This is a genomic window from Paenibacillus cucumis (ex Kampfer et al. 2016) (assembly GCF_019748695.1).
Taxonomy (GTDB): Bacteria; Bacillota; Bacilli; order Paenibacillales; family Paenibacillaceae; genus Paenibacillus; species Paenibacillus polysaccharolyticus.
Window position 1 is genome coordinate 1 of record NZ_JACLIC010000011.1, and the last position, 52,247, is coordinate 52,247.

Annotated in this window: 50 protein-coding genes, 1 pseudogene and 1 riboswitch; of the genes and pseudogenes, 36 read left to right on the forward strand and 15 right to left on the reverse strand. The window is 43.8% G+C overall.

From position 1 onward, the window contains the following. The 3 genes and pseudogenes from H7T88_RS07720 to H7T88_RS07730 form a co-directional block, all read left to right on the forward strand. Positions 1 to 385, forward strand: a pseudogene (locus tag H7T88_RS07720) (phosphoribosylglycinamide synthetase); the annotation flags it as partial. A gap of 299 nt (positions 386 to 684) precedes the next feature. Then, positions 685 to 1,656, forward strand: coding sequence for a M15 family metallopeptidase (locus H7T88_RS07725; protein ID WP_221787983.1), 972 nt, complete (start codon positions 685 to 687; stop codon positions 1,654 to 1,656). Between the two features lie 192 nt (positions 1,657 to 1,848). Further along, the gene (locus H7T88_RS07730) at positions 1,849 to 2,247 is read left to right on the forward strand and encodes a RidA family protein (protein WP_123067305.1); all 399 of its coding nucleotides are present in this window, start codon (positions 1,849 to 1,851) and stop codon (positions 2,245 to 2,247) included. Positions 2,248 to 2,486: 239 nt separating this feature from the next. On the opposite strand, the gene H7T88_RS07735 is transcribed toward H7T88_RS07730, so the two are convergent. Beyond that, positions 2,487 to 3,548: a copper amine oxidase N-terminal domain-containing protein gene (locus tag H7T88_RS07735; protein WP_221787942.1), complete on the reverse strand. Its 1,062-nt coding sequence runs from the start codon at positions 3,546 to 3,548 to the stop codon at positions 2,487 to 2,489. Positions 3,549 to 3,798: 250 nt separating this feature from the next. On the opposite strand from H7T88_RS07735, the gene H7T88_RS07740 reads away from it, so the two are divergent. Further along, positions 3,799 to 4,275, forward strand: a complete 477-nt coding sequence (locus H7T88_RS07740) for a GNAT family N-acetyltransferase (protein WP_154891364.1) — start codon at positions 3,799 to 3,801, stop codon at positions 4,273 to 4,275. A 38-nt stretch (positions 4,276 to 4,313) separates the two neighbouring features. Further along, entirely contained in the window at positions 4,314 to 5,384 is a 1,071-nt protein-coding gene (locus tag H7T88_RS07745) for a Gfo/Idh/MocA family protein (protein WP_154985307.1), read from the forward strand. Between the two features lie 172 nt (positions 5,385 to 5,556). On the opposite strand, the gene H7T88_RS07750 is transcribed toward H7T88_RS07745, so the two are convergent. Next, positions 5,557 to 5,925 (reverse strand): hypothetical protein, encoded by a 369-nt coding sequence (locus H7T88_RS07750; RefSeq protein ID WP_154891360.1) that lies wholly within the window; start codon positions 5,923 to 5,925, stop codon positions 5,557 to 5,559. Positions 5,926 to 6,043: 118 nt separating this feature from the next. Next, positions 6,044 to 8,764, reverse strand: a complete 2,721-nt coding sequence (locus H7T88_RS07755) for a UvrD-helicase domain-containing protein (RefSeq protein WP_221787944.1) — start codon at positions 8,762 to 8,764, stop codon at positions 6,044 to 6,046. Between the two features lie 355 nt (positions 8,765 to 9,119). On the opposite strand from H7T88_RS07755, the gene H7T88_RS07760 reads away from it, so the two are divergent. Next, entirely contained in the window at positions 9,120 to 9,938 is an 819-nt protein-coding gene (locus tag H7T88_RS07760; RefSeq protein WP_154985310.1) for a zinc ribbon domain-containing protein, read from the forward strand. 60 nt (positions 9,939 to 9,998) lie between these two features. Further along, entirely contained in the window at positions 9,999 to 10,802 is an 804-nt protein-coding gene (locus H7T88_RS07765) for a TrmB family transcriptional regulator (RefSeq protein ID WP_221787946.1), read from the forward strand. Positions 10,803 to 11,401: 599 nt separating this feature from the next. Here the strand turns inward: H7T88_RS07765 and H7T88_RS28685 are convergent. Then, a complete protein-coding gene (locus H7T88_RS28685; protein WP_260510782.1) occupies positions 11,402 to 12,199 on the reverse strand; it encodes an NUDIX hydrolase in 798 nt (265 codons plus the stop codon). Between the two features lie 79 nt (positions 12,200 to 12,278). Between H7T88_RS28685 and H7T88_RS07775 the strand changes: the two genes are divergently transcribed. After that, positions 12,279 to 12,581, forward strand: a complete 303-nt coding sequence (locus H7T88_RS07775) for a hypothetical protein (RefSeq protein ID WP_090918571.1) — start codon at positions 12,279 to 12,281, stop codon at positions 12,579 to 12,581. 280 nt (positions 12,582 to 12,861) lie between these two features. On the opposite strand, the gene mscL is transcribed toward H7T88_RS07775, so the two are convergent. Then, positions 12,862 to 13,356: a large conductance mechanosensitive channel protein MscL gene (gene mscL / locus H7T88_RS07780; RefSeq protein ID WP_221787948.1), complete on the reverse strand. Its 495-nt coding sequence runs from the start codon at positions 13,354 to 13,356 to the stop codon at positions 12,862 to 12,864. 263 nt (positions 13,357 to 13,619) lie between these two features. Further along, positions 13,620 to 13,719: riboswitch (purine riboswitch) on the forward strand. 234 nt (positions 13,720 to 13,953) lie between these two features. On the opposite strand from mscL, the gene H7T88_RS07785 reads away from it, so the two are divergent. After that, positions 13,954 to 14,541 (forward strand): xanthine phosphoribosyltransferase, encoded by a 588-nt coding sequence (locus H7T88_RS07785; RefSeq protein WP_221787949.1) that lies wholly within the window; start codon positions 13,954 to 13,956, stop codon positions 14,539 to 14,541. 1 nt (position 14,542) lies between these two features. Further along, a complete protein-coding gene (locus tag H7T88_RS07790) occupies positions 14,543 to 15,904 on the forward strand; it encodes a nucleobase:cation symporter-2 family protein (protein ID WP_090918565.1) in 1,362 nt (453 codons plus the stop codon). A 346-nt stretch (positions 15,905 to 16,250) separates the two neighbouring features. Here the strand turns inward: H7T88_RS07790 and H7T88_RS07795 are convergent, their stop codons facing one another. Both H7T88_RS07795 and H7T88_RS07800 read right to left on the reverse strand, forming a co-directional pair. Beyond that, complete coding sequence (locus H7T88_RS07795; RefSeq protein ID WP_090918563.1) at positions 16,251 to 16,589, reverse strand: DUF4870 domain-containing protein; 339 nt, start codon at positions 16,587 to 16,589, stop codon at positions 16,251 to 16,253. 71 nt (positions 16,590 to 16,660) lie between these two features. Further along, entirely contained in the window at positions 16,661 to 16,933 is a 273-nt protein-coding gene (locus H7T88_RS07800; RefSeq protein ID WP_221787950.1) for a transposase, read from the reverse strand. A 395-nt stretch (positions 16,934 to 17,328) separates the two neighbouring features. On the opposite strand from H7T88_RS07800, the gene H7T88_RS07805 reads away from it, so the two are divergent. From H7T88_RS07805 to H7T88_RS07845, 9 genes are all read left to right on the forward strand, one after another. Continuing rightward, complete coding sequence (locus tag H7T88_RS07805) at positions 17,329 to 17,517, forward strand: hypothetical protein (protein ID WP_017690840.1); 189 nt, start codon at positions 17,329 to 17,331, stop codon at positions 17,515 to 17,517. 217 nt (positions 17,518 to 17,734) lie between these two features. Beyond that, a complete protein-coding gene (gene map, locus H7T88_RS07810) occupies positions 17,735 to 18,478 on the forward strand; it encodes a type I methionyl aminopeptidase (RefSeq protein ID WP_260510783.1) in 744 nt (247 codons plus the stop codon). A gap of 558 nt (positions 18,479 to 19,036) precedes the next feature. After that, entirely contained in the window at positions 19,037 to 20,089 is a 1,053-nt protein-coding gene (gene coxB, locus H7T88_RS07815; protein WP_154892194.1) for a cytochrome c oxidase subunit II, read from the forward strand. A gap of 71 nt (positions 20,090 to 20,160) precedes the next feature. After that, positions 20,161 to 22,011 (forward strand): cytochrome c oxidase subunit I, encoded by a 1,851-nt coding sequence (ctaD, locus tag H7T88_RS07820; RefSeq protein WP_423246124.1) that lies wholly within the window; start codon positions 20,161 to 20,163, stop codon positions 22,009 to 22,011. Next, the gene (locus H7T88_RS07825; RefSeq protein WP_090918554.1) at positions 22,008 to 22,634 is read left to right on the forward strand and encodes a cytochrome (ubi)quinol oxidase subunit III; all 627 of its coding nucleotides are present in this window, start codon (positions 22,008 to 22,010) and stop codon (positions 22,632 to 22,634) included. Before ctaD ends, H7T88_RS07825 begins: the two co-directional genes overlap by 4 nt. Positions 22,635 to 22,637: 3 nt before the next feature. Next, positions 22,638 to 22,958 (forward strand): cytochrome C oxidase subunit IV family protein, encoded by a 321-nt coding sequence (locus tag H7T88_RS07830; protein WP_090918552.1) that lies wholly within the window; start codon positions 22,638 to 22,640, stop codon positions 22,956 to 22,958. 162 nt (positions 22,959 to 23,120) lie between these two features. Next, positions 23,121 to 24,053 (forward strand): cytochrome c oxidase assembly factor CtaG, encoded by a 933-nt coding sequence (gene ctaG / locus H7T88_RS07835; protein ID WP_221787953.1) that lies wholly within the window; start codon positions 23,121 to 23,123, stop codon positions 24,051 to 24,053. Positions 24,054 to 24,085: 32 nt separating this feature from the next. Then, the gene (locus H7T88_RS07840) at positions 24,086 to 24,550 is read left to right on the forward strand and encodes a DUF420 domain-containing protein (protein ID WP_090918548.1); all 465 of its coding nucleotides are present in this window, start codon (positions 24,086 to 24,088) and stop codon (positions 24,548 to 24,550) included. Positions 24,551 to 24,630: 80 nt separating this feature from the next. Then, positions 24,631 to 25,002, forward strand: a complete 372-nt coding sequence (locus H7T88_RS07845) for a hypothetical protein (RefSeq protein ID WP_154960588.1) — start codon at positions 24,631 to 24,633, stop codon at positions 25,000 to 25,002. Between the two features lie 127 nt (positions 25,003 to 25,129). Here H7T88_RS07845 and H7T88_RS07850 read toward each other — a convergent pair whose 3' ends face one another. Next, on the reverse strand, positions 25,130 to 25,489 hold the full coding sequence (locus H7T88_RS07850; RefSeq protein ID WP_139168873.1) for a hypothetical protein: 360 nt from the start codon (positions 25,487 to 25,489) through the stop codon (positions 25,130 to 25,132). A gap of 217 nt (positions 25,490 to 25,706) precedes the next feature. Between H7T88_RS07850 and H7T88_RS07855 the strand changes: the two genes are divergently transcribed. The 6 genes from H7T88_RS07855 (at position 25,707) to H7T88_RS07880 (ending at position 30,858) form a co-directional block, all read left to right on the forward strand. Next, a complete protein-coding gene (locus H7T88_RS07855; protein WP_221787954.1) occupies positions 25,707 to 26,420 on the forward strand; it encodes a hypothetical protein in 714 nt (237 codons plus the stop codon). Positions 26,421 to 26,512: 92 nt separating this feature from the next. Next, a complete protein-coding gene (locus H7T88_RS07860; protein WP_090919013.1) occupies positions 26,513 to 26,902 on the forward strand; it encodes a GntR family transcriptional regulator in 390 nt (129 codons plus the stop codon). Positions 26,903 to 26,914: 12 nt separating this feature from the next. Continuing rightward, positions 26,915 to 27,817 carry an ATP-binding cassette domain-containing protein gene (locus H7T88_RS07865; protein ID WP_221787955.1) on the forward strand — a complete coding sequence of 301 codons (903 nt, stop codon included), beginning with the start codon at positions 26,915 to 26,917 and terminating at the stop codon, positions 27,815 to 27,817. Between the two features lie 20 nt (positions 27,818 to 27,837). Then, positions 27,838 to 28,740: an ABC transporter ATP-binding protein gene (locus H7T88_RS07870; RefSeq protein WP_090918540.1), complete on the forward strand. Its 903-nt coding sequence runs from the start codon at positions 27,838 to 27,840 to the stop codon at positions 28,738 to 28,740. Beyond that, positions 28,733 to 30,031, forward strand: a complete 1,299-nt coding sequence (locus tag H7T88_RS07875) for an ABC transporter permease (RefSeq protein WP_221787956.1) — start codon at positions 28,733 to 28,735, stop codon at positions 30,029 to 30,031. The genes H7T88_RS07870 and H7T88_RS07875 overlap by 8 nt, the downstream gene beginning before the upstream one ends. Before the next feature lie 557 nt (positions 30,032 to 30,588). Continuing rightward, entirely contained in the window at positions 30,589 to 30,858 is a 270-nt protein-coding gene (locus tag H7T88_RS07880; protein WP_221787958.1) for a hypothetical protein, read from the forward strand. Positions 30,859 to 30,965: 107 nt separating this feature from the next. Here the strand turns inward: H7T88_RS07880 and H7T88_RS07885 are convergent, their stop codons facing one another. The 3 genes from H7T88_RS07885 to H7T88_RS07895 are packed head-to-tail and all read right to left on the reverse strand — an operon-like array spanning position 30,966 to position 32,212. Continuing rightward, positions 30,966 to 31,544, reverse strand: coding sequence for a TetR/AcrR family transcriptional regulator (locus tag H7T88_RS07885; RefSeq protein ID WP_221787960.1), 579 nt, complete (start codon positions 31,542 to 31,544; stop codon positions 30,966 to 30,968). 13 nt (positions 31,545 to 31,557) lie between these two features. After that, positions 31,558 to 31,869, reverse strand: coding sequence for a DMT family transporter (locus H7T88_RS07890; protein ID WP_221787962.1), 312 nt, complete (start codon positions 31,867 to 31,869; stop codon positions 31,558 to 31,560). A 1-nt stretch (position 31,870) separates the two neighbouring features. Then, positions 31,871 to 32,212 carry a DMT family transporter gene (locus H7T88_RS07895; protein ID WP_221787964.1) on the reverse strand — a complete coding sequence of 114 codons (342 nt, stop codon included), beginning with the start codon at positions 32,210 to 32,212 and terminating at the stop codon, positions 31,871 to 31,873. A gap of 339 nt (positions 32,213 to 32,551) precedes the next feature. Here H7T88_RS07895 and licT point away from each other — a divergent pair, with 339 nt between their 5' ends. The 8 genes from licT (at position 32,552) to H7T88_RS07935 (ending at position 42,710) form a co-directional block, all read left to right on the forward strand. Next, positions 32,552 to 33,394 carry a BglG family transcription antiterminator LicT gene (licT, locus tag H7T88_RS07900; protein WP_123067279.1) on the forward strand — a complete coding sequence of 281 codons (843 nt, stop codon included), beginning with the start codon at positions 32,552 to 32,554 and terminating at the stop codon, positions 33,392 to 33,394. A 105-nt stretch (positions 33,395 to 33,499) separates the two neighbouring features. After that, positions 33,500 to 35,443, forward strand: a complete 1,944-nt coding sequence (locus tag H7T88_RS07905; protein ID WP_221787966.1) for a beta-glucoside-specific PTS transporter subunit IIABC — start codon at positions 33,500 to 33,502, stop codon at positions 35,441 to 35,443. Between the two features lie 29 nt (positions 35,444 to 35,472). Next, a complete protein-coding gene (locus H7T88_RS07910; RefSeq protein WP_312027589.1) occupies positions 35,473 to 36,903 on the forward strand; it encodes a 6-phospho-beta-glucosidase in 1,431 nt (476 codons plus the stop codon). 31 nt (positions 36,904 to 36,934) lie between these two features. Then, positions 36,935 to 38,365: a glycoside hydrolase family 1 protein gene (locus H7T88_RS07915; protein WP_210090497.1), complete on the forward strand. Its 1,431-nt coding sequence runs from the start codon at positions 36,935 to 36,937 to the stop codon at positions 38,363 to 38,365. Between the two features lie 272 nt (positions 38,366 to 38,637). Next, the gene (locus H7T88_RS07920) at positions 38,638 to 39,216 is read left to right on the forward strand and encodes a TetR/AcrR family transcriptional regulator (protein WP_221787970.1); all 579 of its coding nucleotides are present in this window, start codon (positions 38,638 to 38,640) and stop codon (positions 39,214 to 39,216) included. A 99-nt stretch (positions 39,217 to 39,315) separates the two neighbouring features. Beyond that, complete coding sequence (locus H7T88_RS07925) at positions 39,316 to 40,431, forward strand: FAD-dependent oxidoreductase (protein WP_221787972.1); 1,116 nt, start codon at positions 39,316 to 39,318, stop codon at positions 40,429 to 40,431. A gap of 199 nt (positions 40,432 to 40,630) precedes the next feature. Next, positions 40,631 to 41,461: a MerR family transcriptional regulator gene (locus H7T88_RS07930; protein WP_221787974.1), complete on the forward strand. Its 831-nt coding sequence runs from the start codon at positions 40,631 to 40,633 to the stop codon at positions 41,459 to 41,461. Between the two features lie 67 nt (positions 41,462 to 41,528). Next, on the forward strand, positions 41,529 to 42,710 hold the full coding sequence (locus tag H7T88_RS07935) for an MFS transporter (RefSeq protein WP_221787977.1): 1,182 nt from the start codon (positions 41,529 to 41,531) through the stop codon (positions 42,708 to 42,710). Between the two features lie 203 nt (positions 42,711 to 42,913). Here the strand turns inward: H7T88_RS07935 and H7T88_RS07940 are convergent, their stop codons facing one another. The 4 genes from H7T88_RS07940 to H7T88_RS07955 form a co-directional block, all read right to left on the reverse strand. Beyond that, complete coding sequence (locus H7T88_RS07940) at positions 42,914 to 44,338, reverse strand: MDR family MFS transporter (RefSeq protein ID WP_221787979.1); 1,425 nt, start codon at positions 44,336 to 44,338, stop codon at positions 42,914 to 42,916. A gap of 150 nt (positions 44,339 to 44,488) precedes the next feature. Then, a complete protein-coding gene (locus H7T88_RS07945) occupies positions 44,489 to 44,959 on the reverse strand; it encodes a MarR family transcriptional regulator (RefSeq protein WP_154892201.1) in 471 nt (156 codons plus the stop codon). Positions 44,960 to 45,282: 323 nt separating this feature from the next. After that, the gene (locus H7T88_RS07950; protein ID WP_221787981.1) at positions 45,283 to 46,989 is read right to left on the reverse strand and encodes a CocE/NonD family hydrolase; all 1,707 of its coding nucleotides are present in this window, start codon (positions 46,987 to 46,989) and stop codon (positions 45,283 to 45,285) included. Between the two features lie 25 nt (positions 46,990 to 47,014). After that, positions 47,015 to 48,247 (reverse strand): MFS transporter, encoded by a 1,233-nt coding sequence (locus H7T88_RS07955; protein WP_154892203.1) that lies wholly within the window; start codon positions 48,245 to 48,247, stop codon positions 47,015 to 47,017. A 181-nt stretch (positions 48,248 to 48,428) separates the two neighbouring features. Between H7T88_RS07955 and H7T88_RS07960 the strand changes: the two genes are divergently transcribed. The 3 genes from H7T88_RS07960 (at position 48,429) to H7T88_RS07970 (ending at position 51,624) form a co-directional block, all read left to right on the forward strand. Next, positions 48,429 to 49,196, forward strand: coding sequence for an IclR family transcriptional regulator (locus H7T88_RS07960; RefSeq protein WP_154892204.1), 768 nt, complete (start codon positions 48,429 to 48,431; stop codon positions 49,194 to 49,196). Positions 49,197 to 49,336: 140 nt separating this feature from the next. Then, a complete protein-coding gene (locus tag H7T88_RS07965; RefSeq protein ID WP_154892205.1) occupies positions 49,337 to 50,200 on the forward strand; it encodes a DUF421 domain-containing protein in 864 nt (287 codons plus the stop codon). A gap of 200 nt (positions 50,201 to 50,400) precedes the next feature. Further along, complete coding sequence (locus H7T88_RS07970) at positions 50,401 to 51,624, forward strand: TraB/GumN family protein (protein ID WP_154892206.1); 1,224 nt, start codon at positions 50,401 to 50,403, stop codon at positions 51,622 to 51,624. The last annotated feature ends 623 nt before the right edge of the window (positions 51,625 to 52,247 follow it).

A 52,247-nucleotide genomic window follows, 5' to 3' on the forward strand; every position in this document is an offset into this window, starting at 1 on the left:
GGCGCATGCCGGCCTGCCGCGCGAAGCGCTGCTCGCCGGCGTGCTGGGATCATGGGCAGAGGAACTTGCCCATGATCCCAGCGGCCCGGGCCGCGCAGCGGAAACGGCGGGCCGCCCGCAGGCGCGGGCTGGCGAAGGCGGCGCGGCCGTCGGCGAGTGGATCGCCGAGGCCGCCGCAGACGGCGCCATGCACCAGCCGGGGCCGGGCTTCGGCGCCGTGGAGGTGCGGCTTGCGCAGCCGGGCAAACCGCCTGCGCTGCCCGAGCTGACCGCGCTGCTGCCGGGTGTGCCCGCAGCAGCCGGTCTGGATCTCATCCGCGAGCGCGTGGCTGCGCGGATGTGGCAGGCTGTCCAGAAGCACAAGGACAGCCCTGCAACCAAATGAGGCATCACACAAGTACAGCAGGGGAGATCACCGGATCGCCCCTGCTTTTTTGTGGAGCGTAGCTTTCATTTCCAGTTTCCATCTGAAGTTATCTAAGTTTGGGATGTTGCATTAAATGTACAGAAATAAAGGCTACGAGCTGTATAAAGGGTATATCTTTGCATAGAGACTGGGAGAAGGAACTCTTTACTGGTGGAGCTTATCGTACATTTAAGGTATACTGTCGCAGGGAACATCATAGTAACCATGAGAAAACGCAAAAAAGATATTCATTCTACTAAGGTGATAGGAGTTTTATGATGAAATCAGGAACAGGAAGACAGCACCGAATCGTGGTTCTGCTGTCCTCACTTATGATATGTGGAGCCTTGCTGGCTGCGTGCGGTTCCGGTGCGAACGAGAATCAGAACGCAAACGGAACACCTAACACGGAGCAGGGAACGGATGGCACAACCGTGCATTTGACCGATGAATCTGGCTCAGATGGCAAAGGCAATGCGGAAGGCGATAACACAGCAAATTCGGGTAGCGATGAAGGCACAGATAACGGCTCAGGCAGCGTATCTACCGGAGAAGGGAAGGGTTCTGCGGACAATGGAAGTGGTGGTGCAACAGCAGAAGATCCGCTCATGGAGAAACGCAGCATCAGCGCTCTGCAGACCACGATTGACTCCCAATCGGTGGTTACTAATGCGGAGGCCATGACGGTCATTGTCAACAAACAGCGTAGTCTGCCGGAAGGTTATGAGCCGAGTGATCTGGTCGAGCCTGACGTGCCGTTCTCATTCGAGGGGCCACATGAGAAACGTCATATGCGCAAAGAAGCTGCGGAAACGCTGGAGAAACTGTTTGCCGGTGCCAAAGCAGACGGGATTGAGCTTCGTGCCGTGTCTGGATATCGGTCTTACAAGCGTCAGGTATCCATCTACAACAATAATGTGAAAACCAAAGGGGAAGAGTATGCTTCCCGTGTAAGTGCCGTTCCAGGCCGCAGTGAACACCAGACAGGTCTTGCCATAGATGTATCCAGTCCAAGCGTGGGCAATGTGCTGGAGGAGGTATTCGGCTCATCCAAAGAAGGCAAATGGCTGGATGAACATGCTGCCGAATATGGCTTTATCATTCGTTATCCGAAAGGCCAAGAGAGCAAGACGGGTTATGTATATGAGCCTTGGCACATTCGTTATGTTGGTGCAGATATTGCACCCGATGTTGTAAAGAGTGGTTTAACGCTGGAAGATTACTTTGACGAGGCTAATATTAAACTTTAATTTTCTTTGTACGTTAAGCAAATCCCCCTGAACACTTAACCTTACTTAAGGTGAAAGTGTTCAGGGGATTTTTGAGTTTGAGGAAAGGCAATAAAGTTGAAATCAAGTTTTAATCGTTGATTGAGATGAGTACGGACTGATATAATTCATCTTTAATCCAATAACGAAATGACATAAAGCGAGGTTAGGAAAATGAGCAGACAGCAGGTATTTACGGGCTCCCCTTGGGAACCACTGGTTGGGTATTGTCGTGCAATTCGTGTGGGTAACCGGGTAGAGGTTGCCGGGACAACAGCAATGCAGGATGGCGTCGTTGTGGGTGCGGGTGACCCGTATGTGCAGACCAAATTTATTTTGGAGACGATCGAAAAAGCGCTGAAAGAGCTTGGTGCAGACTTGACCGATGTGGTTAGAACACGTATGTTTGTCACGGATATTTCGAAGTGGGAAGAGGTTGGCAAAGCACATGGCGAATTCTTCGGACAGATCCAGCCTGTAGCTACGATGGTCGAAGTAAGTGCGCTCATTGACCCCTTGTTGATGGTGGAGATTGAGGCTGAAGCAATTATAGAATCTTCAGATGAGGCTTGATCATATTTTCTCTATCCGGAAAACAGAAGAAATATAACAGATAACAGATACTTACCTTAGAATGCATACCTTAGAAGTTTTGATACTTACTCATTTGTGAAAAAACCTTTCCACGCCCTGACAGAAGACAGGAGGGAAAGGTTTTTAGCTTTTCTAGCCTTTACTCGTCATTCCACATGTACTCTACTTTACTTGCCTGTAGGCTAATTCTAACTTCCTATCGGCACATCCTACCGCCTTTACTCGGCTTTGGGCTGAACTGCCGGAATCTCTACAACCACTTTCCAAGCTGTCCCGATTGGAGGCAGGCTGCGTGTCAGCATCGGGCTATAGAAACCCATCACTTTGGCACCTTTAGTCAGTTGCTCGGCTTTTACAATTTCGCCTCTCTGGTTCACTAGCGAAGTTTCTTTGTTGATATTTAAAATGACATGATCTGGTGCAGTCTCAGCCAGACGTGTACCTTTAATCTCAATCTGGGACACCGTGCCGTCCTTCATAAATACATTTTCAATCGTACCTGAGGTTCCAAAAAGTTCTTGAGGTTGCGCTGCTGTTTCAGCTGCTGTATCCAGTACAGTTACTTTATATGTCGGTGTTTGTGGAGGCAGACTTTTGGTCATCATCAAGGAGTGCTCAGCTTCTACCATCATACCGATAGACAGATCGGCCAGTTTAATCTCTTTTCCCTCTGCGGAAATGAAAGTTGTTTTCTCGCTTAGGTTCAGCACGATACCATCTGGCCCTGCGCCACCAATCTGAATGGATTGATATTTATCCTGATTTGAAATCCGGGTAATCACGCCGCGTTCTTTAACCGTTTTGACGTCCTCCTCACTTCTAATCTCCACCTGATCTCCCGTTGTGCTTACTTGGGCATGTAGGACTTTCTCCGCAAAAACAGCAGGTACGTAAAGTGTTCCCTCCTTGATTTCAGGAGCTGTACCGAGGGTCAGCAGCATTTTGTTTACAGAGTAACGATCTTTACCCGCAAAAACCTGAGTCCACAAGGCGCCGCGAGTCAGCTCTGCGGACTTATCTTCCTTATGCCATTTCAAATCGATTCCGAGAGCTTCGGTTAGCGCTCGAAGCGGGATCATGGCTGCCTTATCGTCTTGAGTCCAATATCCGTTAGCAACCGCTGCACCATTGACGGATACATGTACAACTCCTGTAGTACTGCTCGGGGCAGAAGTGACGGTTTCCTGCATAGGTTGTACCGTGTTATCTACTGAAGCAGCATAAGCAGCCCCACCGCTCAGTGCCATTGAAAGAGCCATGATGGTGCTTACCTTTTTCATGTTGTTTTTCATTCGTAATCATCCCTTCTCATCTGCGTTGTGTCGCGGTAAACTTTTATACAGATCACCGCATCTCATCTTTACTGACGGGATAACCTGTCTCAGTGTTGCAGTAGGATATAAACACTGTAAGCGCCGTATGTTCGTTTCAATTCGGAATATTGCGTAAGGAGCAGGTTATCAGCAGTAGGATTAGGTTAATTTCAAAGTATGCGGATCATTTCGTGCCAGATGAGGAGGAAACGAACCGATGAGTGATATGTTGGTCGCACTTTATCGTCTGCCTGAGCAACACGGCGGGCTGGAAAAACTGAAGGCCGCATCCATTGTCATTCGCAGAGCTATTGCTCCGGAGAAACAGCAGGTGCTGAACTGGGTGAGAACCCATTTTAACCAGCATTGGGTAGATGAATGTGATGTCGCCTTTGCCCGACAGCCTGTGACCTGTTATATTGCGCTGGAGCATGGAAGAATGATTGGTTTTGCCTGTTATGAAGCGACCTGTCGTAATTTCTTCGGCCCTACTGGCGTAAGCCTGGATGCCCGTGGAAAGGGTGTTGGTACTGCCTTGCTACTGGCTTGTATGCATGCGATGAGAGCAGATGGCTATGGATATGCAATTATCGGATCGGCTGGGCCAATGGACTTCTACAAACGAACGCTGGGCGCGGTGGAGATTGAAAATTCAACACCAGGTATTTACGAAGGCATGCTGCGGGCAGACTAGACGTTAACGAAGTTTTGGAAAAGGGAGGGAGGACGAAGATGAGCACCAAGCAAATGCTGCATATCGGTATGATTGGCACAGGTTCCATCTCGGATCTTCATATGAGGTGTTATGCCAAAAATGAGGATGCCGTCATCTATGCCATCTGTGATCTGAACGAGGAACGGGCCAAAGCAGCCGCACAGAAGTATGACGCTCAGTCCGTGTATACGAACTATCGTGAGATGCTGGAAGACCCGCATGTCGATGCGGTCAGTATCTGTACATGGAATAATACCCATGCGGAATTTGCCATTGCAGCATTGGAGGCTGGCAAGCATGTGTTGCTGGAAAAGCCGGTGGCTACGAATGTGGAAGATGCGCTACGGATTGAGGAAGCGGTGAAAAAAAGCGGACGGACCTTTGTTGTCGGCTTTGTACGCCGGTACGATAACAACATGCAGATGCTGCGCAGATTCATTGATGCCGGCGAGTTTGGCGAGCTATATTATGCGAAAGCGTCGATTTTGCGGCGCCTGGGTAACCCGGGCGGCTGGTTTGCGGACAAGGCTCGTTCCGGAGGTGGCCCATTGATTGACCTGGGTGTACATATCATCGATCAGTGTTGGTACCTCATGGGTAGACCGAAGCCTGTTTCCGTCAGCGGGAATACGTATCGTAAACTCGGCAATCGTGCGAATGTGGAACATCTCTCATTTTACAAAGCGGCAGACTACAGTGCTGCGGTCAATAATGTCGAAGATATGGCCAATGCCCTGATTCGTTTTGAAAATGGCGCTTCTCTGGCGGTAGATGTGAGTTTTACCCTCCATGCCCGTGAGGATGAATCCTTTGTTAAGCTGTACGGTGAGCGCGGTGGATTTGAACTGGAGCCCAAAACACTGATTGTCACCGAGAAACATGACACCATCATGAACATTGAACCTCAGACAGATCATTCCGGTCTGGATATACACGGTGCTTTCCAGAATCAGATCGATCACTTTGTAGAATGCTGCCTGAACGGTACGCCGCCTATCAGCCCGATTGCGGATGGGGTGGCCTCCACGCGTATGCTGTGCGCCATCTATGAGTCTGCCGAAAAAGGGCAGGAAGTACGTTTAGATTAGACGTTGATAATATAGAATATAGAATATAACGAATATAAAAAATAAATAATAACGGAAAGTTGAATCATGACTATTCTCGCGGGAAATTCCGCTGACAGAATAACCCTCCTTCTAAATGGTAAATGGAGCAGAAGGAGGGTTATTGCTTTGGTTATAGGATGGTTGCATTTCATCATTTATTCATCGGTGAGTTTTCATATCCCGGGTCATCGTAATCCGTATTCTGAAGCTTTGGAAGCACGTCCATGTCCTCTATAGCCTGTCGGGTCTCCGTTGTACCATGATCGTAGAGGAAGGTGTACAGCATCGTCACGCCGTCTGTTAATCGTTCATTTCCATCGTCGTGGTCTGCCGATTTGTAAGGTACGGGGGCCCGCTGTAACGAGTAGTCGTCCCCATCCTCAAGTACTTTCATCAGATCTTGCAATGTTGCCAATTGTCCATCATCCACAAGGACTTCGAACGGAGTAGATTCGTTTCTCGTTCGTTCAATAAGGTTATGAGTTACCGACACATACAGATGTTGTTTGCCTTCCTGCATAATCCAACCCCCATTTCAATATTGAAAAAAAAAGACCATTTTACTGTTGAATTGGAAAAAAGACGCTTCTACTGTTAATAAACAGCAGCAAGCGCCCTGAAACGAAGAAGATGCTTCTCTATTTTCCAAATCGATTCGTCATTGGAACCTGCCGGGTGCCGGCAATCATCGTTCCTGAACATAGTGGACAGACAGGAGGGCCAGAGTTGGCCTTTTTCGTGGCTTTACCGGAAGGCACAGCCGGTTTCTGCCTCAACCATGCTTTGCATTTAGTCGAGCTACATTTCCAGACAGCTACCGTCTCTGTCCGCTCGGCTTTGTCCACACCTGATCGAGTAGAATCAGCATGCGTGGAAGCGCTGGAAGTGGAGGTTGTAGCGGCAACTTTTGGATGTAGACCTGGTGTGCTAAAAGCTTTATGATCTCGAATAATTCCGCTGCCGCGTTTCTCGCTGAGACGATCTTCATCCCGCTCATCCAGCATCTCCATTTCCCGATGATCCTTATGGTTAATTGCACTACGCTGCCGATCGTGCTGCACATAAGATGAAGTTTGATGTGTAGTACCACCCTTACCATTTTCACGTCTGCCTTCATCTTTAGCGTTACCGATGCTTTTCCAGTTTCCGTTGCTGCTTCGGTTGTTGCTATTTCCGTTGTTGCTATTTCCGTTGTTGTTCCTGTTATAGCTTGCGTGTCCATGATTACTAGATGACGACGTGCTGCCGCTGCGTGCCTCTTCCCGTGGTTTACGTTTGTCTGGAACCTCCATGCCAAAGGCTTCAAGCAAGAAACGCGACACATCAGCAGGTTTGCCGTGATGGCTTGCGGGTGATGTCACATATAAGTGTTGCTTCGCACGGGTAATGGCTACATAAGCGAGTCTGCGTTCTTCCTCCAAAGCCATATCCAATTCAGCATCCGTCTGCTGCACGGTGAGTGCTGCCTTCTGATCTTCCGGAATATACTGACGCAAGGCGGTACTGTGCGGCACAATGCCTTCACTGGCTCCGATCCAGTACACACATGGGAACTCCAGTCCTTTGGCCCGGTGAATGGTCATGAGCTGCACCGCATCACTATCCTGTGCCCGGCGCAGTGATTCCATCTCGCGATGTCTACGGGATAACTCGTCTGCGAATTGCACGAATTCTTCCACGGTTTCGAACTTTTTGACAGCCGCTTCGAATTCATCCAGTGTTTCCAGCATCGTTTCCTTATAATGAGTAAAAATAGTCGGGTCGCCGCTTTCCATATACTTATCGTAGAACTGACGGCGCATCTCCTGAATCGCGATAATCGGCTTCAGCTTGTGCAGAGATTTGATCAGCTTGATGCGTTCCTTGACCTGCTCCTGTTGAAAAGGCTTTAACTTGTCCCATTTGCTCAGATGGATTAGCGGATATTTCTTGGCCTGTTCCTGCTCACAGCGCTGGATATACTCCAGACCGGCATCCCGGGACACATACAGCGGGCCGAGTGCGCTTGGCAGAGCATCCATCGCTCGTGGGTTCAGAGACAGGCGCATATGATCCATTAACGGCTTAATCAGTGACTGATCATAGAACACCGGAGCGGCCCCGTGTTGTACAAAGGGCACATCCTTAAGCACCAATTGCTCAAATACCGCCCGGCTGCTACTGGCGGTCCGGTGCAAAATAGCAATGTCCCGATATGGAAACTGTCCTTCCTCCACCTGCTCACAGATCTGATTCACGACCCAGGCGGCTTCTTCCTCGGCGTTAGATGGTGTAGCGAACCGGGGCGCATCCCCGCGTTGTCCTGCCGCACGCAGCCGTTTGTCACGTCTGCGTTTGTTGCGTGCGACCAGCTCGCTTCCAAGTCCCAGAATACGCGCATCACTACGATAATTAATATCCAGCGTCACAATACGTGCACCTGGGTATACTTTATCGAATTCCAAAATCGATTCCTGCCGTGCGCCGTTGAACGTATAGATCGTCTGGTCATCGTCTCCAACAACCATCAGATTGCGGTGTGCTCCAGCGAGCATCTGTACAATCTCGTATTGCAGCCGGTTTGTATCCTGAAATTCATCAACCATAATGTATTGAAAACGCCGCTGCAGCGGCTTTAACACCGCCGGATCCCGAAGCAGCGCAGCCGCGCGCAGCAGGATATCATCAAAGTCCATTTTGCCGCGATCCTGTTTCCAGCTTTCGTATCCGAGTAATACCCGCTTGGCATCGCGCTCGTCCTGCGTTTTCTCCGGCAAGTCTGCCGTGTCTGAACCTTGCATCTTCCAGGCGGACAGCATCGCCAGCAGACTCTCCGGCTGAAACGCCTCGCTCATGCCATTTTGGCGAAGAAGCATTTTCAGCACCGTATGCTGGGCCCGCGACTCACCAAAAATGTCTTCCTGTACCCCGTAATGGCGTAGCAAAGTCAGCGCAAACGAGTGAAAGGTGCGGGCCTGTACCGCTCTTGCTGCAGCAGGTCTAATCCCTGGCAAAGCAGCAATCCGGTCCTTCATCTCCGCAGCGGCCTTGTTGGTAAACGTCACGAGCAGAATGCTGCCCGCGTGTACACCGCTGACTTCCATCAGGTAGCCTGCTCTCGCAGCGAGTACAGTTGTTTTGCCGCAGCCAGCACCGGCGAGGGTGAGAATAGGCCCTCTGCCATGACGAACAGCCGAGATTTGCGGACCATTGAGTTTAATGCCGGCTTCTTCAAGCGAGCGGAAATAATAGGCGTCCTGCTGATCATCACCCACAAGCTGCCGGCTGGTTTCCAGCGGCGCCGAGGGAGATTGAGGCAAGGAGGACGCGGGGGTCACCCCGAGCGGACGGGGGTAGAACGTTGAGTTCGGACTTAACATGTTTCATCCACCTCTGTATACATTCAGGGATTGAATAATCCCGTTCAAGAGTAAAGAATTTGCCCTTTTCACAATCGCATTGTAAATTGGTAAGATAGAGTAAGTTGCGAATCCTGCGTGTTCCATTCATATGGAGTCAAAGTTCCATTATACCGAACGTATGGTCTTGACGAAAGCCCCTGTTTTGATCCAATATCCGCATAAAATGGGGTGGCAGCGCGATTTTTCGCAACTTTTTGGCTTCATATCGTATAAGTTATATATCCAGAGCATCTCGCATGTTGCGAATTGCTCACCTACTAACTAATGAAGAATAATAATGATATTGTTTTGACGGGACAGAGGAGGAATTGTGATGAAACTGCTTCAGCGCATCAAAAACGGAGCAAACAAAGCAACAGAGCGTGCTCAGCATGCCGTTGAGATTGGCAAACTGAATAATCAGATTGTGGGCTTGCAACAGGAACAGGAAGTCCATTTTACCGATATGGGCCGCATCTTCTATGAAGGTTATCGTGCACAGGATATGACGCTCGCTGAAAAGGAAATGGTAGATCTGTCTAATCTGTGTGACGAGTTACAGGATGAGATCGACGCTCTGCGCAGCAAGATTGCCGAGTTGAAAAATGAACGCCTGTGTGAGTGTGGACACGTTGCATCACTGGATGCCAATTTTTGTCCGAAGTGTGGACGCAAATTGGGCGAATCCAAACCGGGTGCAGCTGCATCGGGAACGGCCGGAGCGGCAGGGGTTGCCAAAACGGCAAATCATGAGACGGCAGCTGCACAGAACCCGGTTACGGAGCAGTCGATTTTTGATGCACCGCCGGCTGTGGAAGAACATGAAGAGACCGAGCCGTATCATACGGTTATCCCTTCGATTGCGGATCTGGATACGGAACCGGGATATAACAGCACCGAGTTTACGCTGGAAGAGAAGGAAGCGTTTGATGCAGAGTGGGAACGTCGCAGAGAAGAGGAAATGCAGCGGGAACGTGAGCGTCAGCAGGAGCTGGATGAGCGTATTCGTTATTGGAAAGAAAACAATCCGATCGTGAACACCGTAGATGTGCAGACGGAAGTGCCACGTGAAATGGTGAAGTGTCAGATTTGTGCATCCGAATTGCCAAAAGGCTCGAAGTGGTGCCCGCGTTGCGGAGCCGAGCAGATTTGATGCAGTAGACGTGCTGCCGTCAGGCAGTGCTGGTTGCTGACAGCATGGGGGGACAGAAATATGGACCAACTGCTGCATCATCTACGTCATCTCGGGTTCACCGAGATGGAATCTAAAATTATGGTGGAATTAGCCCGCCAGGGATCAGCCTCTGGATATGAGGTAGCCAAACGGCTGGGTGTGTCCCGTTCCAATGTATATGCAACCTTGCAACGACTGGAATCAAGAGGATTTCTCCGGTGCAGTCCGGGAGAACCTGCGAAGTACAGCATGTTGAAACCGGAAGAGATGACACGCATGATCTCTGATCAGATGCATACTTCTCTGGATTACGTCGAGCGAAGCATGCCGAAGAGCGAACCGGAGAAACCTGTGTTTTACAATGTCGAAGGCGACAAAAATGTTCTGGAGAATCTGAGTCGTGAACTTGCCGCAGCGCAGCACGAGATTGTAGTGGATGTGTGGCGCGAGGAAGCAGAACTGCTTCGAGAGGAGTTGCAACAGGCTGAGGCTCGGGGTGTACGCTTATTGTGGTCCTGTGAAGGTGGGGAAGGTATGGTAGATCAGCCGCTTCCTTTGCCAGGATTGCCCTCACATGGCATGGGTAACGGGCGTAAGTTCTCGCTCGTTGTAGATCGCCGCTGGTGCATGCTGGGCATGCGTGGGGAGTCATGTCCTACGCAGGCCGTGGTCACAGCTCATCCGGTAATGACCGGATTGCTACTGAATCATTTTGCACAAGAACTGGTGCTGTATGAACTGGAGCAGGATATGGGTGAAGAGTTGGAAGATCGCTACGGACGTCGATATGCAGACATTGCTGCACGGTACTGGTCTACACCTGCACCAGATCATGAACAGTAACACTACAGTAGCAGGAGAGCTCTTACGGGAGAAATAAGAAATACCAAAAAGGACGAGGCGCGAACAAAAGGGTTCGTCGCGGCTTCGTTCTTTTTGTGTTGTTTTGTGTTGCTGATCGTGGCACCTTATAGCCTCTTTGTCTAGCACATACTCGAAAACCTACGGCTTGAGCGCTAACGATCACCACAAGCCTTATTTTGGCGAAATCGACCTCTTTCAGATTCTAACGATCCTCAGGAACGCTATTTCGTCCAAAAATCATCTTTTCGCCGCCAATAGAGCCAATTATGCCTAAATAGCGTCTCTGGTGATCGTTACATTTCACGAGACCCCGAAATGGGGCAAATAACGTTCCCTGTGATCGTTAGAATTTTTCTGAGCCCAAGCTCGCGCACATTCACTTTAGGTGGTTCGTGAGTACAACGATACAATTCAGAACCCAAATGCAGTGATGCTTGTTACAGCATTGGTTTGCCATCCGGTTGATAGTAAAGGAATGCTTCTGGAATACCTAAAGGGTAATGTGATTGGAATAATGAAGGTAATCGTCTAGGGATGAGTTAAACGTATGAAGTGATGCTATTTTTGAGAAAATGAAGTTAGACCCCATGTACTCGTTTCAAAGCTTCGAGTACGTCGATATAATACGTGGAGCCATGCGGCACAAAATCCGCCGTGCTTACTTCGCATATGAGGCGTGCAGCACTGGCGGAATGCTCATAATCGCCATGATTGGACGAAAGGTCGGTTGATGTCATTGTGATTTCTTGGGTGCACTCAGACAGTGACTCACCAGTTCGTGGGGATGTGGATATAGGTGTGTTATCCAGTGATGGTGTAGATAACGCTTTACCTTCTTGCACAAATGTCCGTTGTTGTGCACGCACACCGGATGCTTGAACGGTATCCTTCTCTTGGCGGAACAGGGCGAGCAAGTCATCCAGTGGCGCCTCATAGAGACTGTCCACCTCACTAGCCTGGAGAACATAGGATTCCAGTGGCTGGTTCAGGCACAGACCGTAGACAGCACTGAATTCCCGATCCAGAAACGGAATGCCGCGCACCTCACCCTGTAGTTGTTGCGTAGCCGTGAACAAATAAGTCAGCGCATCGAATGAGGTATGCACACCGAGCTCTTCTTCGAGTTCACGATGTGCATCCTGTAGCTGTTCACCGGCTACGAGGTGGCCTGCCGCTGTGATATCATAATATCCGGGAAAAGTATCTTTAATATCCCGTCTTCGCTGAAACAGAACCATGCGCTTGTCGCCTTCGTCACGCACGATCCAGCAATGAAAGGAACGATGCCAATAACCTTTGGCATGAACCTCATTTCGGGGTGCTGTACCGATCCATTGTTGCTGATCGTCATAAATGTCGAAACGTTCTGGGGTCATGAAACGTATCTCCTTATATAGCAGAATTTAAAGTTCAAAATTTCACAAAGTATCTTTTTAACGAAAGGGGAACGATTGTATGGAATGCATTGTACACTTTCAGGTGATTTATCCGCAACCTCAGGAGCGTAAAGCGCTTAGGGGACTTATCTTTGTAGGGCAAGGTCAGGAGCCGGCCACGAGTCAGCTTACGACGATGTTCAAAGACATGGGATTTCATGTTCGTTTGGAAGACGAAGCACAGTTGTTGTTTAAACCGACGGATGCCAGCGCCAATTTTGAATACATTCGGGTTACTGAACTGGATACCGGGGAAGAGGTCTACAAGGAAGACAAAGATCTCAAATCGATTCTGGAACACTTGCTGCCAAAACGTTTCTAAATAAGAGACGCATGACCAGCATACAGCAATCACAGTAAATAAAAAAAGGTCCCACCATTAAGGTGGAACCTGAACATTTGCAGGTTTGATGTACTTTATACGCGTATGCATAGCTAAAATAGTTTTCGATCAAACAAGAATGAGTATGCTTAAATGCTCTATAGATGCAGACAATAATCATTACATAAGCGTACATTGGCTTAGATGTCATTGCTGTATCAAGAATCAAACCTGCATTTGCTTTATTTATATTTGCTCTACACATTAATAGATCAGACCCTTATGCCGGAGCGTTGCTTCCTTCAGCCTCGAGCTCGGAAGTGCATTGGGAACAACGAGTAGCTGCAGCCGGAATTTCGGACAGACAGTACTTGCAGGCTTTCGTTGTTTTTTTCGGCTCAGGCTTGGCATGCTCTTTGCGTTTCAGATAGTTAATGCCTTTAACCAACATGAAGATACAGAACGCTACGATAATGAAATCAATCATCACATTGATAAATTGACCGTAAGCAATGACGGTGGCACCGGCTTCGTTGGCTTGAGCCAGTGTCGTGATGTCTTGTCCACCGGCTGTCTTTACGTCAGGGTCAAGGTTAATGATTTTTTGGCTGAAATCGATCCCGCCGAGCAGTTTCCCAACCGGTGGCATGATGATATCATTCACAAGGGACGTAACGATTTTTCCAAAAGCAGCTCCGATAATTACACCGACCGCCAGATCAATGACGTTGCCGCGAACAGCAAACTCCTTAAATTCTTTCAGTATGCCTTTCATGTAACAATCTCCTTTAACGACTAGATTCGGAACGCATCCTCCAAGGTAAGTCCCGTCAGGATACGCTTTTGTTCTCATATTGTACATAAAAATTGAAAATCAATCATCCCCCATTATGCAAAAGAAACATCGTTTCCGCAAATTCCATGAAAATACCTCTTTATTTCAAGCCGCCAATTCGGTATACTTCTAACATTGTCAGTGAGATTACACTTTTACATTCAGGTTCGCAATTATACATGGATACGAATCGTGAAGCCAAACTGAATTGAATAGCCGTTACTCGTATATGTGCAGGAATAGGCCTGCATGTCTCTACCCGATCACCGGAATGATTGGACTACGGGAAGGATGCTTCTACGCTCTGCGTGGGTTAAGGTTAGGTCTGCCTAAATACATAGGTATGGCTTCCTGAGCCTCACCCTGTGGCGTATGCAGTGTTCGAGCGGCTTGTGTCCGTACAGGAACAAGTCCGTCTTTCCCGTCTCCGGTTCATGCCGCAGGTGTGGACAGGCGGGCTTTTTGTTTTTTTACCCGGGAGAGATATTGTGGAGCAGACTGTACATGGCGGTAGAGGGCATTTGGGAGGAAAAAACGATGCAATTGTTAAAAGACAAAGTAAGACAGGAAGGCATTGTCCTGTCCGAGCAGGTACTCAAAGTAGACTCATTCCTGAACCACCAGATGGACCCCGTGTTGATGAAGGAAGTTGGCAAAGAGTTCATCCGCCGTTTTGAAGGGGAGAACATTACACGTGTGCTGACGATTGAATCATCCGGCATTGCGCCGGGTATTATGACCGCACTGGAACTCAATGTTCCGCTGATCTTCGCCCGTAAGCAGAAGTCACTTACCCTAACCGAAGATATTTTGGTGGAGAAAGTGTATTCCTTTACCAAGCAGGAGACGAATGAAATCAAGGTAGCGAAGAAGTTTATGAATCCCGGCGACCGCGTGCTGATCATTGATGATTTTCTGGCGAACGGCGAAGCTGCATTTGGCCTGGCTCGTATTGTAGAACAGGTTGGCGCGGAAGTCGTTGGGATCGGGATCGTGATTGAAAAAGCATTCCAGCCGGGAGGCCGTCTGTTGAAAGAAGCGGGTTACCGCGTGGAATCTTTAGTTCGTATTGGAGCACTGTCCGATGGACAAGTAACCTTTGCAGATGAGGAGGGCACGAACTAGTATGGCACGCGAACGTATTTTTCAACGTCACCGGCATCCGGCCAAAACCTTCTCACTTGGCTTGCAGCACGTACTTGCGATGTATGCAGGAGCTGTCATTGTCCCGCTTATTGTTAGTAGCGCACTTGGATTCACACAGGAGCAACTTACCTATTTGATTGCGATCGACCTGCTTGCTTGCGGTGTAGCTACACTGCTTCAGGTCTGGGGCAATAAATATTTCGGCGTTGGCCTGCCAGTTATGCTGGGCTGCGCCTTCCAGGCCGTATCTCCGATGATTATGATCGGGAAGAGCAGCGGCGTATCTGCCATTTACGGTGCCATTATTGCCTCCGGTCTGTTCGTTCTCATTTTCTCTGGTTTGTTTGGCAAACTCATTCGGCTCTTTCCGCCAGTGGTTACAGGTTCCGTGGTCACCATTATTGGTCTGACCCTGATTCCGGTAGCATTTACCGATTTGGGTGGGGGTCAGAACGCGGCGGACTTTGGCAGCGGTGTACATCTGTTGCTCGGTTTCGGTGTATTCATTTTTATCATATTAATGACACGTTTCACTACAGGCTTTGTACGCTCTATCTCTGTATTAATCGGTTTGTTCGTTGGCACAGTGGCTGCTGGCTTCATGGGTGAGGTGAAGTTTGCTCCCGTTCTTGATGCAAGCTGGTTCCATATGGTTCAGCCATTTTATTTCGGAAGACCGACCTTTGAGATTGTTCCTATTCTGACGATGATTCTGGTCGCGATTGTCAGTGTGGCCGAATCTACGGGCGTATTTATGGCTCTGGGCAAAATGTTGGACAAGGATCTGACCTCCAAGGATTTGGCGCGTGGATACCGTGCAGAGGGACTGGCTATTGTGCTTGGGGGGATTTTTAACTCGTTCCCTTATACAACGTATTCGCAAAATGTAGGGCTTGTACAGATGACTCGTGTGAAGACACGTGATGTCATCGTTGTTGCAGGCGGTTTGCTGATCGTTATTGGCTTTGTCCCGAAAATTGCTGCTCTAGCTCAGCTTGTTCCCGGATCAGTGCTTGGCGGTGCCATGGTGGCGTTGTTCGGTATGGTGATTTCGTCGGGTATTCGCATCATTGGCACTCAGGTGGACCTGAACCGTCATGAGAACCTGTTCATCATTGCATGTTCTATTGGCATGGGACTAGGGGTGACGGTGGTACCGCAGTTGTTCGCAGGTGCACCAGCCTGGGCTCAGATTATGCTGGGCAATGGCATTATTGCAGGTAGCTTTACGGCAATCTTTATGAATTTGTTGTTTAATGGCCTCGGCAGTAAAGAAACAGCTGCCCAACTGGCTGCACAGCATACAGATGAGATGGCTCAGGAGAACAGCAAGACTGCATAAAGGTGAGGTAAGGAGTAATGTAAGGCTGGATAGGATTATGGCTTGGAGTGGGATTCTATCCCTTCATAAACTGGCCGGAATCGCTGTTCCTTTTAGCCTGATGCTTGGTCAGAAGGGTTATTATGTAAAGCGTACATGATGAATGATTCACGTCATAAAGCATGTTGACTCAGCATATAAATGATTTATTTCTTATATTATTCACGTTATAAAATATCAATGCGATGAAGTATAAGTTAACCTTTATTTTGGACAGTTAACATAATTTACACACAGCAAACACCGAAACAATGGGTTCAGCACAAACCATTGTTTCGGTGTTTTCTTGTTATTGCACGATACGATATTATAGGTGCCGCATCTGCTTCTCGGCAAAATCACCAACCCAAGGTAGCTTAAGCCATTTTCCTTGCAGACTTGTAACGACGGTCAGGAGCCATACGATTACACCTAGCAGGGATAACAGTGAAGCTACAAGTGGACCAAACAGTGGGAGAAAGGCCGACAGTACATGCCCAACCATAATCAGTCCGAAAACCGTCACGGATTGAAGGGCATGGAACAACACAAATCGGCTGCGCTTCTCCACGGCTAGAAAGATGATGCCGCCTACAAAAGTGAATAAATAACACAACATGCCGGCTATATTTTCATCCAGACCGCTGGACGATTTCATGGGAGACATTCGGCCCAGCCTCCTTTGTCCTTTTTATATAGGCTATGTAGGAGGTGGACAGAACTGAACCGATGAATGGATTAAGTTTGAATCTGTCTGCGAGGACTGGTTATTTTCCCTTTTTTACCTTCATCATCTTCCTTGGGCACCAGACGCTCATCTGTTTTTCCTTCATGATGATTATCAAATGCATACTCTGTCAGCTTCCATTCGGTCTTGCCGAGTACGAGGTCGGCAGGAAACTCTTGCCCCCGGTGAAGGTGCTCTTCCTGCCCGGCTTCATTGACATAAACGCCGTCGACCTCAACCTTTTCATGCGAAAGGGGTAACATATCCTGTTCTTTTCGTTCCATAACAGGTCCTCCTTTTAGTTCCATATAGTTAACTAATTTGGTGATCCAAGATAATATCCCCCGAATAGTTGCGGGTTATGCTGGATAGATTAATCCGTATAGAATAAACATTTTATAAAATATGATTCGGAATTAAACTTTTTGGGCAGTAAAACCGTTATATATATTAGGAAAAATCGTCAAGTCGTAACGAGGTTCCGAATATGATACAATAAGATTATGATTCAACCTGAATCATATCGGGTATTTATAGTGTCAGGTACTTGCTATTCGGCGAGGTTCCCGACCTAAAGCTTGCTTTAAGCCGCGCACACAACTTCATGAATGGCATTTAAGACTTATTCGGCGTTCTCTAAACGGAGCATTCACTTTCAACGTTTTGGGAGGGAATTACAATGGCAACGAAAGGTCACAATGAGGTCAAAGAAAGTTTGAGGGAAATGACTCGGATTTTCCGTCCTAAAGATCCAAAAAAATTCGTGAAGGAGTATGTGAGAAAATACCGGATTACGGGTGGATATGAGGAAGAATTGACTTCTGTCGTTGAGCATGAACTTGTCAAGATGGATTCTTCCGTATCCTGAAACAACACCAACTTCTGATTATACTGTTCCAATATGAATAGAACCGTCTCTCGGGCCTTGGCTCCGGCAGACGGTTTTTTTTGCGTTTGTGGAGTCAATTAGCATGTATCTATATTATCTTGGATTTGGTGTCACTTTAGGGGCTTTGTTCTGAATTGCCTGCATATACATGGAAGTATACCTACAGCAGGAAGGATGAAGGCATGTGGACCCTATATTGAAAACCAGAGAAGAGATTGGCTACATGCAAGAAGCGGGACGGATATTAAAAGAATGCCATCAACATATTGAACAGTACATGGTTCCAGGCACCACAACAGCGGAGATTAACGAGCGCGTTGAAGCCTTTCTCGCGGATCATGGAGCCACACCTGAGCAGAAAGGGTATAAAGGTTATCCCTATGCTACATGTGCTTCCGTCAACGATGTGGTCTGTCATGGGTTTCCTGGGAGCCAGGCACTTGCAAGTGGAGATGTCGTGACGATTGATATGGTAGTAAACAAAGACGGTTGGCTTGCTGATTCGGCCTGGACATATGCCATAGATGAACCGAGCAGATCTATTCGTCGGCTTATGAAACGTACGGAAAAGGCGCTTTATAAGGCGATAGCACAGGCCGTTCCAGGGAATACACTTGGAGACATTGGTAGCGCAATTGAACGAACGGCACGATTGTACCGATATGGAATCGTTAAACCGCTTATCGGCCATGGCATAGGGCAATATATCCATGAGCCACCGAATGTACTGCCTTATGGAAAACGAAAAACAGGAATGATGCTTACTGAAGGTATGGTCATAACCATTGAACCCATATTCACGAAGGGTAGCTCCGGGGCTGTGGTGTGGGATGAGGATGGCTGGACAGTCCGAACGCTGGATGAAAGCTGGGGCGTGCAGTATGAACATACCGTAGCCATTACCAAGGATGGGCCGTTGATCCTAACGGATGGAACTTAAACGAAAATTTCCCCTCTATAATTGAAATGCTGTAAAGCTGGCGTGAATGCTCCATGCAAATATCGACTTGAAGATCCATGGGGCAGAATCGTCCATTTCCAGTTGGTGTGGTAATCGTTTCCTGAAAAGGCGAAGAATCTTTTTGCATAATCTTGCATGTTTTTATTGTGATAAAAGTCGCCAAGAAATCTGATATCATCACCGAAATTTGGCAAAATTTTTCAGTGGTTAATTGTAATACTTTTAAGTGAAATCGTTTGCAAACCAAGTTGTGATGCGGTTTTATACATAAAGTGAACAATTTGTGAACATGTGTCCAAAGATTGACAAAATCATACCCTCAACTTATATTTAATAAGTGATTGAAGCATATAGAATGAATTGGAAGAATGCGCAGACATGCCCTGGACAGGAAATGACGGGAGTACTGGAAGCGTTATTTTTGTAAGCATCCTATATGATGAAGAGGATTATGTGTATCGTGCTGAAACGTACATGTGTTGCCTTTGTACCGACGACAACGTAATCTACGAAAACGTAAAAAAGTGGGGTAGATCAATGATGAAACAGTGGCAGGTTGCAAAGCGAATTCTCCCCTTGCTGGCGGTGTTCTCTTTGCTGCTATCCGCATGCGGGCGGGAAGACTTGTCAGTAATGAAACCTCAGGGTCCTGTGGCGCAAGGCCAATATGATCTGATGAAGCTGTCTATTGCGATTATGATCGTGGTGCTCATCATTGTATTTGCAATTGCTGCCTATGTCCTGATTAAGTTTCGCAGACGAGCCGGGCAGAATGAAGTACCCGAACAGGTTGAAGGCAATTTCAAGCTGGAAGTAATATGGACAGCCATTCCTCTATTGCTGGTCATTATTTTGGCTGTACCAACAGTTCAGACGATTTTTGCCCAAGGTGAAGATTTGTCGAGCGACAAAAACGCAGTTAAGGTCCAGGTAACCTCACATCAGTATTGGTGGGAATTCACTTATCCTCAGTATGACATAACCACCGCTCAAGACCTCATCATCCCGACCGGAAAGAAAATTGCATTCGAATTGAAAACCGCGGACGTGCTTCATTCCTTCTGGGTGCCGTCACTTGCGGGCAAAATGGACACAAACCCGGATGGAACACTGAACAAATTCAGCTTCTCTGCTCCAAATGAAGGCGTTTACCGTGGTAAATGTGCTGAGTTATGCGGTAGATCTCATGCTTTCATGGAATTCAAAGTTAAGGCTGTTAGCCAGGAGTCCTTTGACCGCTGGGTTAACGCGATGAAAGCGCCAGCTGTGCTTCCTGAGGACACACAGCTTGCTGAGAAATTCAAAACGAACTGCCTGTCTTGCCACGCTGTAGGCGATCAGGGCGGACCTGTTGCACCTAACCTTACAGGTATTGGTGGCAAGGAATCCGTTGCAGGTATTTTGCTGAATCAACGTGAAGGTCAGGAAGAAGGTAAACCGGTACTGGATAACATGAAAGAGTGGCTTCATGATCCACAAGCTGTGAAGCCGGGCAATACGATGCCAAGTCCGAAGAGTCTGGGACTGACGGATGAAGAAATCGACGGAATTGCCGAATATTTGGCCAATTACAAATTGGACTACGAATAGAACAGCAAGGATGAAGAAGGGGGTACACAACCTTGGCTCATGCGCATAGCGTCAAGCGGTACAAGGGCTTGATGGACTGGATCACCACCGTCGATCACAAAAAAATCGCCGTTCTTTACTTGATTGCAGGCGGACTTTTCTTCGGCATTGGCGGAATTGAAGCCATTTTGATCCGGATTCAACTGATGAAGCCGATGAACGATTTTGTATCGGCGCAAGTGTTTAATGAATTGATTACGATGCACGGAACTACGATGATTTTCCTTGGCGTGATGCCGATTATTTTCGCCATTATGAATGCGGTGGTCCCTTTGCAGATCGGGGCACGTGACGTAGCGTTCCCTTTTGTTAACGCTCTGGGCTTCTGGACATTTTTGTTCGGTGGTTTGTTGCTTAATCTGAGCTGGATCATGGGAGGCGCGCCGGACGCAGGCTGGACATCATATACACCTCTCTCCGGTTCGGAGTATAGCGGAACACACGGTGTAGACTTCTATACGATCGGTCTTCAGATCGCCGGTCTGGGTACACTCATCGGGGGCATTAACTTCCTGGCTACCATTATCACCATGCGTGCGCCAGGCATGTCCTATATGCGGATGCCGATGTTTACCTGGACCACGTTTATTACATCAGCCATTATCCTGTTTGCTTTTCCTGCCATCACGGTGGGCCTTGTATTATTGACGTTTGACCGTATTCTCGGTGCGAATTTCTTCGATGTTGCAGGTGGCGGTAACCCCGTGCTCTGGCAACATATCTTCTGGATTTTCGGACACCCGGAAGTTTACATTCTGATCTTGCCGGCATTCGGCATTATCTCGGAGGTTATTCCAACCTTCTCGCGTAAGCGGTTGTTTGGATATAGCTCCATGGTATTTGCAACCATTCTGATTGCCTTCCTGGGCTTCATGGTATGGGCGCATCACATGTTTACGACAGGTCTGGGTAACGTGGCCAACGCGTTATTCTCGATCTCAACGATGCTGATTGCGGTTCCGACAGGGATCAAAATCTTCAACTGGCTCTTTACGATGTGGGGCGGACAGATTCGCTTTACGGCGGCCAATCTCTTTGCTGTCGGATTTGTACCAACCTTCGTTATGGGTGGGGTTACCGGTGTCATGCTGGCTTCTGCCCCGGCAGACTTCCAGTTCCATGACACGTACTTTGTCGTAGCTCACTTCCACTATGTTATTGTGGGCGGATTGGTACTGGGGCTATTCTCCGGACTCCATTACTGGTGGCCGAAGATGTTTGGTCGTATTCTAAGTGAGTCACTCGGGAAGTGGACATTCTGGACATTTATGATCGGGTTCCAGCTGACCTTCTTCGTACAGCATTTCCTCGGTCTGATGGGGATGCAACGCCGGATTGTTACATACTTGCCGAATCAGGATTTTGACCTGCTTAACCTGGTTAGCTCCATCGGGGCGTTCCTTATGGGCGTAGGGGTCATTATCTTCCTGGTGAACATCGTCATCACGACAAAGAAACCAATCGATGCACCAAACGATCCGTGGGAAGACGGCCGTACACTGGAGTGGACGATTCCATCGCCGCCGCCAGAGTACAACTTCAAACAAACACCACTGGTGCGTGGTATCGATGCATATTGGAAAGAGAAGATGGCAGGCAACAAGGAGATGACTCCGGCGGAGCCGGTAGGTTCCATTCATATGCCATCTGCTACACCGTTGCCATTTGTGATGTCGGTAGGTATTTTTATCGCCGGACTTGGACTAATGTTCAGCAAAGACAAATTCGAATTGGAATTCATGAATTTCATTTTCAATAATTATATTGTGCTTATTATCGGTCTTCTCATTACATTTGGTGCGATGGCACTGCGCTCATTATATGACGATCACGGCTGGCACATTGAACCCGAGGATCAGGACGAGAAGGGGGCGAGAACATGACAACCTCACATGCCGAGCCGGTAAACGGCAAACTGCCGCACGAACCAGAGAAGGCAACGCTGGAAGGACGCAACAAGCTGATTGGCTTCTGGCTGTTCCTTGGCGGTGAGACGGTACTGTTTGGTACACTCTTCGCGACCTTCCTCGCACTTCGCGGGCAGACCAATGATGGACCTACAGCGAATGAACTGTTCCATCTGCCGCTTGTGGCAGCAGCAACGTTCATCCTCTTGGTCAGCAGCTTGACGAGTGTATTCGCCATTCAGGCGATGCACAAAGGGAACCGAAATTCACTGGCTTTGTGGCTGGGGATCACAGTTGTTCTAGGTCTGGGATTCCTTGGTCTGGAGATTTACGAGTTCTACGAGTACGTGAAACATAAAGAGTTTGGCATGACCACGAGCGCCTTCAGTTCGGCATTCTACACGCTGGTCGGGTTCCACGGAGCCCACGTTGCATTCGGTATTGTGTGGATCGGAATCATTATCGGGCAACTGTTCAAAAAAGGATTAACGGTCGTAACCGCACCGAAAGTCTATGTCTCAGCCATGTACTGGCACTTCATCGACGTTGTGTGGGTGTTCATCTTTACGGTCGTGTACCTGCTCGGAAAGGTGGGGTAACACATGTCCGCTCAGGATCAAAGTGATCAACAGCCGGTGAAGCACCGTCACCGTGCGGAAGGGCCTTCGAAGCATGTCGTCGTGTTTATTTTCTCCATTATACTCACGTTGATTGCCTTTGCAGCTGCTGCAGCCGGAGGGGTTAACACAACCTTCACCATTATTATTATGGTTGTCATGGCCATTCTGCAGGTATTTGTGCAACTTGGTTACTGGATGCACTTGAAGGACAAAGGCCACTTGATGCCAATACTATTTATGGCCTTTGGATTTTTTGTAGCCTTTACATGTATTATTATGGCCCTCTTCTGGGTCTGGTGGTAAGAGAGATGGCGGCGGCGAATGCCGCCGTCTTTTCCCCTTTTATACGAGTGAATGATGAATTTGCATCTCTGGATCGTTCCAATGTACCGTCATCAAGAGAGTATGACATCGTGGTAAGTGAAATAAATGTTCACCAAAACAGGTCACGGGGAGGTTTCCCGTATGCTCGGGTTGCAATATTTTAGTTTTGACGACTTATGGAGTCCGCTTATTCTTGCTTTATTTTTGATTATTGCGGCAGCCTATCTCGTATTAGTGGGTCCGTTCAGCGAGAAAGTACAGGGCGCAGAGCCAGCAACTACCGGACAGAAAATCATGTTTCTCGCAGGTCTGTTCGCTCTATATCTGGCACAAGCGGGTCCCTTCAATCTACTGGGTCATGTAATGTTCAGCTTCCACATGGTGAGCATGGCATTATCCTACCTTGTTGCTCCGCCATTGATGATGAAAGGTTTGCCGACTTGGGTATGGCGCGGTATTGTGCGCTGGCTGCCTACTCGCAAGCTTTCCTTCCTGGCGCATCCCATTGTAGCGGCAGTGTTGTTCAACGGACTGTTTTCCTTGTATCATCTGCCCGTTGTGCATGATTATGTCATGTTGAATTTTACTGTTCACCGGTTGTACTATATCGTACTTTTTATCACATCCATGCTGATGTGGTGGACTTTACTTAACCCTCTGCCAGAGGGTAGACAAGCTTCAGGCTTGTCAAAGGTTGGATTTATCTTTTTGAACATGGTGCTGTTAACGCCTGCATGTGGATTAATCATTTTTGCTTCCGAACCGCTGTATCAGACGTATAACAACCCGGCCATATGGGCTGAAGCGATGAGGTATTGCGTATCTGGCGACTCCTCGGCAATTCTTCGTTCATTCGGAGGGCCGGCGTTCTTTAATGTCCTGTCTTCCACGAAGGAGGATCAGCAGGTGGGTGGGATTCTTATGAAGTTTATCCAGGAGGGCATCTTTGTGTCTATGCTGGCTTATGTGTTCTCTCAATGGTATCGGAAAGAGAGACAGGAAGAGGATGATGATCTCTCGCCTGCTGGTGGCGGTAAAGAGCAGGGGCCGCTCAATCCGGCCGCCAAATCGTGAGTTTAATGTGACGACAAAAGGGGGAACACACGATGGATATGTATTTTTGGCTGCCTACAATCAGTACTTCGTTCATTGTGCTTAGTGCGATACTTGTGGCGATTGGCTGGGCTTTAATTATTCGTGGTAAACGTGAGGCACACCAGTCTGCTATGGTAGCGGGAGCGATCGCAGCTCTAATCTTTTTTGTAATCTACATGTCCCGCACTGTATTTGTTGGTAATACGGCTTGGGGCGGAGACCCGGATATGGAGATCTTTTACCGCATCTTTCTGATCTTTCATATTATTCTGGCCACGGTTGCCGCTGTATTTGGTATCTCGACACTGGTACTTGGCTTCAAAAAGAATTTTGGAAAACATCGCCGTTGGGGGAAATTTACCTCCATCATCTGGTTTGGCTCCGCACTGACAGGTACGGTGGTATATGTGTTGTTATATCTGCTCTATCCGGGGGGACACACAAGTCCGGTATGGGAAGTTATCCTCGGCGCTTAAATGGATGAATCTCGCAGATGATTAGTCCATACCATCTCTCTTATTCATTCATAGAATGAGTTTGAGAGGGGGGAACCAAAATGAAAAAAACAGTCAGCATCAGTCAGACGTATCCTCGTCTTACCGTGTATTCCGAAGAGAACTACAGAGGAAGAAGCCGCATTTATCGTGGTAACACTGGACTTCGCAACCTGGACAATATTTTGGACGGGGTTGAGAGCCTGCGCTTCTTTTCAACGAGTTCGAATGCAACACTTGTGGTGTTTACACGGCCAAACTTCCAGGGAGGCTTCCGTGTCTATCGCGGGAACACCAATCTGAGAGATTTGGATGACTTGATCCGCGGCGAAGATGTAGAGTCGTTGATCTCCACCAATCAGCGTCTCACTTTGGCTGAGATTCGCGCCATCCGTAGAAACCGCAGCTTGCCAACAGGCTACAACCTCGTGTAAGACATGAGCTTCTTCTGCTATCAGGTGACCGGAAAAGAAAAAGAAAAAGAAAAAGAGCTGTGCCCTTCTGTGATTGATTCACAGTGCCGGGTACAGCTCTTTTTCTAATGAGACAGAGCAGGAATTGTTAGTCTCCGCCGCCACCGCTATCTCCACCTCCGCCACTATCCCCACCGCTGTCGCTGCTTCCGTGATCACTGCTCGAATGATGATGAGAGCCCGAAGAAGAATCTATATCGTGATGTTTGTGATCGTGATGGAGTCGGTGGTCGTGAGTGGGCCTGGTATGCGAGTCCGTCGAAAAGTCAGAGGTCATCATAGAAGAAGACGTAGCCGAGCTAGACGAATGATGATGCTGTCTGGACTGTCTGGAATGCCTTTTGCTGTCACTTTTGCTCTTAACCCGACCTGGCTCACTTCGAATGATGAGCCAGATCATCGCAAGGATAAAACCAAATACAAGTATGGGCTCAATAAGCCATCCCATAGGGTGATCATTCCTCTCAACTAAAATCGCTGTGTATATCTTATCGCAGAATGGATTCTTTTCCTATCCTGCTTTCCTGATTCAGGAAAAAAAGGGGTTGACGGGACATGCGATAGGTCTGTATACTGTGTATATTGATATACACACTAGACACAGTGATCAAAACAAAAGCACAGTCAACCAGATGAAGGAAGACAGTTGAAAGGCAGGCATAGATATGGATGCATGGAAGCAAGCGTGGTGGCTAACCCGTAACGATTATAGTAAGGATAAGCTGCAGTGGTTATGGTCTGCCATATTTATGATCTACACAGGCAGTATGAGCGGCGTAATGCTGATTGGGCAGCAACAGAGTAATTTTATTAACCCGGTAGTAGATGCGTTTTTTCTCATTATGCTCCCGTTCCTAGGATTTCTTTTCAGCAGACGTTCCTTCCGCTACATACAAGAAGATTCCTACACACAGTTGCTCGCCTTTTATCGAAGGCTCCCGATTCCGAATGAAACTGTGATGTGGTCAAGACTGCAGCAATCTCTGATTGCATTCGCATATAATGGTTTTTTCTTCTACGGATCATTATATGCAGTCAGATTACACAAGGAAGGTTTCACATGGGATCAGTATTTAGCCTTTGCGCTGAGTTGCACAGGATATGGACTCCTGATTACGGGATTATATATTTACGGAGAGTTTCTCTTCAGTGGTAAAAAATATTTGATGCTTAGCTTTATGTTCTTACCGATGGCCGTTGTGATAGCTGTTCTGATCCGCCTCTCGGGTAATTATGGATTCTGGTATGTAATACACTACAGTAAACTGTGGGGCTTGTTATCTCCGATCATGTGGATTGCGGTGGTTGCAGGTTTGGCAACATTATGGGGGTTCAGTCGAGTGACGTTGAAGAAGCTTGCCGTGAGAGATCTGAGTTAGAAGGCAGCGGAATTAGTGATAAAAAGAATAAAGGATGAAACCGGCACGTTCAGGCAAGTGAGTGAAGTGTACCGGAGGGCGAGGTGCAAGATGTGAAGATACCCATTCAAATAAATGAGAATAGCGCTGAACCTTTGTATCACCAGATTGAGAACCAATTAAGGTCGTTAATTATAACGGGTCAACTGGGGGAGGGGACACATTTGCCGTCCATTCGTGAATTTGCCGGAGCGCTGAATTGCAGTGTAATTACGGTTAGACGGGTCTATCAGGATCTGGAGAATGAAGGCCTGCTTCGCACGAAGCAGGGGACAGGAACATTTGTGGCCCAGGTTGAGGCGGGAGAACGAGAGAACTACAGGCTGAAGGCAGCGGAGGAAGCGATGCAAGCTGCGGTGCAGTCGGGCAAAGCTGTAGGGTGCACAGAAGAGGAAATGGAAGTTTTGTTCCGGGAAGCCCTAAGAGCAAATTATTCGAAGTAAGGAGGGGGAGGTATGGTGGAACCTATAGCCGTTCAATTAAATGGTGTATCCAAGATGCGTAAACGCAGGGTTATTGGGCCGATTGATCTCACGATTCCGGAAGGATATGTGGTTGCCATTCTGGGGCATAACGGCTCTGGCAAAAGCACATTGCTTAACATGTTGCAACAAATTGTACTACCGGATAGTGGTGAGATCATATGGTTTGGACAGGAGAAGCATTCGGGGATACTTCCGATTGAGCTGAGACAACAGATTAGCTTTGTGGCAGATAACAGTGGTATTGAAGAGAATCGGATGACGCCGCAGGAGGCAGCCGATTTCAGATCACATTGGTACCCAAGGTGGGATATGAAGCTGTTCAAACAGCTTATAACAGACATGGACGTGCCAAGTGATGTGAAGCTGACCAAGATGTCCAAGGGAGAACGGAGGAAGTTTGAAATAGCCGCAGCACTTGCTGCTCGTCCTAAACTGCTTCTTCTGGATGAACCTTCGTCCGGTCTTGATCCTTTTGCTTGGAAGGTAATGGTGGAGCAGTTCCGTGATTATATGGAAGGTGGAGACACAACCATTCTGATTGCCACGCATATTGCAGATGAAGTGAAGCGGCTGGCAGATTACATCGTGCTGATGCACCGCGGGCAGGTTCTGGGTATGGCAGAGAAAGACCTAGTGCTTGAGCAGTGGAAGGAGATCTGGTACGAAGGGGATTTGCGGCCCGAGAATATTCCTGGTGTAGTTGAATCTTTTCAGGAAGAGAATGGTCTGATCCGTGTGATTACAACCCGGGTGAGCGAAGCGCAGGAGAGGTTGGAGTTATCCAATCACCGGGTGCTCAAAATTCGCAATTTGGAACTGGGAGAAGTACTTGAATATTGGATTGCCGGGTATGCACCCGTACAGTGGAGATAACCGAAGGGAGACGATTCTGAATGAACCGATTGGAACTAAAGCAAGTCGTCAAACAGTACGCAGACAAAACAGCTGTCAATGGAGTTACGCTTAATGTAAAAGAGGGCGAGATTTACGGATTGCTCGGAGCCAACGGCGCCGGTAAAACGACAACGATGCGCATGGTGCTCGGTCTGATCCACCCGGATGGCGGTAACATTTTGTACAACGGCAAGCCTTATAACACAGAGCTGCAACAGATTATGGGATATCTGCCTGAAGAACGCGGATTGTATCCGAAGGTAAAAGTGAGCGAACAGATTAATTATCTGGCACGCCTTCGCGGAATGAAAGCCAAGGATGCCGATGAGAGTCTGAAGTACTGGCTGAAGCGGTTCGAAGTGCCGGAGTATTATGATAAAAAGATTGAGGAATTATCCAAAGGAAACCAGCAGAAAATGGGCTTTATAGCCGCGGTGGTACATAGACCGCAGATTCTCATTCTGGATGAAGCGTTTAGTGGACTTGATCCAGTTAACGTAGAGTTGCTTAAATCAACGGTTAAAGAATTACGTGATGAAGGTACAGCCATTCTGTTCTCTACACACCGGATGGAACATGTCGAGGAGTTGTGTCGTCAGATCACGATACTTCATCGTTCTAACACGGTAGTGCAAGGTGAGATTAAGGAGATTAAGAGCCGTTATCCGCGTGAGCAAGTTTACCTCAGTACTCTTGGACAGGTAGAAGGACTTGAGCAGCTGGCAGGTGTGAAACGAGTGGAGCAAAACGAACGTGGATATCAGATTCAGGTCAGTGAGGTTGCAGCCGCTCAGGAGATTTTGAAAACGGCAATGGCACAGACCACCGTGGAGCATTTTGAGATCAAGGAACCAACGCTTAACCAAATCTTTATTCGTGAGGTAGGTGAGTCGAATGAATAAAATGGGCACAATTACAGGTTTCACGTTCAAAAACAAAGTAAAAACGAAGTCATTTATGGTTACTACCATTGTACTTGCACTTTTAATTTCGATTGGACTCAATGTTCCATATTTCATTACTTTATTCAATGGCGGACCAATTGGCGGCGGAGCTTCCGGTAAAAATCCTGTCAACATCGGTCTTCTGACAACGGAACAGCAGGATGTAGCACAGAAGCTGGAAGACTTCTCATCTGCTCAGGGAAATCAGGCGTATCGTTTCATCGTGAGTGGGGATAAGGACGAAGCTGCATTACAGGAAGATGCGAAGGCAGGCCTGATTGATGGTTATTTGAAACTTGAAACGGTAGTAGGACAGGAGTTCCCGAAGCCTGTTTTATATTCCACAGATGACATTTCACCTCAGATCACTACGGCTATTGAATCTGCTCTGCAAAGTGTGAAGCTGGATGTCGTAGTCAAGGATGTACTGACACCTGAACAGAAGGCATTGATTACGACACCTGTGAAGCTGACTGCGGAGAGTCTAAGCGCCGATGATGGTGAGGCTGGAGCTGGTGCGGAAAAATCAATGAGTCCGATCAACTATATCGTTGTGTACTTGTTAATCATCTTGCTGTTCACATCTACGATGATGACAGGTAATATGATTGCTTCCGAGATTACTGCTGAGAAAAGCTCAAGAATCATGGAAATTTTGATTACGAGTGTATCTCCACTCAGTCAAATGTTTGGTAAAATCATCGGTATCTTCATGGTAGGTATGTTACAGATCGGAATCTTCGGCGCAGTTATTGCGGGGAATATTCTATTACCTCACAACCGCGCAGTACTGGATGATTTCAATTTGAGTGTTAGCGACATTAATATTGCTGTAATTGTATATGGATTGATCTTCTATATCCTGGGTTACTTCCTGTACGCAGTGCTGTTCGCAGCCGTTGGTTCAATGGTCAGCCGTACGGAAGAGCTGGGGCAGGCAGTTCTGCCAATCACGATGCTGTCCCTGGTATCATTCTATATTGCACTCTTCAGCATCTCTGCACCGAATATTTTATTGCTCAAAGTTGCAAGCTTCATTCCGTTCACATCACCAACAGCGATTCTTGTACGGATCGGGGCAGGCGTTGCACCGACCTGGGAGATTCTGACGTCTCTTGCCATTCTGGCTGTATCCATTCTGGTCTTTGGCTGGCTCGCAGCTAAAATCTATCGCACGGGCGTACTGATGTACGGCAAACGTCCAACCTTCAAAGAGTTGTTTAAAGCGATGAAGGCGTACAAGATTTAATATTTCAAACGAAGATTGTTAACTTTAAAATAAAATGTCGATAACTTTAATTTAAAATGTCGTTTTCCCTTGATAAATCAAGATTTTTCAACAGAACCTCCGTAAATGCAGAGCGAAATTAGCTTTATAGTATTATGTCGTTTTTGTTGATTTTGAATAATTCATTAAATTCTCGACCTTTAATTTGTTATAACTCAATATTCCCTCCTTATGGTAGACAGTGGCAAAAGAGTCCATGTTACAATGGACTCAAGCACTGGATATAGGAGGGTTTTTTTGTGTGAATAGGAATATTCGTCCATCTGGGGTTGAAGTTTTTGTTGTAAAGACTGGACTGTGAGAGAAGTAAACATTTATGAGTGAGATCTAGCTCACCATCTGTGTTCTTTCAGAAACATTTCAAACTTTAAAGTGAGGGAATTCAATGAATAATTCGAAACTAGGGGATCAGTTTTAAAAAAGAGAGTACTATAGGACAGAATTATAGAGAGAAGTGGGAGAAGAGAAGATCAAGGAAACTCATAGAGATTTATTGTTCGATAGGTGTTATCTTAAGTATGATGAGGGATTTGAAAACAGCAAACGGCAATGATCGTTTTGTGAAGATAAGTAAATTAAATATTGATTTGCATTACATAATTAAGTTTTCCAAGAGAAATAAAAAGGATCTTGCTTTAAAAGAAATAAGAGAGCTTACATTAATATTTTTGCTTAGAATCAAATCAGGTTCAATCTTTGTAGGAGATGTTATCATATTCCTAGAAAGAGTAGAAACCCTGTTAAAGAGTTCAGTGGATCTTAAAAATGATGAGCATAGCCTTAGTTAGAAAAGGAAAGTTAGCATTAAAAGTATAAAAAGCGTAACTGATGGTATCAGTTATGCTTTTTATGTTTTACACAAAATTATACTTAGTTCATATGGATTAATTGAAGATTATTTCTGGATTCCTCTCCAAAATACTTTCCAAGTTTCTTCTAATTTGTTTTCATACTCATCACGAGAAAAGTTTAACATCTGAAAGATCATTCCATCTATAACACACATAAATGAAGCGATAACTGTATTAGCAGGTATAAATCTCTCAGGTTCACTGTCTATAGCTTTTCCGATAATTTTTTTTATTTCCTCTTCAGTCTGTTTGTAGAGTTGAACAAATGTCCCCCTGAATGGATCTGGAGGGAAAAGAAAATATCTATTGATAAAGTGTCCAAGATCATTCTCGTAGACATATTCATTCAATGATCTCATTAGCGTGTATAACTTCTTTTCTACGGAAAAACTCGAAATTTCATCTGATTGATCACGTACAAAATTCATATAATCATTAGTAACATAGTCACATACAATTCCAAACAATTCTTCTTTACTGGAACAATAGGCGTATAGTGAAGGAGCTTTGATATCCACTTCAATGGCAATTTCCCTCATAGAGGTTTGTTCATACCCCTTTATTGCGAATAAATGAAGAGCACTTGTTATTATTTTATTTCTCGTTACTTCACCTTTATTCAAAAAATTCTCCACCTCAGACTAGTTTTAAGCCTACAATACTTACAATTATACCACCAACCATGATTAGCTTGCTAATGTTTCTAGGCTCTTTGAAAACAAACATGCCTAAGAGCACACTTCCTGAAGCACCAATACCAGTCCATATGCCGTAACCGATACTAAGAGGCACTTCTTTTAAAGACACGGATAGAAAGATGAAACTGGATAGCATAAAAATAATAAAGAGGATGGTTGGCTTCAGTTTTGAGAAGCCCTCTGTGAATTTTAAGCTTATTACTCCACCCACTTCCATCAAGCCTGCAATCACCAAAAAAAACCAACTCATACTAATTAACTTCCTCTCTTTCAGGCTTATTGGATATAAATTTTAAACCCATAATGCAAGTGATTAATGTAATGACAAAGAAAATTTTAAGTACACTCACTTCATCTCCAAGGAACAGCATTCCAACTGCTGCGGTTCCAAATGCACCAAACCCTGTGAAAACTGCATAAGCTGTGGATATGGGCAAAACACTTAAGGCTTTGGAGAAGCAAAAAAAACTAAGTGCCATCAGTATTAAGGTTGGTATAACCACGCCTATTTTAGTGAATCCATCCGAATACGACAGACCTAACGCCCAACCGACCTCTAAAAGTCCTCCAATAATAAGATAAAGCCAAGCCATAGTAACTCTCCTTCTGTTTATAAAATTCTTAAAATCTAACTAACGTTAGTTAGATTTTTTAATCCTAATACAGATTTATGATATATGCAATATGTAAATGACGTATTATTCTGAACAAGGTAGTGAAGTATAAAACGTAGATAAAATGAAAAAAATAGTATAAAAAACACTCTTGCTAAAACAAAAGGTCACGATTACAATGGAAGTGTAAGTTAAGGATAGTGATTGTTTAATTACAAGCTAGACCTGCTTGCACATCAAAATTAATTTACGCCATAGTTGCGTTTATTTTTGATGTGCAGACAGGTCTTTTTTATTTGGAAAATAGGGGGGAATGAGATGAATATCCTCAAAATTTTGAACAATAATGTGGCAGTTACTCACGACAAAATGGGTCAAGAAATTATTGTAATGGGCAAAGGGATCGCTTACCAGAAGAAGGTTGGCGATAGTCTGGATCAGCAAAGTATAGATAAAATCTATTCACTTTCTAATAAAGATGCCTTCGTGAAATTCCAGGAACTTCTGTCCGAAATTCCTATCGATTATTTTGAAGTGGCGGACCAAATTATAAACTATGCGAAGTTAACGTTAGGTAAAAAACTCAATGAGAGTATATATATATCGCTCAGTGACCATATTTTCTCGACGATAAGTCGATATAAAGAAGGAATATCGCTTAGAAATGCTTTGCTTTGGGATATTAAACGATTTTATGCAGACGAATTTCAGATTGGTTTGAAGGCGCTTCAATTTATTAAGGAATCTTTCGATATTCAATTTCCTGAAGATGAAGCAGGTTTTCTTGCATTGCATATTGTCAACGCTGAGACTCCCCAAGAAACTCAAGACATTTACAGAGTGACCAAAATCATTCAAGAGATCAGTGATATAGTTAGATATTTTTTTCAAATGGAGTTTGATGAACAATCCGTAGCATTTTTTAGATTTGTCACTCATTTGAAGTTTTTTGCTCAGCGATTAATCAGTGGAAACTTGCATGAGAGTGAGAGTGATACAGATCTATTAGATGTGATCAAAGAGAAACACCCGAATTCTTACCAATGTGTGGGGAAAATCGAAACTTATATTAAGAACAACTACCAGTATAACTTAACAAACGAAGAGAAATTGTATCTAACTGTTCACATCCAACGTGTTGTGCACAAAACAAATTCATAGCAGTTTTCATTAAAGGAGGTGAGGTTTCTTGCAACGCAGGATGGTGACATTAAGTTGGCCAAACCCTTCACTAAGCTGTTTCAGCTAAATTTGGAGGAAAATAAAATGAGAAAATATCAACAGTTGGCCGAGGAAATTGTAAAGACAGTGGGTGGTTCTGAAAATGTTCTTGATCTCACTCATTGCATGACCCGGTTGAGATTTCAATTAAGGGACGATTCCTTACCCAACGATGAAGTATTGAAGCAAATGGATGGCATCGTATCCGTTATGCGTTCTGGTGGGCAGTATCAGGTTGTAATCGGCAATCATGTTTCCGAGGTGTATTCGGAAGTTACCCAACTAACTAAAGGGGGCGAAAAACCAACTGCCCCAATAACAGATAAAGAGATCAAAAAGAAGAAACCCTTTGATGCCTTTATTGATGTCGTGTCCAACTTATTTCAGCCGATTTTGGGAATTCTGTGTGCTGCAGGTATGTTAAAAGGATTTAATATTTTGTTTAACGCGATGGGGCTATATACAGCTGATAGCGGAGCATACATGATCATCAATGCTATGGGAGATGCATTGTTTATGTTTCTTCCTGTGTTTTTAGGATACACATCTGCTAATAAATTTAAAGTGCAGCCTTTTACTGGGATTCTCATTGGACTGGCCATGTGTTACCCTGCTATTCAGTTGAATACCTTGGCAGCAACAAAAGAGCCACTGTATACATTATTTAGCGGTACAATTTTAAGCTCTCCTGTCTATTTGGATGTGTTTGGTATTCCGTTGATTGGTATGAACTATACATCAACTGTACTTCCAGTCATCATCGTCGTATATTTTGCATCAAAAGTGCAGCGTGTGTTGGACAAGATTATTCCAAGTGTAATCAAATTCTTTATTGTACCGATGCTCACGGTCTTTATTTCTTTAACCTTGGGTTTTTTACTGATAGGTCCTTTGGCAAACTACGGATCAGAGCTTATAGCACAGGGAATATTTGCTGTTCGAGATGCGAGCCCATTAGTAGCTGGATTTCTACTGGCATCCCTATGGCAGATTCTTATGGTATTTGGCCTGCATTGGGGAATTATCCCCGTCTATATTAACAACATCACAAGCTTGGGTTTTGACAACGTATTAACTATGGCTTTTGCCACCACGTTTTCTCAAATGGCTATTACTCTTGCCGTCATCGTTAAAACAAAGGATAAAAATTTAAAGGCACTCGGCATACCGGCAGCTGTATCCGCTCTATTTGGTATAACAGAGCCTATTGTTTATGGAATTACCCTTCCGCGAAAAAAATTGTTTATCATGAGCTGTATTGTTTCAGGTATTGCTGGTGGGTTCTATGGCTTCTATAACTTCAGAGAGTTTACCTTTGGAGGACTGGGCATATTTGAATTTATGACCATGTTTGATCCGGAGAATCCAGGAATCAGGAACCTCATGATCGGTATTATTGGTGTTGTTTTTGCTATGGTAGCTTCGTTTGTTTTAACACTTTTCTTGTTCAAGGATGATAAATCCCAGCCAAGCTCTGGCAAAACGATAAACGTATCATCTACACCAGAATCCAAACCAGAGTTGAAATCTGAGAAAAAGCATACGATGCATAGTCCTATGAACGGAGAAGTCGTTCCTATTAAAGAGGTTCAAGACGAGGCGTTTTCGCAAGAACTTTTGGGCAGAGGAATCGCGATTAAGCCTGTGACCGGAGAACTATTTGCACCTTTTGATGGGAAGGTTGTTACATTGTTTCCTACAAAACATGCTTTTGGATTAGTGTCAGATGAAGGAATGGAAGTCCTTATTCATATCGGATTTAATACGGTTCGTCTGAAAGGTAAATATTTCGAGACCTTCGTACAAGAGGGAGACGTTGTTAAACAAGGACAGAAATTGGCTGAATTTAATATTGCGGAGATTGAGAGAGAAGGATATTCGGTTGAAACGCCAATGATCGTTACAAATACAGATAGTTATCTTGAGATTATTGAAACTAAAGGAAAACAAGTAAATGCAGGGGATGTTTTGCTTACAGGTTTGATTTAACAATTTTATCTTAGCAGGAGATGAGAGAAATGGCTTTTAAAGACGGATTTTTGTGGGGCGGAGCAACCTCGGCTAACCAATCTGAAGGAGCTTACAATGTAGACGGAAGAGGCATAGCAAATGTTGATTTATGTCCAACAGGTGATATCCGTGACAGTGTTCTTATGGGTAAAACGAAGATGTTTGATTTTGACGAGAACTATTTTTACCCTGGCCAAGCAGCAATCGACATGTATCACTATTACAAAGAAGACATCGCATTGTTTGCAGAAATGGGATTTAACGTATATCGGTTGTCAATTGCTTGGAGCCGTATATTCCCGAATGGGGATGAGCTGGAGCCAAATGAAGCTGGACTCCGGTTTTACGAAGACGTATTTAAAGAGTGTCAAAAGTATAATATTAATCCTCTGGTGACCATTTCCCATTTTGACGTTCCCATGCACCTTGTTAAGGAATATGGTTCTTGGCGTAACCGAAAAATGATTGATTTCTATGAAAGATTATGTAGGGTGATCTTTAAACGTTATAAGGGCTTAGTGAAATACTGGATTACGTTTAATGAAATTAACATGGTTTTGGAAGCTCCATTTTTATCATCCGGATTGTTCATAGAAGAACACGAAGATGCGGAATTAGTGAAATTTACAGCCAGTCATCATGAGTTGGTGGCCAGCGCGTTAGCTACAAAAATTGCCCATGAAGTAGACTCTGAAAATATGGTGGGATGTATGCTAGCTAGCATTGCCCCATATCCCAGAACATGTGATCCAAAAGATGTATGGAAAGCCAAACAGGTTGAAAACCAGAGCTATTTTTTCATTGATGTTCAGGTTAGGGGTGAATACCCGGCATACACCCTTAAAGAACTGGAACGAAAAAATATTGTTCTACCATTCAAAGAAGGTGATCGAGAGTTATTGAAACAACACACCGTTGATTTCATAGGATTCTCGTATTATTCCTCCAGCGTAGTCAGTGCTGATTCGACACTTACGGATACAATAGGAGGAAACCTATTTCCAAGTTTGCCGAACCCGTATTTAAAGTCTAGTGATTGGGGTTGGCAAATTGATCCGTTAGGATTACGAATTACAATGAATAATATCTATGACCGTTATCAGAAACCTTTATTCATTGTTGAAAACGGCCTAGGGGCTGTAGATGTTCCTGATGAGAGTGGTTATGTAGAAGACGATTACAGAATTTCATATCTAAGTGAGCATATTCGTGCAATGCGGGATGCTGTAGAGTACGATGGCGTAGACTTGCTTGGCTACACCGTTTGGGGACCAATTGATATTGTAAGTGCAAGTACAGGTGAAATGAAAAAAAGATACGGATTCATCTATGTAGATCGAGATAATCAAGGTAAAGGAACACTGAAGCGTTCGAAGAAAAAATCTTTTGAATGGTACAAAAAAGTGATTAAGTCAAATGGTCAAGATTTAAGTGTGTAGCACTAATTTAATGATGAGAGGATAGATGAATATGGCGTCACCATTTCCGAAGGACTTCCTGTGGGGCGGTGCAGTAGCAGCTAACCAGCTTGAGGGAGCCTATAATGTCGATGGTAAAGGTTTGTCAGTACAGGATGTAACGCCAAATGGGGTTACAACACCAAGAACAGAAGGTCCCACCGAGGATAATCTGAAATTGATTGGTATCGACTTTTATAACCGATATAAAGAGGATGTTAAACTGTTTGCTGAAATGGGCTTTAAAGTGTTCCGCACATCCATTGCCTGGTCTCGTATTTTTCCCAAAGGAGACGAACTGGAGCCAAACGAGAAAGGTCTGCAATTTTATGATGATCTGTTTGACGAATGCCATAAATACGGTATTGAACCGCTCGTGACGATTTCGCACTACGAGACGCCGTTGCATCTGTCCAAAACGTATGATGGATGGGTAAATCGTAAAATGATTGAGTTCTACGAACGTTATGTTACGGTACTATTTCATCGTTATAAAGGTAAAGTCAAGTACTGGCTGACGTTTAATGAGATCAACTCTATTGTGGAAGAACCATTCATGAGTGGTGGTATATATACACCAAAAGAAGAACTTTCCGACCAAGACTTATATCAAGCTGTCCATCATGAACTTGTTGCAAGTGCCCTTGCGGTTAAACTGGGCCATGAGATTATGCCAGATGCGAAGATTGGTTGCATGGTGCTGAGTATGCCAACATATCCGCTCACGCCAAATCCAGACGATGTTGTTGCAGCGATGCAAGCAGAGCAGCAAAATGATCTTTTTGCGGATATTCATGCACGTGGCTATTATCCGAAATACATGAATCGTTATTTCAAAGCCAAAAACATCAATATTAAGTTTGAGGATGGGGATGAGGAAATTCTCAAACATACCGTAGATTTTATCTCATTCAGTTATTATTCAAGTATTTGTAAGAGCGGCGATCCAGAGAAGGGTAAGGAGACTCAAGGGAATCTGTTTGCAGGTATCGAGAACCCATATTTGAAAGCGAGTGAATGGGGTTGGCAGATCGACCCTCAAGGCTTGCGCTTAACTCTCAACAAATATTGGGATCGTTATCAAAAACCATTGTTTATTGTTGAGAATGGTCTAGGTGCGATCGATCAGCTGATTACGGATGAAGACGGTAATAAGACTGTCAAAGATGATTACCGTATTCAATACATGAATGACCACTTGGTACAGGTTGGAGAAGCTCTCGAGGATGGTGTGGAAGTAATGGGATATACATCTTGGGGCTGTATTGATCTCGTAAGTGCGTCTACAGCAGAGATGAAGAAACGTTATGGCTTCATCTATGTAGATCGTAACGATGATGGCTCCGGAACACTGGAGAGGTATAAGAAAAAGTCCTTCCATTGGTACAAAGAAGTGATTAGAACCAATGGTGCAAATCTTATAGGAGTTACCAAGAAATTATAATTCATAGGCAAAACCTTAGGCAGGTAGCATTGTAACCTGTCTTGGTTTTGCTTTTTCCTAGTTGTATGGGCATATATTGTTTTCTAGTCAGTTTCCTACTTGAAGAATGAACACTGAATTCAGCCCTTTTATATAAACAAGCAGCTGCATGGTATTCATATCAAAAGAATTAGATTACAATGAAAGATACACTACAACTCTAAATGGACTTTTGATAATAACTTCGCATTATACTACTACAATAATTGTTAATAAACATAAGGAGTATTACGATGAGCGAACAGAAGAAAAAAATCATAACAGCAGCCAGGAATTTATTTCACACCAAAGGGTTTTCTGAAACTTCAATGAACCAAATTATTGAAGCTTCGGAATCTAGTAAGGGTAATTTATATCATCATTTTAAAAATAAAGAAAATCTCTTTGTTTTCATCCTTGAAGAGGATGCTAATCATTGGCTAGAAGATTGGAAACAGGAAGTTGAAAATACACAGGCTGATTCCGATCATATTTTATATGTTCTTGCAGATTATATAGCCAAGTCTAGAGGGAACCTTTATTATCATAAAACAACCGCAGAGTTCTACAGTAGTGCATTTAAATCAGATGAGATCACGGAAAAAATTAAGGAAATAGACAAGTTATATCTTGATTTTTTTGTTAATATCATTAAAGAATGTCAGGCAGTAAACCAAATTAATCCAGGTGAAGATCCAAAATTGTTAGGATATTTTCTCATGTCCTTGTTATTTATAAGTAATGACTATAAACATTATAGTGATGATGTTGAAGTAAAAGAGAATAATTATAACAAAAAAGCCATAGATATTTTCTTGAAGGGCGTAAATTAACAAAATTATTTCAAAATTAAAAATAAAATTGATGTATAATTTTTTTTGTATTATGATTAGACCGAACGGTCTGTCTGTAAAAATAAAGGAGGAGAAATAATGAATCACAATCATGTCATTATTATCGGAAGTGGTGTAGCCGGGATAGCCACAGCTTTATTCTTGAGAAAGGCAGGAATTGCAAGCACTATTTATGAAGGTAGAACAGCTGAATTAGAAAAAGGGGCTGGTTTTTTACTTACTCCAAACGGTGTAAATGTCTTAGCCGAGATCGGATGTAAAGACAAAGTTATTGCAAATTCAACGATTATCAAAAGTATTTATCAAATAAATAGTGAAAATGAAGTCGAATCAATAACAAATAATTACAATGAAAAGCACTATAAATCCCCAATGATCAATGTCATGAGATCCAACATTGTTAAAGTTCTCTTGGAGGAAGCTCAGCATCAAGGAATCGAAATCAAGTATGATAAAAAGCTGATTACAGTAAATCAAAGTTCAAAATCAGTTGAAGCATTTTTTGAAGATGGAACCTCTGTCAAAGGTGATATTGTTGTCGGAGCAGATGGAACTTTTTCTAAAACGAGAGAAGCCGTAGCATCTGACGCTAAATTGGATTATAGCGGTATGTGGGGACTGCAAGGGGTATCGTATGTTGATGATTTCGAATGGGATGAATCAAGTGGTTATTTGTACTACGACAAGAATCTGTCCTTTATCTTTGGGCAAGCTCATCCTACAAACAAGATGAATATCTTATGGCAAGCATTCTCAATAGCTCCTGAGAAACTACCAACAAAAGACTTTGAAAAAGCCTCCACACAAACGATCAGAGAATTATTAAACAAAATGATGAAAGATTGGAAAGTCACGAACAATCTGTTTAAAATTGTTGAAAACACAGAGCAGATTTTCGCTAGAAGTATTCACGAAGTGAAGAATTTACCTACGTGGTCAAAAGGTCGCGTTGTTCTGGTTGGGGATGCTGTGCATACAGCTAATCCTTTTGTAGGTCAAGGAGCTTCATACAGCCTTGAAGATGCCATGGTCTTAGCAAAAAATTTAAGAGACCATGATTACCGGGATGCGTTTTACTATTATGAAAAGGACCGAAGAAAAAGGACAGAAGAATTAAATGCTTTGTTCCTGAACAAACACATGGAGTTTAATATGGATAAGAAGATTAATGAATACAAAATTACATGGGAATAAGTACGTTCTAATATATAAAATCAAGCACCTACAGATTGTAACATGCACTAATTTACTCAACATGTTAGCCATCTAATTAATCTGGTAGGTTACAAAAGCAGCTATTATACTACCATACTAATAAAAGTCGCTATGATATAGCGGCTTTTATTTTGATAAAAATGAACGAATACTCAAAGATAAAGGGGTTTTATAATATATGTTACGAAAATATTTAACCATCGGAGAGTTTTCGAAGTTAACGGATCTTCCTAGTCGAACACTCCATTTTTACGATCAGAATGGTGTGTTAAAACCGGTGAAAGTCGATCCGCAAACGAACTACCGATACTATAGTGTAAGTCAAATATTAGACGCTAATTTAATCAAGGCCTTTAAATTTTTAGGCGTACCTCTTAATCAAATAGAAGAAGTTCAAACCTATACACCGGAGGAGCTCCTTCGATTTCTAAACAAACAAGAAGATGTACTTGAGGATAAAATCAGACAAATTAACGAAGTTCAAAAGAATTTGCAAATAATGAAGCAAAATTTCACACAACAATATATAGAGTCTGCAAGTAAAGAGGTATACATCAAAACATTTGAGAAGCAAAATTTACTGAAAATAACCATTAGAGAATCATCTGAAATAGGCGTGTGGAGTCAAGTACTGAATAATGTTGTTCAATCCCATGAGCAATTCCATAAGCAAACTATATTTGGAGGTGTTCTTCCATTTGAATCCTATCAGTCCTATGAAGAAATTAAATATGACAGCATTTTTATACCTGTTATAACTGAGATTGAGGATAAGTATTTACCAAGTAATATAGAGCGGATTACATTAGAAGCCGGTGAATATGCGGTAATTACATTCGCAATTCATTCAGATGATTTTATGGAGATGTACAATAAATTGAGAAACTATGTAGAAAAACATAAATTAAACGTTGCTTCTCATATCTATGAATATTTTTATCCGTTAAATTTCAAAATGAATAATGCATCACGTTTTGATATTGAATTTAAAATTAAAATTTTAAAATAATCTTCTTGACCCTACACTAACTATAACCTTTAAAGTGTTCGATAGGCACCTTAAAGGAGGAATTGTTTTGGATAGGAATACAAAAATAGTATTATCCATTTTGTTAGGAAGTTTATTTATTGCTTTTATGGGAATAGGGTTGGTTATTCCTGTTTTCCCAAAATTAATGGTCGAATTAAACGTTGGTGGAAAGACGGTTGGTTTATTAACAGCCATGTTTGCTTTAACCCAATTAATTGCTTCGCCCCTTACAGGGAAAGCGACAGATTACTTTGGTAGAAAAATAATGATTGTAATCGGTCTATTTATATTCGGTGGATCAGAGCTACTATTCGCCATCGGAGATAATGTCACTGTACTATACATTTCAAGAGCCTTAGGTGGGATTAGTGCGGCATTCATTATGCCAGCGGTATCTGCATTTATTGCTGATATCACTACAGACGAAACAAGGCCCAAAGCATACGGATATATGTCGGCAGCAATCAGTACGGGTTTAATTATTGGACCAGGTGCCGGAGGGTTTTTGGCAGATTTCGGTATTCGGACTCCGTTTTATGTCGCAGGATTGTTGGGAATTTTAGCAGGGGTTTTTGCATGGATTATTTTACGTGAGCCTAAAAGACAAGAAACATATGAACCCAAGATTATGAAAAGTAAGGGGAATTTACAAAAAATTTTAATGCCAATGTTTTTAATGGCTTTTATTGTTATTTTCATCTCAAATTTCGGATTAATGAGTTTTGAATCCTTTTACGGATTATTTGTCGATGTGAAATTAAATTTTACACCAAAAGATATTGCAATTGCGATTACTGGTGGTGCCATTGTTGGTGCAATTATTCAGATTACTTTGTTTGAACGATTAACACGTTGGTTGGGTGAAATTAAACTTATCCGATATGTGTTATTATTGTCGGCAATTAACGCGGCAGCCTTCCCGTTTTTAAATAGCTATGTCGTCGTACTTATATCAACCATGTTGGCGTTCATCTTCTTTGATCTGGTTCGACCAGCCGTTACCACGTATTTAGCAAGTATAGCTGGACCAGACCAAGGGTTTGTAGGTGGGATGAATTCATTTTTTACCTCCTTAGCCAATGTCATAGCTCCAATTATTTGTGGGATTTTATTTGATATTGAGATTGCATATCCATTTTATTTAGCAGCTATTACAATCGCTTTTGGATTTGTATTAGCGATATTTTGGAAAAAACCATCTAAAGTAACTCTTGGAGTCCAAGTTTAAACTCACATCTTACCCTTTAAATTGCTTTGATCTTATTCCTTAGGTCTAGCGTAGTGTAATGCTCTAAATGCTTGCCATTATATTCAGTAATTCATCTTGGACGAGAAGTGATGGATTTTCTCAAAGTTTAGCAAAGATGGCTGCAGCCCTCTTCTTTTGGTGTTAGCCTGGATTCGTTTTAACGTTGGATGAAAGAATGGGTGCTACTCTAAAAGAGGGGGCACCTTCTTTTTATTCGTAAGAAACAGGCCGGGGATAAAGATCAGTGCCAGAATGATCGCGGCTATAAGAAAACCGATATGGTACGCCTGCAATTGATTTGCAATGGTTGGATGCAAGCCTTGTATGACTGTAGCAACAGCCGTCGGAATAATGGCTGAGCCGAAGCTTGAACCGAGGTTTTCAATGATATTTATCCCAACACCCGCTTCCGGAAGTTGCTTGCTGCCTAGTCCAGTGTACGCTTCGCTCATTAATGGAAGACTAATGCCCCCAACGCTGGCACCACGAATAAATAAGATTACTGAAATCCAGATCATACTTGTATGATCTGTGATGAAGATAAAAGGAATGGACCCAATAAGGGAAAGGAAAAGACTGACGATCAGCACATATTTTGCACCAATGCGGTCGATCATTTTTCCAATGAAAGGTCGGGTGATCAGCATACCAACGCCTTGAGGGATGAGTGCAACGGCTGTTTCAATGGCTGTGAAGTGTCGAAAGGTTTGAAAGAACAGAGGGAGTATTAACAACGGACCCATGATGGCGATATTTGCGAAGAATAGCCCGGCACTTGAGGCTGCAAAGTTCTTATGGGTGAACAAATTCAGGGGCAGAACGGTTTGATTCATTTTAATACGATTATAAACGAGATATAAGAGAGCCGAAGCGAGGCCTATCCCCATCCACAAGATGGTCTCCTGATTGTTGAAAGTGGCATAATCCGTTGCTTTGGTGATTCCGTATATTAAAGCTATGCTCATAATGGATAAAACGATAATTCCAAATAGATCGAGCTTGCTCTCTTTGTTAAAAGGCTCGTAGTTTGGAATCTTTCTGATCATTAATGGTGCAGAAATCAATACAACGAACACGTTAATGAAAAAGATCCACGGCCAAGATGCGACTTGAACAATGAACCCTCCGAGGATGGGTCCCAAAATAGGACCAAAGATCATAGGAGTGCTTACAATCGCCATGACTCTGCCTAAGTACTCTTGTCCGGTTGTCTTAACCAAGAGGGTGAACATGAGGGTGGTAATGACTCCGGCACTAAATCCCTGAAGCAAACGGAAGAAGATAAAACTGGATATATCCCAGCTAACACCTATTAGTAAAGAGATTACGCCAAAAGCAATGACCGCTCCAATGAAGACCTTTTTGCTATTAAATTGATTCATAAGCCAACCAGATACCGGAACTGCAATCGCAAGGGCTAAAATATATCCTGTAATGGCCCATTGAATGGTGCTTAATGTGGTATGAAAATCTTTTGTGAGTTGACTTACAGCGATATTCACCATTGTAGAATCTAACATAGGAGCGATTGCTCCAAGAGCAATGGCCCAAGCGGTAATCAGGATATGTCTAGGTATGCCGGTTTCTTTTACTTTGTTTGTACGCATATTACACTCCTTTAATCAATATTGTTTCCTCGTCAACTAAAAGTTTATCTACATTTTGTTTCCTTGTCAACAATAAAAAAGGTGTAAAAAAAGCATCCGTATCTCTTTAGAGAAGGTTGCTCTTGGTTTTATTCTTAATTTATAGTTGTTTCACTTCATTATATCTAAACCTTGTTTCTTTATTTCAGTGTCCAAATGTTTACTGTACAGTTCAATGAAGTCCAGCATGTGATCGAATTGTTCTTCCGTTACATGCTTGAATACGGATTCATCTCTTTCCTGAAACTCTTTATGCAGTTTCTCGTGAATGTCAAATACGACTCTGCCTTGCTGGGTGAGTTTAAAAAAGACTTCTTTCTTGTTATTCGTTTTCTGATAGTCTTCGATCAGGCCTTTTTCAATGAGTTTCTTCGTTAATTTACTTATAGCGCCCTTGGTCATATACATGGACTCCGCCAGCTTGGTTACATTGGAATCTACATTTTTCTCTATAAATTCAATGCAATGGACTTCAGAAGGCTTGTACCCTTGAAGACTGCTTTCCATCTTCGATTTATTAATCCAGACTAACTTGTTAAATAAGTCCCTGAAATTCAGCATAACCTGTTCTTGCTTGTTCATGGTTAGTCACCCCATACGAGTAATATGATAAAGTGAGACAGAACATAGAAGCACCATCTTACATAGTAGTACGTGAATTAATATCACTAACAACGTTTATCTCCTACGATAAACTATAACCTTTTATAAGGTGAAATCAAATGATGGGATTCTGGGAGTCATAATTAGTGAATGTATTTTCAAAATGGATGGGACATGTAACTGAAATAGGTGCCACTCGGCAATGGAGTGGCACCTATTTATCTTTGATTTGATGAATTGATCCGATTAATTAAAGCAAGCACGATTTGCTAAATAGACTGCATTCCTTTTAAAAATACAATCTATTTAGGGAATTCAATATAACTACAATAGTTAGAGCCTGTATATAGGGTCTGAGCTGCAATCTTGTATTTGGATGTGGAAGCCCAAGGTTCTTTCACATTGGAATGTACATGGTAAGCAGGAAAATTAGAAGAAGATACTTCTGCTCGAATAAAAGAACCTTTTTGCAGTTCCCACGCTGTTGGCCACATCTCTATAATGACCTGTACAGGTTGGTTGGGTGTATAATCCACGGGTTGATCAATGTTATTCCGATATCTCAGAGAAGTTATGCCATCGACGATATTAAAACTTTGACCATCCGGAAATACCTCGCAGATCTTCACACTAAAAGCCGTATCCTCCGCATCTGTACTAACCTCTAAGCACACTTTAATACCGCCTGTTATTTGTGTATTTTCATCCAGTACAGCAGAGTCAAACCTCAGGACATCTTGGCGATCAGAAAAGTCAGGTTGGGCCAAACTACCATGTGGTGCACCCTTAAACGAAGGCATGATCCATGCGAGTAAGGCACTTCCTCCATGGGTAGGTACGGGGGAGGAAGGGTCGTATACATACTTCACTGTTGACGGTTGCGATGGCTTGTCGGTTAGTTGCTGTTCAGGATTATTTGAAAAGTACAAACGCCAGGTTGTATCCTGATCCGTTATGGACTGACGTTCTTCCCACCGAGAAGCTCCAATACGATAAAAGGAAATTGGGCTGAATGTGCCAGGGTTCCCTTTTAAATGTATATCAAACCATTCCAAGGCCGCTTTTATTCGAAAAGCTCCCAGAAGGTTAGCATCAGGATACGTTCGTTCACCTGGTGAATTCCCGACATGATCCCAAGGGCCGACTACAAATCTGCTTTTACGTTTTACGTGATCTTGAAGCAGGTTGTAGCCTTTGAAGGCTCCCTCCAGATGATGGTCAAACCATCCCTCTACCATAAACACTGGAATATTGATCTTGGCAGGAATATTTAACAGCTCTGCCCATATTCCATCCTGCCAGTATTTTGATTCAAGGCTCGTCTCTGAAATATAGCTTTGGTAGAAGGGAAGGGTACGGCCCAAAAGTTTCTCGTCTGCTTGGTTATGAGGCAGAATGCTGAGAGAGTCTTGATACAGCTCGCCTGCATCGGTCGTCGTTTCAACCCCGGAATTCGCAAACGCCCAGGACGTATATATGTCATGCCGAAACATACCGTTCATATACATCTGTCCGTAGCGATCCACTCCAAAAAGATCTAGAAATACGGTTTTGACTTCTTTAGGAAACGAATCAGCGATAATCCAGGTTGTAAATGAACAGTACGATTGGCCGAAGAGTGCAATGTTTCCATTTTGGAAAGATTGCTGGACTAGCCATTCCAATGTATCAATGCCATCTTCACGTTCATTCACAAAGGGAGACCACTCCCCTTCGGAAAGTCCTGTTCCTCTACAGGATTGAATAACTAGAACATAACCATGCCTGACGAATTGTGTATAGGTTGCTTCAAGCAAGTCTTGGTTATTGGGATAGGGATTACGTACGAGAATGCATGGCCAAGAATCACCTTGATTAGGCCGGTAAATCCTAGTATGAAGCTGAACGCCATCTCGCATCGAAACCATGGCTTCACTCATACCGTGGATTTCATATTTGCAAGGTGGGTTTTCCTGTTCGATCGTTTTAGTTAAACCTTCCCATTGGGGATTTACTTGGAATGATCTCATTTTTTTACACCTTCTAACGAATTTATTATGTGGTCATTCTTTTTCTGAATTGAATAGCAAATGCAAGGCAAAGGAAACCAATTGTATACGCTACCACGTTCAAAATCAATGAGGCTGAGTAGGAATGGGTTTGATCAAACATCGATCCATGTATATATACAGAAACAGCATTGGCAAATGCACCGAACATGAGAATAATAGAAAGGATTTGACTATAGTCTTTCGTTCCGAAAGATCCACGAATCAATAGAGGGATTGCAGTAAGTACGATGGCTTGTCCCATCCCGCTCAGAAATCCAGAACCATTCAAAAAGACTACATTGTTGAATACGCCTGTACTATACCATCCAGAAGCTCCAAGGAGCGTGAAAATAAGTAGTACAATGACGGGTTTAACATGATCCAACATAAAGCCCATAAGCAGTTTACCAATGGCGGCTCCAATAAGCAGGGCGGACATCACACTTGCACCTACTTGTAAACTGAAGTTTAAGCTTTGAATAAGTGCCGGTACATGTTGTGCCAGAGAGCCAGCTGCCTGAAAACAGATAATAGCTATGATAAAGCTGTAAAAGATAGGTGTGCGGGATGCCTCTTTTATCGACAGACCGTTCGCTTCCACATTGTTGACTGCTTGATTTGATTCAGCTGCTGTATGATTCGTTTCTGCACCATAAGGAAGCAAACCGTTTTCAGGTTTGAATTTCATCAGAAGGGCCGTCGGTAAAAGCACGACAAGACATATAATGCCTACGATGATATAAGTTGTTCTCCATCCATGTTCAAGAATAAGATGACTGATTATCGGATTAAAGAACGAGCCTCCGACAGCGGTCAGCGCACCTGTAATTCCAAACAAAATCCCCAGCTTCTTCTCGAACCAGTTACCGAGCAAAATAGGGATGGAGATCACAATGGAGATACTCTGCACGACTCCCAAGACTACTTTGATCCCGTAGAAAGGAGTGACACTTTGAATGAATGAACATGCTATAAAACAAAGGCCTGTTATTCCGAAAGACAGACTGAGCAGCAGTTTGGTATTGACCTTTTTAAACACTGTACCAGCAAACAATAAAGAAACTGCACCGGCAATCCCGCCAAAGGTTGCGTTGAGAGCGATTTCAGCACGCGTCAAATTTAAATCTGTGCTCATCCCTCCCCAGAATAAACCGGCTGTATTGATTGTTAATCCGAAACCAACGAAGGATATAATACAGCATCCCAAAAAAATGACCCAAGCATAGTGAATTTTCATATTGTCCCCCCTGATGTGTGCACACCCTATCATTCCACTATATGGAATGGCATTCAACTTAATGATTAGAATTGAATTATCATTCCGTATAATGGAATGGTGTTCTTGAATGTGGAATGGGTGTGTTGTATGATTGGAATAGTAGCATACGCTTACATTATAATCAAGATAAAGATTAACGATGAAAGGTGCCTTATTAATGACCAATAAATCTAACGTAACTTTGAAAACATTAACCATTATGAAGGCTTTCATTGATGGACAAGCGGTATGGGGAGTCAATGATCTTGCACGATATCTGGAAAGTCCACCTAGTTCCATACACCGTATTTTAAAGACATTAAAAGAAGAGAACATTTTACAGACTATCCCCGAAACGAATAAGTACACGATTGGGAATGAGTGGGTACGACTTTCATCATTTATTAGTGCTAATTTTGGATTGAAATCCGTAGCTGAACCTTACCTTAAAACCTTGTCGCATGAAGTGGGACAGTCCGTGTATTTGGCACAATATCAAGAGCAGTATCAGAAGCTATCATTCATTTTAGGTATTCATAGTTCCAACATTCTTCAGTATCGCTTAGAGCTCGGAGTGCTTCAACCCATTCATATTGGAGCCAGCGGGAAAGCAATTTTAGCATTTTTAAAAGATGATCAGATTAAGGAAGTATTAAATCAGGAAGGTGTGCCATTAGATGAAGCAAAGCAAATTATGGTGGAGATCGAGAGGATCAGAAGTGAAGGATACTCCTATACGTTCAGTGAACGTAAAAATGAGTCGATCGGATTCGGTGCTCCTATCTTTGATGCCGCGCACAATGTAGTCGGAAGCATTATTTTCGCAATCCCGTTGAGCCTGTATAAAGAGGAAGAGAAGAGTGTTATGATCGACAAAATTTTAGAGACATCCAAAGAAATTTCATATCATCTTGGACAAGTAAGATAAAAAAGTAGATGGTCTATCAGATTGCCAAGAAACTGAACATTCCAATGCATACAATCTGACGCGCATGTTAATTATAACCTTTAATAATGAAGTTATGTCATCCGAGGAATATGGACTTCATTCGGAAAGGAGCATGCGACGTGCCTGATTGGTTAGAGGTTATTATACGAACGATTTCTGCGGTAACTATGCTGTTTCTCATTACGAAGATTTTAGGTAAGCGGCAGATCTCTGAACTCTCCTTGTTCGAATATATAACGGGTATCACGCTCGGGAACCTGGTAGGTTACATCTCTTTGGATACCGACACAAGCTGGTATTTGGGCTTTCTTGCTGTGCTGGTGTGGGTTTCTTTCTCGGCAGGTGCAGAGTACCTAACGATGAAAAGTAAAAAGTTTCGAGATATTGTGGATGGAAAATCAACGATCCTTGTTGAAAATGGAGCTGTTATTCAGAAAAATCTGAAAAAGGAACGACTGACGATTGATGAGTTTTTGGAACAGCTTCGTAAGAAAGATGTTTTTCGGGTGGCCGATGTGGAATTTGCGGTAATGGAACAGAGCGGAGATATTAGTGTGTTATTAAAAAAGGAATATCAACCTCTCACCGCGGACATGTTGGGGTATCGTCTTTCTTCGGAAAAGGAACCGCGAACGATCATTATGGATGGTCGCATTCTACCTGAAACTTTAAATTCTGCTGCAGTGAGTGAGGATTGGGTCAAAAAAGAACTGCGTAAGCTAGATCTGACCTTAAGCCAAGTTTCGATCGGTCAGGTGGATAGTAAAGGAGAACTGACCGTGCAGACCGGAACGGAGGCTTTGCCCAAACCAGCCAAATCAAATCCAAATGATCAGATCAAAGACCTGGTACAACGATTGCAGGACGATTTAATTATGAGAAAACAACTTGCAGCGAACGACAAAGATCGTCTTAAATATCAGGAGGCGTTAGATCAATTTCAAACGGCAATGCATGCTTATCAAAAAACGAATCCGTCGTGAAAAGGTACATAACAAAACCATTTGAAACCCTGGCTAAAGCCAGGGCTTTTTTTATAAACTATAGTAATCTATGAATATTTGGAAAATTTTCTGGAACGAACTTCACATTAGAACGTAATATAGAAGGTGAAAGTGATCTCGTTGATCTTTGTCTACATCAAAAGTGTAGAAATTAGAAGAAGAAGGGAAATACATAATATATGAAGCAATGGAAACGCGTACTCTTATCTCTTACCGTCTCAGTAGGATTGCTCGCATCAGCAGTTCCGGCAATGGCTGCTCCGCAAGACACGGCTGTTAAAATCGATAATAAAGCTGTTACATACACTGCGGGTGCACCAATTGTTGAAAAAGGAACGACTCTCGTTCCACTCCGTACAACGCTAGATGCACTTGATGCCAAACTGGCGGGTACAACCGATGACAGTATCACAGCAATCGTCAATGGCAAGACCATAACGCTGAAAAGCAAACTTGTTCGCATCAATGGTGTTACTTACGCACCAATTCGTATCGTTGGCGATGCCGCAGGGTATGAGGTTCGTTGGGATAAGGCTACAAGAACTGTGTTGCTCGTATCCAAGGGTGACGGCACGGTTGAAACCGCTCAAAACGGTGGACGCGGCTTCATGTGGGAAGTGCAGAATAACGGCAATACCGTATATTTGGTAGGGTCGATGCATGTAGCAGACAAAAGTTTTTATCCATTGCGTCCTGAATTTGAAGAGGCGTTTGCTGAAGCTGACTATCTTGGCGTAGAAATAGATCTGAGTAAAGCGGCAGACGAAGAGCAACAGAAGTTGGTGTTAAGTCTGGGTTCATATCAGGATGGCACAACGTTGAAGGATCATATTTCCAGTGAGACATACAGCAAGCTTGGTGATATTTTGAAGAAAAAGGGGTTAGAGCCTAATGCGTTTGATGCATTTAAGCCTTGGGTGGTGGAAACTACGCTGGGAAGTCTGAAGATGTCATCAGTTGGACTGGAAGCAGCGTCCGGTGTAGATTTGTATTTTATTCAAAAAGCGATTGAGCGTAAAATCCCTGTCATTGAACTTGAATCCTACCAGTCTCAATTAGGAATGTTCGATAATTTCTCAAAAGAATTACAGGAAAAAACATTGCGTTCCACAATCGATAACTTCGATGTACTGGACAATTCCGCGAATCAGATGGCTGAGATGTGGAAAACAGGTAATGACGAGCAATTGCTGGAGTTGACCAACACCTTCTCCGATGATGAAGAGTATAACAAAGCGATGTTGATAGACCGCAATATCGGTATGGCCGACAAGATCGATGGTTACCTAAAAAACGGCAAAGGCGAAGAGTACTTTATCGTAGTTGGAGCAGCACACTATTTAGGGGACCACGGGGTTGTGAAGTTGCTAGAGGATAAAGGATATAAGGTAGAGCGCAAGTAAGGTGAGTACTAGGTAGGTAAGGTATCTGTGGTTTACTCTTTATGATTCACCTTAGTTATTTCAATAAAAGGAATGCACGTAGGAGCCCTTTCAGACGCTTAGTTTGAAAGGGTTTCTTTCTATGAGTAGGTGTCTTTATTATCTAATGATGATTGGTCGGTTACAGTTGGTGGAGAGTGAGGGTAGTGATAGACTGTGCTAATCTTTAGCTTGATATTCATTTGGATAAAAGTGGATAACTGAAATTAATAAATAAAACTTTACAAGTGGAGTCGATACGTGGTATATTCTTATTCCGGCCAAGAAAACACAGCTTACATGGTGCGGCAAGCAAATGAAAATAAGCTTCGAAAGAAACTTGAAAAAAAAGCTTGCAAAGTTGGTTCGGACATGATATTATATAAGAGTTGCTGAAACGAACTGGTTTCGGTAGCGAGAACAAGTTTGATCTTTGAAAACTGAACAACGAGTGAGTAAACATTCTGCTTGCAGAATGAACAAATGAGATTTTTAATCTCGTCAGATTCAAAATGAGCTTATCGCTCTTTTCAATACCCCGATGAGTTTCACAGCGTTTAACGACGCTGACGGAATTCATCTTTATTGGAGAGTTTGATCCTGGC

Bases quoted from the DNA above. Each gene is read 5' to 3' on its own strand.
- H7T88_RS07725 (WP_221787983.1), top strand. From the start codon at position 685: ATGAAATCAGGAACAGGAAGACAGCACCGAATCGTGGTTCTGCTGTCC.
- H7T88_RS07730 (WP_123067305.1), top strand. From the start codon at position 1,849: ATGAGCAGACAGCAGGTATTTACGGGCTCCCCTTGGGAACCACTGGTT.
- H7T88_RS07735 (WP_221787942.1), bottom strand. From the start codon at position 3,548: ATGAAAAAGGTAAGCACCATCATGGCTCTTTCAATGGCACTGAGCGGT.
- H7T88_RS07740 (WP_154891364.1), top strand. From the start codon at position 3,799: ATGAGTGATATGTTGGTCGCACTTTATCGTCTGCCTGAGCAACACGGC.
- H7T88_RS07745 (WP_154985307.1), top strand. From the start codon at position 4,314: ATGAGCACCAAGCAAATGCTGCATATCGGTATGATTGGCACAGGTTCC.
- H7T88_RS07750 (WP_154891360.1), bottom strand. From the start codon at position 5,925: ATGCAGGAAGGCAAACAACATCTGTATGTGTCGGTAACTCATAACCTT.
- H7T88_RS07755 (WP_221787944.1), bottom strand. From the start codon at position 8,764: ATGTTAAGTCCGAACTCAACGTTCTACCCCCGTCCGCTCGGGGTGACC.
- H7T88_RS07760 (WP_154985310.1), top strand. From the start codon at position 9,120: ATGAAACTGCTTCAGCGCATCAAAAACGGAGCAAACAAAGCAACAGAG.
- H7T88_RS07765 (WP_221787946.1), top strand. From the start codon at position 9,999: ATGGACCAACTGCTGCATCATCTACGTCATCTCGGGTTCACCGAGATG.
- H7T88_RS28685 (WP_260510782.1), bottom strand. From the start codon at position 12,199: ATGACCCCAGAACGTTTCGACATTTATGACGATCAGCAACAATGGATC.
- H7T88_RS07775 (WP_090918571.1), top strand. From the start codon at position 12,279: ATGGAATGCATTGTACACTTTCAGGTGATTTATCCGCAACCTCAGGAG.
- mscL (WP_221787948.1), bottom strand. From the start codon at position 13,356: ATGAAAGGCATACTGAAAGAATTTAAGGAGTTTGCTGTTCGCGGCAAC.
- H7T88_RS07785 (WP_221787949.1), top strand. From the start codon at position 13,954: ATGCAATTGTTAAAAGACAAAGTAAGACAGGAAGGCATTGTCCTGTCC.
- H7T88_RS07790 (WP_090918565.1), top strand. From the start codon at position 14,543: ATGGCACGCGAACGTATTTTTCAACGTCACCGGCATCCGGCCAAAACC.
- H7T88_RS07795 (WP_090918563.1), bottom strand. From the start codon at position 16,589: ATGTCTCCCATGAAATCGTCCAGCGGTCTGGATGAAAATATAGCCGGC.
- H7T88_RS07800 (WP_221787950.1), bottom strand. From the start codon at position 16,933: ATGGAACGAAAAGAACAGGATATGTTACCCCTTTCGCATGAAAAGGTT.
- H7T88_RS07805 (WP_017690840.1), top strand. From the start codon at position 17,329: ATGGCAACGAAAGGTCACAATGAGGTCAAAGAAAGTTTGAGGGAAATG.
- coxB (WP_154892194.1), top strand. From the start codon at position 19,037: ATGATGAAACAGTGGCAGGTTGCAAAGCGAATTCTCCCCTTGCTGGCG.
- ctaD (WP_423246124.1), top strand. From the start codon at position 20,161: ATGGACTGGATCACCACCGTCGATCACAAAAAAATCGCCGTTCTTTAC.
- H7T88_RS07825 (WP_090918554.1), top strand. From the start codon at position 22,008: ATGACAACCTCACATGCCGAGCCGGTAAACGGCAAACTGCCGCACGAA.
- H7T88_RS07830 (WP_090918552.1), top strand. From the start codon at position 22,638: ATGTCCGCTCAGGATCAAAGTGATCAACAGCCGGTGAAGCACCGTCAC.
- ctaG (WP_221787953.1), top strand. From the start codon at position 23,121: ATGCTCGGGTTGCAATATTTTAGTTTTGACGACTTATGGAGTCCGCTT.
- H7T88_RS07840 (WP_090918548.1), top strand. From the start codon at position 24,086: ATGGATATGTATTTTTGGCTGCCTACAATCAGTACTTCGTTCATTGTG.
- H7T88_RS07845 (WP_154960588.1), top strand. From the start codon at position 24,631: ATGAAAAAAACAGTCAGCATCAGTCAGACGTATCCTCGTCTTACCGTG.
- H7T88_RS07850 (WP_139168873.1), bottom strand. From the start codon at position 25,489: ATGGGATGGCTTATTGAGCCCATACTTGTATTTGGTTTTATCCTTGCG.
- H7T88_RS07855 (WP_221787954.1), top strand. From the start codon at position 25,707: ATGGATGCATGGAAGCAAGCGTGGTGGCTAACCCGTAACGATTATAGT.
- H7T88_RS07865 (WP_221787955.1), top strand. From the start codon at position 26,915: ATGGTGGAACCTATAGCCGTTCAATTAAATGGTGTATCCAAGATGCGT.
- H7T88_RS07870 (WP_090918540.1), top strand. From the start codon at position 27,838: ATGAACCGATTGGAACTAAAGCAAGTCGTCAAACAGTACGCAGACAAA.
- H7T88_RS07875 (WP_221787956.1), top strand. From the start codon at position 28,733: ATGAATAAAATGGGCACAATTACAGGTTTCACGTTCAAAAACAAAGTA.
- H7T88_RS07880 (WP_221787958.1), top strand. From the start codon at position 30,589: ATGATGAGGGATTTGAAAACAGCAAACGGCAATGATCGTTTTGTGAAG.
- H7T88_RS07890 (WP_221787962.1), bottom strand. From the start codon at position 31,869: ATGAGTTGGTTTTTTTTGGTGATTGCAGGCTTGATGGAAGTGGGTGGA.
- H7T88_RS07895 (WP_221787964.1), bottom strand. From the start codon at position 32,212: ATGGCTTGGCTTTATCTTATTATTGGAGGACTTTTAGAGGTCGGTTGG.
- licT (WP_123067279.1), top strand. From the start codon at position 32,552: ATGAATATCCTCAAAATTTTGAACAATAATGTGGCAGTTACTCACGAC.
- H7T88_RS07905 (WP_221787966.1), top strand. From the start codon at position 33,500: ATGAGAAAATATCAACAGTTGGCCGAGGAAATTGTAAAGACAGTGGGT.
- H7T88_RS07910 (WP_312027589.1), top strand. From the start codon at position 35,473: ATGGCTTTTAAAGACGGATTTTTGTGGGGCGGAGCAACCTCGGCTAAC.
- H7T88_RS07915 (WP_210090497.1), top strand. From the start codon at position 36,935: ATGGCGTCACCATTTCCGAAGGACTTCCTGTGGGGCGGTGCAGTAGCA.
- H7T88_RS07920 (WP_221787970.1), top strand. From the start codon at position 38,638: ATGAGCGAACAGAAGAAAAAAATCATAACAGCAGCCAGGAATTTATTT.
- H7T88_RS07925 (WP_221787972.1), top strand. From the start codon at position 39,316: ATGAATCACAATCATGTCATTATTATCGGAAGTGGTGTAGCCGGGATA.
- H7T88_RS07930 (WP_221787974.1), top strand. From the start codon at position 40,631: ATGTTACGAAAATATTTAACCATCGGAGAGTTTTCGAAGTTAACGGAT.
- H7T88_RS07940 (WP_221787979.1), bottom strand. From the start codon at position 44,338: ATGCGTACAAACAAAGTAAAAGAAACCGGCATACCTAGACATATCCTG.
- H7T88_RS07945 (WP_154892201.1), bottom strand. From the start codon at position 44,959: ATGAACAAGCAAGAACAGGTTATGCTGAATTTCAGGGACTTATTTAAC.
- H7T88_RS07950 (WP_221787981.1), bottom strand. From the start codon at position 46,989: ATGAGATCATTCCAAGTAAATCCCCAATGGGAAGGTTTAACTAAAACG.
- H7T88_RS07955 (WP_154892203.1), bottom strand. From the start codon at position 48,247: ATGAAAATTCACTATGCTTGGGTCATTTTTTTGGGATGCTGTATTATA.
- H7T88_RS07960 (WP_154892204.1), top strand. From the start codon at position 48,429: ATGAAAGGTGCCTTATTAATGACCAATAAATCTAACGTAACTTTGAAA.
- H7T88_RS07970 (WP_154892206.1), top strand. From the start codon at position 50,401: ATGAAGCAATGGAAACGCGTACTCTTATCTCTTACCGTCTCAGTAGGA.